Source organism: Pseudomonas sp. R3-41, assembly GCF_054161485.1.
Window position 1 is genome coordinate 171,391 of sequence record NZ_CP096421.1, and the last position, 57,671, is coordinate 229,061.

General features: G+C 58.8%; 38 protein-coding genes and 1 pseudogene (2 of these 39 only partly in view). 22 read left to right on the top strand and 17 right to left on the bottom strand.

The features are described from left to right. Nucleotides 1-309 carry the end of a transcriptional regulator HexR gene (gene hexR / locus M1D99_RS00775; RefSeq protein ID WP_003187110.1) on the top strand. The gene continues 558 nt to the left of window position 1, outside the view, so the window shows 309 of its 867 coding nt (coding positions 559-867); the start codon falls outside the window, past its left edge; the stop codon is at nt 307-309. Nucleotides 310-564: 255 nt separating this feature from the next. Next, nucleotides 565-774, top strand: a complete 210-nt coding sequence (locus M1D99_RS00780; protein ID WP_080675527.1) for a PA3496 family putative envelope integrity protein — start codon at nt 565-567, stop codon at nt 772-774. Here the strand turns inward: M1D99_RS00780 and M1D99_RS00785 are convergent. Beyond that, a complete protein-coding gene (locus tag M1D99_RS00785; RefSeq protein ID WP_053126704.1) occupies nt 716-1,678 on the bottom strand; it encodes a LysR family transcriptional regulator in 963 nt (320 codons plus the stop codon). The two genes, M1D99_RS00780 and M1D99_RS00785, sit on opposite strands and share 59 nt — an antisense overlap. A gap of 187 nt (nt 1,679-1,865) precedes the next feature. Between M1D99_RS00785 and M1D99_RS00790 the strand changes: the two genes are divergently transcribed. Together M1D99_RS00790 and oadA are read left to right on the top strand one after the other, a co-directional pair. Beyond that, the gene (locus M1D99_RS00790) at nt 1,866-3,281 is read left to right on the top strand and encodes an acetyl-CoA carboxylase biotin carboxylase subunit (RefSeq protein ID WP_003187105.1); all 1,416 of its coding nucleotides are present in this window, start codon (nt 1,866-1,868) and stop codon (nt 3,279-3,281) included. Nucleotides 3,282-3,293: 12 nt separating this feature from the next. Continuing rightward, nucleotides 3,294-5,102, top strand: a complete 1,809-nt coding sequence (gene oadA / locus M1D99_RS00795; protein ID WP_434573477.1) for a sodium-extruding oxaloacetate decarboxylase subunit alpha — start codon at nt 3,294-3,296, stop codon at nt 5,100-5,102. 64 nt (nt 5,103-5,166) lie between these two features. Here oadA and M1D99_RS00800 read toward each other — a convergent pair whose 3' ends face one another. From M1D99_RS00800 to M1D99_RS00810, 3 genes are all read right to left on the bottom strand, one after another. Continuing rightward, nucleotides 5,167-7,227, bottom strand: a complete 2,061-nt coding sequence (locus tag M1D99_RS00800) for an autotransporter domain-containing protein (RefSeq protein WP_458131268.1) — start codon at nt 7,225-7,227, stop codon at nt 5,167-5,169. A gap of 909 nt (nt 7,228-8,136) precedes the next feature. Next, complete coding sequence (locus M1D99_RS00805) at nt 8,137-8,970, bottom strand: amino acid ABC transporter permease (RefSeq protein ID WP_458131269.1); 834 nt, start codon at nt 8,968-8,970, stop codon at nt 8,137-8,139. Further along, nucleotides 8,967-9,788: an ABC transporter substrate-binding protein gene (locus tag M1D99_RS00810; RefSeq protein ID WP_024619058.1), complete on the bottom strand. Its 822-nt coding sequence runs from the start codon at nt 9,786-9,788 to the stop codon at nt 8,967-8,969. Before M1D99_RS00810 ends, M1D99_RS00805 begins: the two co-directional genes overlap by 4 nt. 114 nt (nt 9,789-9,902) lie before the next feature. Here M1D99_RS00810 and M1D99_RS00815 point away from each other — a divergent pair, with 114 nt between their 5' ends. The 3 genes from M1D99_RS00815 (at nt 9,903) to M1D99_RS00825 (ending at nt 21,010) form a co-directional block, all read left to right on the top strand. Next, a complete protein-coding gene (locus M1D99_RS00815; protein WP_458131270.1) occupies nt 9,903-10,802 on the top strand; it encodes a homocysteine S-methyltransferase family protein in 900 nt (299 codons plus the stop codon). A gap of 127 nt (nt 10,803-10,929) precedes the next feature. Continuing rightward, entirely contained in the window at nt 10,930-15,915 is a 4,986-nt protein-coding gene (locus tag M1D99_RS00820; protein ID WP_458131271.1) for a dermonecrotic toxin domain-containing protein, read from the top strand. Nucleotides 15,916-16,027: 112 nt separating this feature from the next. Beyond that, entirely contained in the window at nt 16,028-21,010 is a 4,983-nt protein-coding gene (locus M1D99_RS00825; protein WP_458131272.1) for an OTU domain-containing protein, read from the top strand. Nucleotides 21,011-21,071: 61 nt separating this feature from the next. On the opposite strand, the gene M1D99_RS00830 is transcribed toward M1D99_RS00825, so the two are convergent. From M1D99_RS00830 to M1D99_RS00840, 3 genes are read right to left on the bottom strand one after another with little or no spacing between them, the layout of a single operon-like run. Further along, a complete protein-coding gene (locus M1D99_RS00830; RefSeq protein ID WP_434573491.1) occupies nt 21,072-21,743 on the bottom strand; it encodes a GNAT family N-acetyltransferase in 672 nt (223 codons plus the stop codon). Between the two features lie 10 nt (nt 21,744-21,753). Further along, nucleotides 21,754-22,200: a GNAT family N-acetyltransferase gene (locus tag M1D99_RS00835; RefSeq protein WP_434573493.1), complete on the bottom strand. Its 447-nt coding sequence runs from the start codon at nt 22,198-22,200 to the stop codon at nt 21,754-21,756. Between the two features lie 2 nt (nt 22,201-22,202). Then, nucleotides 22,203-22,844, bottom strand: coding sequence for an FMN-binding negative transcriptional regulator (locus tag M1D99_RS00840; RefSeq protein WP_458131273.1), 642 nt, complete (start codon nt 22,842-22,844; stop codon nt 22,203-22,205). A 100-nt stretch (nt 22,845-22,944) separates the two neighbouring features. Here M1D99_RS00840 and pdxR point away from each other — a divergent pair, with 100 nt between their 5' ends. Continuing rightward, nucleotides 22,945-24,489 (top strand): MocR-like pyridoxine biosynthesis transcription factor PdxR, encoded by a 1,545-nt coding sequence (pdxR, locus tag M1D99_RS00845; RefSeq protein ID WP_458131274.1) that lies wholly within the window; start codon nt 22,945-22,947, stop codon nt 24,487-24,489. Nucleotides 24,490-24,530: 41 nt separating this feature from the next. On the opposite strand, the gene M1D99_RS00850 is transcribed toward pdxR, so the two are convergent. The 10 genes from M1D99_RS00850 to M1D99_RS00895 form a co-directional block, all read right to left on the bottom strand. After that, nucleotides 24,531-29,156, bottom strand: a complete 4,626-nt coding sequence (locus M1D99_RS00850) for a dermonecrotic toxin domain-containing protein (RefSeq protein WP_458131275.1) — start codon at nt 29,154-29,156, stop codon at nt 24,531-24,533. A gap of 118 nt (nt 29,157-29,274) precedes the next feature. Next, entirely contained in the window at nt 29,275-30,375 is a 1,101-nt protein-coding gene (locus M1D99_RS00855; protein ID WP_458131276.1) for a polyamine ABC transporter substrate-binding protein, read from the bottom strand. An 11-nt stretch (nt 30,376-30,386) separates the two neighbouring features. After that, nucleotides 30,387-31,418 (bottom strand): histone deacetylase family protein, encoded by a 1,032-nt coding sequence (locus tag M1D99_RS00860; protein ID WP_458131277.1) that lies wholly within the window; start codon nt 31,416-31,418, stop codon nt 30,387-30,389. A gap of 309 nt (nt 31,419-31,727) precedes the next feature. Beyond that, entirely contained in the window at nt 31,728-31,940 is a 213-nt protein-coding gene (locus M1D99_RS00865; RefSeq protein ID WP_458131278.1) for a hypothetical protein, read from the bottom strand. A gap of 27 nt (nt 31,941-31,967) precedes the next feature. Continuing rightward, on the bottom strand, nt 31,968-32,522 hold the full coding sequence (locus M1D99_RS00870; protein ID WP_458131279.1) for a hypothetical protein: 555 nt from the start codon (nt 32,520-32,522) through the stop codon (nt 31,968-31,970). A gap of 355 nt (nt 32,523-32,877) precedes the next feature. Then, a complete protein-coding gene (locus M1D99_RS00875; protein ID WP_434576655.1) occupies nt 32,878-33,237 on the bottom strand; it encodes a DUF6124 family protein in 360 nt (119 codons plus the stop codon). Nucleotides 33,238-33,874: 637 nt separating this feature from the next. After that, a complete protein-coding gene (locus M1D99_RS00880; protein WP_458131280.1) occupies nt 33,875-36,052 on the bottom strand; it encodes a lipase family protein in 2,178 nt (725 codons plus the stop codon). A gap of 12 nt (nt 36,053-36,064) precedes the next feature. Further along, a complete protein-coding gene (locus M1D99_RS00885; RefSeq protein WP_434573506.1) occupies nt 36,065-36,835 on the bottom strand; it encodes a hypothetical protein in 771 nt (256 codons plus the stop codon). Beyond that, a complete protein-coding gene (locus M1D99_RS00890) occupies nt 36,832-37,686 on the bottom strand; it encodes a DUF4123 domain-containing protein (RefSeq protein ID WP_458131281.1) in 855 nt (284 codons plus the stop codon). The genes M1D99_RS00885 and M1D99_RS00890 overlap by 4 nt, the downstream gene beginning before the upstream one ends. Next, nucleotides 37,683-39,746 carry a type VI secretion system Vgr family protein gene (locus M1D99_RS00895; protein WP_434573510.1) on the bottom strand — a complete coding sequence of 688 codons (2,064 nt, stop codon included), beginning with the start codon at nt 39,744-39,746 and terminating at the stop codon, nt 37,683-37,685. Before M1D99_RS00895 ends, M1D99_RS00890 begins: the two co-directional genes overlap by 4 nt. 445 nt (nt 39,747-40,191) lie before the next feature. On the opposite strand from M1D99_RS00895, the gene tssA reads away from it, so the two are divergent. The 14 genes and pseudogenes from tssA to tssM all read left to right on the top strand — a co-directional run. Next, the gene (gene tssA / locus M1D99_RS00900) at nt 40,192-41,748 is read left to right on the top strand and encodes a type VI secretion system protein TssA (protein WP_434573512.1); all 1,557 of its coding nucleotides are present in this window, start codon (nt 40,192-40,194) and stop codon (nt 41,746-41,748) included. Nucleotides 41,749-41,783: 35 nt separating this feature from the next. Next, the gene (gene tssB / locus M1D99_RS00905; RefSeq protein ID WP_434573514.1) at nt 41,784-42,287 is read left to right on the top strand and encodes a type VI secretion system contractile sheath small subunit; all 504 of its coding nucleotides are present in this window, start codon (nt 41,784-41,786) and stop codon (nt 42,285-42,287) included. Between the two features lie 26 nt (nt 42,288-42,313). Then, complete coding sequence (gene tssC / locus M1D99_RS00910) at nt 42,314-43,789, top strand: type VI secretion system contractile sheath large subunit (RefSeq protein WP_458131282.1); 1,476 nt, start codon at nt 42,314-42,316, stop codon at nt 43,787-43,789. 6 nt (nt 43,790-43,795) lie between these two features. Next, a complete protein-coding gene (gene tssE, locus M1D99_RS00915) occupies nt 43,796-44,206 on the top strand; it encodes a type VI secretion system baseplate subunit TssE (RefSeq protein WP_186709569.1) in 411 nt (136 codons plus the stop codon). A 6-nt stretch (nt 44,207-44,212) separates the two neighbouring features. Then, entirely contained in the window at nt 44,213-46,000 is a 1,788-nt protein-coding gene (gene tssF, locus M1D99_RS00920) for a type VI secretion system baseplate subunit TssF (RefSeq protein WP_434573517.1), read from the top strand. After that, on the top strand, nt 45,964-46,968 hold the full coding sequence (gene tssG, locus M1D99_RS00925; RefSeq protein WP_458131283.1) for a type VI secretion system baseplate subunit TssG: 1,005 nt from the start codon (nt 45,964-45,966) through the stop codon (nt 46,966-46,968). Before tssF ends, tssG begins: the two co-directional genes overlap by 37 nt. A gap of 11 nt (nt 46,969-46,979) precedes the next feature. Beyond that, the gene (tssH, locus tag M1D99_RS00930; RefSeq protein ID WP_458131284.1) at nt 46,980-49,565 is read left to right on the top strand and encodes a type VI secretion system ATPase TssH; all 2,586 of its coding nucleotides are present in this window, start codon (nt 46,980-46,982) and stop codon (nt 49,563-49,565) included. Between the two features lie 10 nt (nt 49,566-49,575). Then, nucleotides 49,576-51,087, top strand: coding sequence for a sigma-54 interaction domain-containing protein (locus tag M1D99_RS00935; RefSeq protein ID WP_434576656.1), 1,512 nt, complete (start codon nt 49,576-49,578; stop codon nt 51,085-51,087). A 61-nt stretch (nt 51,088-51,148) separates the two neighbouring features. Then, on the top strand, nt 51,149-51,289 hold the full coding sequence (locus M1D99_RS00940; RefSeq protein WP_186709547.1) for a type VI secretion protein: 141 nt from the start codon (nt 51,149-51,151) through the stop codon (nt 51,287-51,289). A gap of 20 nt (nt 51,290-51,309) precedes the next feature. Then, nucleotides 51,310-52,101 (top strand): annotated as a pseudogene (gene tagH, locus M1D99_RS00945) (type VI secretion system-associated FHA domain protein TagH); the annotation flags it as partial. A 59-nt stretch (nt 52,102-52,160) separates the two neighbouring features. Next, nucleotides 52,161-52,664 carry a type VI secretion system lipoprotein TssJ gene (tssJ, locus tag M1D99_RS00950; protein WP_458131285.1) on the top strand — a complete coding sequence of 168 codons (504 nt, stop codon included), beginning with the start codon at nt 52,161-52,163 and terminating at the stop codon, nt 52,662-52,664. Beyond that, nucleotides 52,661-53,992 (top strand): type VI secretion system baseplate subunit TssK, encoded by a 1,332-nt coding sequence (gene tssK / locus M1D99_RS00955; RefSeq protein ID WP_186729950.1) that lies wholly within the window; start codon nt 52,661-52,663, stop codon nt 53,990-53,992. Before tssJ ends, tssK begins: the two co-directional genes overlap by 4 nt. A gap of 5 nt (nt 53,993-53,997) precedes the next feature. Further along, nucleotides 53,998-54,861 carry a type IVB secretion system protein IcmH/DotU gene (icmH, locus tag M1D99_RS00960; protein WP_186709535.1) on the top strand — a complete coding sequence of 288 codons (864 nt, stop codon included), beginning with the start codon at nt 53,998-54,000 and terminating at the stop codon, nt 54,859-54,861. Between the two features lie 13 nt (nt 54,862-54,874). Further along, nucleotides 54,875-57,671: the 5' portion of a type VI secretion system membrane subunit TssM gene (gene tssM, locus M1D99_RS00965; RefSeq protein WP_458131286.1), read on the top strand. Its footprint extends 671 nt past the window's final position; only the first 2,797 of its 3,468 coding nucleotides appear in the window; its start codon is at nt 54,875-54,877; the stop codon falls past the right edge of the window.

Below are 57,671 nucleotides of genomic sequence, written 5' to 3' on the forward strand. Positions count from 1 at the left end.
CGTTCCAAGGACCTGCTGATCACCGCGAACCTGGTGCGCGAAAGCGGTGCCTCGTTGATCACCTTGTGTCCGAGCCAGACGCCGCTGGCAGAGCTTTCCACGGTGAACCTGGCCATCGACGTGCATGAGGACACTGAGATCTACACGCCGCTAACCTCGCGCATCGCCCATCTGGTGGTGATCGACGTACTGGCGATGGGCGTCGCCATGGCTCGTGGCCCGAGCTTGGTCAACCACCTCAAGAGCGTGAAGCGCAGCCTTCGCAGCCTGAGGCTGTCGCCCAAGTCGGTGAAGGCGCTGGACGACTGAATCCCAAGCCCTGAGGTCGAGGGGCTTTTGTGGCGAGGGAGCTTGCTCCCGCTGGGCTGCGAAGCAGCCCCCAACGATTTTCCCAGATACACCGCATTGGCTGGTTTGCGACTGCTGCGCAGCCGAGCGGGAGCAAGCTCCCTCGCCACAGGGGATCATTTCCCCTGAATTCATCGTTCTGTAACGCACGCGCCGCCAAACCGTCATCCCTCATCGTCATCGTAAAGCTCCCGTATACGTCTTGGGAGTCTCGACATGACCCAGTCCTACGAAGAACGCAGCGCCGTCAAAACCCGTCGTCAGCAGGAAGACCAGCGTCGCATGGCGTTCCGTCGTGCAATCGAAGATCGCTATGAACAGCGTCAGCTTCTGGCCGAGATCAGCGAATTTCCTGACGCGGTAGAGTTCAATTACTGGCAGGCAACGCCGGCGGCTTCCCGTCGAAACGCTCAACCAGGCCGATGATCTGAGCGCGCTCGCCGCGAACGAAGGCCAGGAAGGCATGGGCCACCGGTGACAGGCGCTTGGCCCTGGCCTGCACCAGGCACCAACTGCGGTACAGCGGCAATTCCTCCACCGGCAACTCGATGAGTGCGCCGGACGACAATTCCCGGCTCACGGCGTGGCGTGTCAACAGCGCCACGCCCAGCCCGGCTACTACGCATTCGCGCTGGGCCTCCGCCGACGCCACTTCCAGCGTCTGGGTGAAGTGCACTCGTTTCTCCTTGAAATATTCCTCACAGGCCAGTCGCGTGCCGGACCCCGGCTCGCGCAACAGCAGCGTGTAGGGCTCCAGGTCCTGCAAGCGCAGCGGACCCAGGTGGCACAGCGGATGGTCGGGCGGCGCCACGGCGACGATCGGATTGTTGAGAAAGGGCAGGAATTCCAGGCCCATGTCCTGGGGCACCATGGACATGATCACCAGGTCGTCACGGTTGTCCGAGAGCCGGCGGATGACCTGGCCGCGATTGACCACCGTGAGGTTGAGGTTGACCTCCGGATGCTGGCGCTTGAATGCGGCGAATAGATGCGGGACGAAGTACTTGGCGCTGGACTCCACCGCCAGCTTCAGTTGGCCTTGCAGCGAACCCTGCATGTCCGAGAGCTGCATATCGAGGTTTTCCAGGCGCCCGAAGATGTCGCGGCTGGCACGTTGCAGGGCTTCGGCGGCTTCGGTCATGTAGAGTTTTTTGCCGACGTATTCGAATAACGGCTGGCCAATCAGCTCTTCCAGAGATCGAATCTGTAGGCTAACGGCCGGTTGTGTGAGAGACATTTCGTCGGCCGCACGGCTGTAGGACCTCAGGTCGCACACCTCGTTAAAAATCTGCAATTGGCGCAATGTCATACGCATCAACGACTTACGCATATTTTAAGTACTCTGGTGTGGGGCGGACAGCTCAACTATAAGTCTTTGCTTATGCATGACCCAATAATTATTCATTTTTGTTAATCCACAGCCAGGACTAGTGTGGAGCTGCGACCAATTGTTACATCTGGTCACGCGTCGGCCTGGATCCCAGGCCGTGGTATCACCGGCTCAAGGGAACCTCCAATTGATAACAAAGATCCTGATCGCCAACCGTGGTGAGATTGCCGTCCGCATCGTGCGCGCTTGCGCCGAGATGGGCATTCGCTCGGTCGCGGTCTACTCCGACGCGGACCGTCATGCGTTGCATGTCAAGCGTGCGGACGAGGCCCACAGCATCGGCGCCGATCCGCTGGCCGGCTACCTCAACCCACGCAAACTGGTGAACCTGGCGGTGGAAACCGGCTGTGATGCCTTGCATCCCGGCTACGGGTTTCTCTCGGAAAATGCCGAGCTGGCAGACATCTGCGCTGAGCGCGGCATCAAATTCATTGGCCCTTCGGCGGAAGTCATTCGCCGCATGGGTGACAAGACCGAAGCGCGTCGCAGCATGATCAAGGCTGGTGTGCCGGTCACGCCGGGTACCGAAGGCAACGTGGCGGGCATCGAAGAGGCCCTGACCGAAGGTGATCGGATCGGTTACCCGGTGATGCTCAAGGCCACCTCTGGTGGCGGCGGTCGCGGTATCCGTCGTTGCAACAGCCGCGAAGAACTCGAACAGGCCTTCCCGCGGGTGATTTCCGAAGCTACCAAGGCGTTCGGTTCGGCGGAAGTGTTCCTGGAAAAATGCATCGTCAATCCCAAGCACATCGAAGCGCAGATCCTGGGCGACAGTTTCGGCAACGTGGTGCACCTGTTCGAACGTGATTGCTCGATCCAGCGTCGTAACCAGAAGCTGATCGAAATCGCCCCGAGCCCGCAACTGACCCCCGAGCAGCGCGCCTACATCGGCGACCTGTCGGTGCGCGCGGCCAAGGCCGTGGGCTACGAGAACGCTGGCACCGTGGAGTTTTTGCTCGCCGAAGGCGAGGTGTACTTCATGGAGATGAACACCCGGGTGCAGGTGGAACACACCATCACCGAAGAAATCACCGGTATCGACATTGTTCGCGAACAGATCCGCATCGCCTCCGGGCTGCCGTTGTCGGTCAAGCAGGAAGACATCCAGCACCGGGGTTTTGCGTTGCAGTTCCGCATCAACGCCGAGGACCCGAAAAACAACTTCCTGCCCAGCTTCGGCAAGATCACCCGCTACTACGCCCCGGGTGGCCCGGGTGTGCGCACCGACACGGCGATCTACACCGGCTACACCATTCCGCCGTTCTACGATTCGATGTGCCTGAAACTGGTGGTTTGGGCGTTGACTTGGGAAGAAGCGATGGACCGTGGCCTGCGAGCCCTGGATGACATGCGCCTGCAGGGGGTCAAGACCACCGCCGCGTATTACCAGGAAATCCTGCGCAATCCGGAATTCCGCAGCGGCCAGTTCAACACCAGCTTCGTTGAAAGCCACCCTGAACTGACCAACTACTCGATCAAGCGCAAACCCGAAGAGCTGGCCTTGGCCATCGCCGCCGCCATTGCCGCCCACGCAGGCCTGTAAGGAATCATGACAATGTCCAAGAAGATCCACGTTACCGACACAATCCTGCGCGACGCTCACCAATCGCTGCTCGCCACCCGCATGCGCACCGAAGACATGCTGCCGATCTGCGACAAGCTCGACAAGGTCGGCTATTGGTCGCTGGAAGTCTGGGGCGGCGCAACCTTCGACGCCTGCGTGCGCTTCCTGAAGGAAGATCCATGGGAGCGTCTGCGTCAACTGCGCGCGGCGCTGCCCAACACCCGCCTGCAAATGCTCCTGCGCGGCCAGAACCTGCTGGGCTATCGCCATTACAGCGATGACGTGGTCAAGGCATTCGTCGCCAAGGCCGCCGTCAACGGCATCGATGTGTTCCGTATTTTCGATGCGATGAACGACGTGCGTAACCTGCGGGTCGCCATCGAAGCGGTGAAAGCTGCCGGCAAGCACGCCCAAGGCACCATCGCCTACACCACCAGCCCAGTGCACACCATCGACGCGTTCGTGGCCCAGGCCAAGCAGATGGAAGCCATGGGGTGCGACTCCGTGGCAATCAAGGACATGGCCGGCCTGCTGACCCCGTATGCCACTGGCGAGCTGGTGAAAGCGCTGAAGACCGAGCAATCGTTGCCGGTGTTCATCCACTCCCACGACACCGCCGGCCTGGCTGCGATGTGCCAGCTCAAGGCCATCGAAAACGGTGCCGATCACATTGACACCGCGATCTCCAGCTTCGCCTGGGGCACCAGCCATCCGGGCACCGAGTCGATGGTTGCGGCCCTTAAAGGCAGTGAATTCGACACCGGGCTGGACCTGGAGCTGTTGCAGGAAATCGGCCTGTATTTCTACGCCGTGCGCAAGAAGTACCACCAGTTCGAAAGCGAGTTCACCGCGGTGGACACTCGCGTCCAGGTCAACCAGGTGCCGGGGGGGATGATTTCCAACCTCGCCAACCAGCTGAAAGAGCAGGGCGCGCTGAACCGGATGAACGAAGTGCTGGCGGAAATCCCGCGGGTACGCGAAGACCTCGGCTTCCCGCCGCTGGTGACCCCGACCTCGCAGATCGTCGGCACCCAGGCGTTCTTCAACGTGTTGGCCGGTGAGCGCTACAAGACCATCACCAACGAAGTGAAGCTTTATCTGCAGGGCGGCTACGGCAAGGCGCCGGGCTCGGTGAGTGAGAAGCTGCGTCGCCAGGCCATCGGCAGCGAAGAAGTGATCGACGTGCGCCCGGCCGATTTGCTCAAGCCGGAAATGACCAAGCTGCGCGGCGAAATCGGTGCACTGGCCAAGTCCGAAGAGGACGTGCTGACCTATGCCATGTTCCCGGACATCGGTCGCAAGTTCCTCGAGGAACGCGAAGCCGGCACCCTGACCCCGGAAGTGCTGCTGCCCATTCCTGAGGCAGGCAGCGTGAGCTCCGCGGGCGGTGAAGGTGTGCCGACCGAGTTCGTCATCGACGTGCACGGCGAAACCTATCGCGTCGACATCACCGGTGTGGGCGTCAAGGCCGAAGGCAAGCGTCACTTCTACTTGTCCATCGATGGCATGCCCGAAGAGGTCGTGTTCGAACCGCTCAATGAATTCGTCGGCGGCGGCAGCAGCAAGCGCAAGCAAGCCACTGCGCCAGGCCATGTCAGCACCACCATGCCGGGCAACATCGTTGATGTCCTGGTCAAGGAGGGCGACGTGGTGAAGGCCGGCCAAGCGGTGCTGATCACCGAAGCCATGAAGATGGAAACCGAAGTCCAGGCGGCCATCGCCGGCAAGGTCACCGCCATTCACGTGGCCAAGGGCGACCGGGTCAACCCGGGCGAGATCCTGATCGAGATCGAAGGCTGATCCAAACAGCCTCGATGCATCGTTTTACCTCGGGGGAGCAGGTGCTCCCCTTTTTTTTCGCCCGTCAGAACATCATCCGCCATTGGCCGGTCAACGCGCCGTTGCGGTTGTCCTGGCCCGTTTCGCCGCTGTAATTCAGTCCCAGGGTATGACGTGGCGATACGGCCAAATCTAGCCCTGCCTGCCAGAGCAAGCTGTCACGGTCCAGTTCGACGCCTTTGACGGTATAGATGCCACTTCCACTAGCCATACGCTGATGTGAGGTGCCCCTTACGTCGCCATACAGGTGCTTCCAGCCGACATCCAGTCGCGGCGTCAACCGCATGCCTCGGTCGAAAACCAAAGGGCGGGCGAGGCGCAGGCCGAGGTCGCTGCTGTAGTGTTCCTGTGCCTGGCCGTTGTACTGCAACGCGGCGTCCCCACCTTTTTCGGTATAGGCATCGCGTTGATAGCGCTGGTAACCCACTTGGACATAGGGTTCGATATCGAAATGTCCAACATCCAGGTTGTAGCCGATCTGTCCAAAGACTCGCTGTGTCGTGGCATCGTAACGACCCTTCAAGCGATCCCTGAATCCGTTGAAGGCAACGTGGCGCTTGGTGCTGCCGTCATGACTGCCATAGACAGCGCCCAGGCGCAGCGCCAGCGGCCCGTCCTGGCGCAAGGCGTACGCGCCGGCGAGCCAACTGTCCAGGGCCCCGTCGAACTGATAACTGTCCATCCGCGTCTGGGTCTTGCTGCCGATGATGCCCAGCCGCCAATCGGGGCTGACAGCCCAATCAGTTCCCAGCATCAGGCCCTTGGTCGAATGCTTGAGGGCGAAGTCGCCCAATTGCTTGGCGAGGCTGCCGCTGTTGCCGATGGCTTGGACCCAGACTTGGCCGTTGTCGTACCCATCCGCCGGACTTCTCCGGCTCATGGCCGAGAGCATTCCGGTGCCGATTGGCGCGATGCTGCTCAAGGTGGCATTGCCCAGATCGGCGGTGTCATAACCGCCCAGTTGGTCGATGGCATCGGCGGCGGTGGTCAGGTTGGTGCCAAGCAGGGCGTTGATGGCGGCGTTGGGTTTGGGCACAGGTTGGGTGGCCGACGATTGAGCCGCAGGCGTTGGCGCGGCGCTGGCAGTTTTTGGTGATTCGGTGAGTTTTGACGTTGGGCGAGTGGCTTGCGGCTCGTCGGCCGGGGACGGTACTGGCGCTGAAGTGCCGCTAGGTACTGGCGGCGATGGTTCGGCTGACTGTGGCTTCGGAATAGCGCCTACAAATTCTTGGCCGTTGGGATTTGCCGTGACGTTCTCAAGGGGCACTTCGTTGCGAGCGAGGACCAGTTCCACTTGTTTCTCCGTGATGTAGTCCGGTGTAGCCGTCATGAAAGCGAGTTCATTGATGACCTTTCCAAACTTCCCATCGATCTTGTCCGCCTTGATCACGACGTGCTTGCCGGCTTCGGTGGATTCGCCGGATACGGCGGTGATCTTCAGCGTCGCATTGCCCAAGGTAGCGGTGCCGCCAACGTTGATCGTGGCGCTGCCTTTCTCTGCATCGATTCCATAAACCAACGTCGCGCTCTTGGATAATTTGAAATCGTTGATAACCGAAGGGGCTCCCGTTACAGGATTGACTTCCACCAGGCCGGCCACATCCAGCGCGTCGACCGTCCCGCCACCGCTGAACGTGCCATTTTTTCCCACGAACACAGGCCCGGCCACCGTGCCTTGGTTCACGAGTTCGCCAAGAATGTGCATCGCTCCGTTGATGTCACCGGTGTTGATCAATTTGGCGTTCGAATCAATCAGGCTGCGGCTGTCGAAGGCCTTGCTGTTTGACCATTCGCCTCGCTTTAAATACAGGTCCTGGAAATTACGTATTTCACCTAACTCGCCTCCCTTGGCGATATCCAGTTGCAAGACGTTGGCGCCACCGCCGCCGTCGGTGAGCCCGATGAGTTCGCCTTGCCTGGTGACAAGCACCAGATCGTTACTGGCGTCCTTCGACAAAGGGACTTCCTGGATTTTGATGACTCTCTGGGTATGGGTATCCGGCGCAGCCGCGAACACCTTGAGACGAGCCTGCATCTCGCCGGTTGTTTCGAAGGAATGGGTTTCCCCGGCAACTGATTGAGCCATCGAAACATCGGCACAACCAAGCGCCAAGGCGATTGCCAGCGCAAGATGTTGGGGCAGGTATGTGTGTTGGGTAGGCATCGAATGTGACCTCTGATGAAAGAGGTCGCACTTTAAAAATTTCACCCTGTGCGGCGATGCCAGCCATCTCCTCGCCGTGGGAAAGATTCGGCGGATGAAATGTGTAGGCTGCTTGTGCTGCGATCAGCGTGTTGGTTGGTTGGCTTTCATGGTCCGGAGCTTTGCCCTACGACCCTTTCAGAAAAGTGTACGGACCGGACACATGGTTAACGGGGCGCCCGAGATCGACGTCCACCGCTAGGTGGCCTGATAGCCGACCTAGCTATTGGTGGGATCGCGTTTCTTCTGTGGGAGCGAGCCTGCTCGCGAAAGCGGAGGATCAGTTTGCGGTGATGTTGGATACCCACAAGGGTTTGGGAAACGGCACGGTCCTGTGGCGAGGGAGCTTGCTCCCGCTGGGGCGCGCAGCGGCCCCAAAAAAGCGATGAGCGCTGCGCACTCAAGCGGGAGCAAGCTCCCTCGCCACAAAAGCTTCCCAGCCATCACGCCACAGATTGATCAACGGTAAACGCTGTGGGAGCAAACTTGCGATAGCGGTGTTTTAGTTACATGGATGTTGGACTTGCTGACCCCATCGCGAGCAGGCTCGCTCCCACAGGAGAAACGCGGTCCCCATCAAGAGCCAGATCGGCTATCAGGCCGCCTCGGCGTGGACGTTGATCTCGGGCACACCGAGCCTAGGCGAGGTGCCAAGTGGTGGGGCAAAAGCGTTTGGCTTACTTTTGACTGGGCCGGCTTCCGGGCTTTTCGAAAGTGACTCGCCGTCAGGGCGAAACCTTAAGTGGCCGTTACCGCAGCAATGGATATACCCACCAACCTTAAAACCCCGACTCAACGATTATTCAGATAAGCCTTCCCATAATGCCGCTCCATCCGCGCCTGAATCAGCTCCAACGCAATCGACATCAACCAGTAGATAATCGCCGCCGTCGTCAGCATCTCGATATACCGATAACTGGAACGACCATAAGACTGCGCCAAAAACATCACCTCCCAAACCCCCATCACCGAGATCAGCGAGGAATCCTTGAGCATGGAGATGAATTGATTGGTGGTCGGCGGGATGATGGTGCGCATGGCCTGGGGCAGGGTGACGCGCCAGAAGATCACGGTTTCGCTCAGGCCCAGGGCGAGGGAAGCTTCGCGTTGGCCGTTGGGGACGCCGAGGATGCCGGCGCGGAAGATTTCGCTCAGGTAGGCGCCGTAGTTAAGCGACAGCGCGATGATCCCTGCGGCGATGGCGCTGGGGACCACGCCCAGTTGCGGCAGGCCCAGGTAGATCAGCAGGATCTGGATCAGCAACGGCGTGCCGCGAAAGAACGATGCGTAGAAACTGGCGATGCCGAACGCCACCGCACTGCTGGACAGCCGCGCCAGGGCGGTGATGAAGCCCAGCAATGACGACGCGACGATCGAGCACAGGCACAGGAACAACGTCAGCACCGCGCCTTGCAAAAAGCCATTGGGCGCCAGGTGCACACCCAGCAGGTTTGGCAGTTTGTCGAGGATGATCGAGAACTTCAGGTCGAAGCTCAGGAAGAAACTCGCGAACAGCACCAGCATGACCGCCCAGGTCAGATACAACCGTGTGCGGAAACCGAGGATTTTTTGCAGGCGTGATTCAGCCACCGGTGGCGGTGGCTGAGGCGGTGGAAAAGAAGTCATTGGGTGATGTCGGCGCCGATCCATTTCTGCGAGAGTTTGCTCAAGGTGCCATCCTGTTTCAACTGGGCAAAGACTTCACGCACCTTGTTGTCCCATTGGGCGTCGCCCTTTTCAATGGCCACCGAGTTCGGTTCGGAATACAGCGCTTCGCCGGCCAGCTTGAAGCGCTTGTCTTCGGTCAGGCGCGGCTGTGCGGTCACCAGGTTGGTCAGCACCGCGTCCAGGCGCACCCCGGCGCCCAGGCCCAGGTCCTGGAAGGCCACGTTGTCGGTGTCGTACGGGGCGATCTGCACGTCCTCGAACGGATAGCTCAGTTGGGTATCCTCGGCGCCTTCGATCACCAGGTTCTTGTTCAGGTAGCTCTCGTAGCTGGAGGCGCTGGTCAGGCCGACCTTCTTGCCGCTCAGGTCCTTGGCGCCGTGGATACGATCGTCCTTGGCGTTGACTACGATCACCGCTGGCGAAGCGTAGTATTGCACCGGGAAATTGAACACTTCGGCGCGTGCCTTGCTCGGCGTCATGGAGCAAATGCAGATGTCATAGCGCCCGCTCCAGTGGCCGGCCGCGATCACGTCCCAGGAAGGTGTTTCCAGGCGCAGCTTCACCCCCAGTTTCTGCGCCACGGCCTTGGCGACGTCCACGTCAAAACCGTCGAGCTGGTTCTGATCGTTGAGGAACGAGAAAGGCGGATAACTTTCCATCAGCACACCAACCAGCTCTTTTTTCTGTTCGATGCGATCCAGCGTGGCGCCGGCGAATGCTTGCGAAGAGGCGGCCAGCAGCGTCAGGCCCAGGGCCAGCAATGGTTGTAGTTTCATGTGAAGGCCCTGATTAGAAAAATAAGTTGTAGTTCGCTGAATGGTGCGTATTAAATAGTTATAAGAACAACTCCGGTAGTGAGTATTTTTCATAAGCTTATGAGTGAATCGCATATGGGCTCAGCAACGACAGTCATTCTCGATGGCGGCATGGGCCGCGAACTGCAACGCCGTGGCGCGCCGTTCCGACAGCCCGAGTGGTCGGCCCTGGCCTTGAGCGAAGCGCCGCAGGCGGTAGAGGCTGTGCACGCGGCCTACATTGCCAGCGGCGCCAACGTCATCACCAGCAACAGTTACGCCGTGGTGCCGTTCCATATCGGCGAGGCGCGTTTCGCCGAAGAAGGCCAGGCCCTGGCCGCGCTGGCGGGTGAGTTGGCCCGGCGTGCAGTGGAGGCTTCAGGCAAAGCAGTGCGCGTGGCCGGGTCGCTGCCGCCGCTGTTCGGTTCCTATCGGCCGGATCTGTTCGACGCCTCCCGCGCCAGTGAACTGCTGGCGCCCCTGGTGAACGGCCTGTCGCCCCACGTCGATTTGTGGCTGGCCGAGACCCAAAGCTCCACGGTCGAAGCACGGGCGATTCATGCCGGGCTACCGAAAGACGGCAAGCCGTTCTGGCTGTCGTTTACCCTGAAAGACGAAGACACCGATGAAGTGCCACGCTTGCGTTCCGGCGAGCCGGTGGCGGACGCCGCGGCGGTGGCGGCGGAACTGGGTGTCGAAGTGCTGCTGTTCAACTGCAGCCAACCGGAAGTGATCGGCGCGGCCATCGATGCGGCGCGGGACACCTTCGAGCGCCTGGGGGTGAGAATCCACATCGGTGCCTACGCCAACGCCTTCCCGCCGCAACCGAAGGAAGCGACGGCCAACGATGGTTTGGACCCGCTGCGCGAAGACCTCGACCCACCGGGTTACCTGCAATGGGCGGCGGACTGGCGCAAGCGCGGGGCCAATCACCTGGGCGGCTGCTGCGGGATCGGGCCGGAGCACATTGCCGTGTTGGCGCAACAGCTGGACTGAGCAGTCGGGCAGGACATCCAAACTTACGATTCTCGTCGCTTGCGCGGCGATGCCTATACATATGTATGCCGTTTTCGCTTTTGCGACGGGATAGGGTCCGGTTTCCTCAATCAAACCGGGCCCTTGAATGTCTACTTTTTCCGAAGATGCGCCAGGCGCGCCATCGAATCCCCCTGTTGTCCCTCTCAAACCCACCGACGTGTTACCCAGCGGCCCCGACAGCGCGGCTCAAGCCGACTTGCTCAGCCCCAAGGGAAAAGAGCAGGCCAGGTTATTGGGTTTGCTGGATACCAACCAAGCGAAACTGGCGCGTCTGTTCGCCAGTCTTCCGACGTTCGACAGCGTGCTCAAACGTTTGCTGGTCAACACACTCCAGACAAAAATCCCCTCGCGTAAGTTACGCACCTCACGGCCTGATGAGATTGATCCGGACTTCTGCTATGTGGGGCACTTCACGGCTGACTCCAACGGCGGGCGCTCGCTGACGACTTCGCAGAGTTTTACCGACGTCCTGTGGCGTTGCATGCAGACGGATACGCCCGAGACCTATATGGGCAGCGGTGTGGGTTTCTTCACCCGTCCAGACTCGGCGAAGGAGGCCGACAGCCTGTTTGTCGATCCGCTGGACGCGCAGGATCTACGGGCCATGGAGGCGGTGCTCTACCTCGCCAACCCCGCCACGAATGAGCGCGTGAAGCGCCAGTTTCGCGACGACTTGGCCCAGTTTCGCAGCCGCCCCTACCGCGAAGACAACCTCGAGCTGCCCACCACGGCGGCCGCCTTCGCTCATTGGCTTTCCCTGCGATTCCTGCATCTTTTCAACCTTTACAAAGTCGATCGGCGGCCGGCCGCCCAACTCACGCCCAGTGAGCGCATCCAGCAGAAAGATGAAGACCGCCTGCTGGACATCATCACCACCCATCCTGCCAAGGCGGACCGAAACCGGTTGCTGCTGGCCCCTATTCCCCACGTCTACACCGTGATGCTGGCCATGGGGACGGCGGCACCGCAGAAATGGCCTGCCGCGATGGTGATCAAGTTTACCGATCGCCTGACGTTGTTCCTGTATTCCCTGGAAGGTGGGTTACAGCGATTCCGCTCGGTACAAGACCTGATCAGCAACGTGCACCCGACCCACGACGGGCAGGAGCGCACCATCCTGGATATAACGACCGAACTGTCCGGGCATGTGTTTGAGGTGGCGGCGGATGACCTGCTGCAGTTACAAAGCACTGCACTGGAAACGGCACTGAACGCGCCAGGCAACGAGACGCTCGCGTTGAACACCTTCGCGCAACGCGTTGAAAGTGCGCTGGGCCTGTCCATGTTGTCGCTCGCCGAGCCCTTGGCGGTGCGCCAGCAAACCCTGGTGGAAAACAATCGCCCGGGTTTCTACAAGGCTGCGACCCGCTCCGAGCAAGCCCATTATCGTCGTCTGGAAGGGCAGGTCTTCAAGGCCGTCTACGCCTTGGGCGGCGGAGTCCCGACGCTGCTGCAGTTCACTCGCCAGCAGATCAGGCAATACCTTGAGCGCACCGTATATCCGGGCATCGAGCCGGACCCGGACAAAACCACGATCATGCTGTTCCAGGGCGGCAGTGCCCGTCCAAGCCAGTTTCGTAGCAGCAGCCTGACCCAGTTGATGCTCGATAACCTGCGCCCGCATCAATACCCGAATGCAATGCGGGAGGTCCTGCCGGTGTATCTGCTTGACCGGCATGGCCAACGTGTCCGGCATCCGGCCAATGGTTTTTTTGTCACGTTGACGGGCACGCAACTGGCGCGGATGGCGAACCATCTTGATGTCGGGGGCCGTTATGAAACGCTGCTGCGCAGGGAGATGAACAAACCTCAATACAAGGCCGCGTGGCAAGCGGCGTATCTGGCCAATTTGCAATTCAAGGGCTACGAGGCCGCGCTCAGGGGCGACGAGGTGTTCAAGGCCTCCCTGCTGGATAAGGCTTTCAATCCACCGAGGTCACGCAAGCGGGTGGCTCTCTGGCTGGACGCGGTCCTGGGTTCACCGACAGCGGCGGGGCGTGCGTGGGTCGACGGGCGCAAGGTCTGCGTCCATGGACTGGTATTGGGCGGCAGCGTGGGGGCAGGAGGGCAGCAAGATGCGCTGAACAATGCGGTCAGCATCGACGGTGTGTTGATTTTTTCCGATCACGACGGTCCGGATATCCAGGGCACCGTGGGCGTTTATTTCCCGGACAGCCCCGGTGGTGACGATTTCCGCGAGTTCGCTGACCTGAGCGACGGCATTGCCGGGCTGTTGCCGGAAGAACAATGGCAGGCGTACTTCCGTTCGCGCATTTCCACGCTGGATCCCGGGCAGATCAAGCGCTTGTTGGGTCAGCAAGGCGGTCGACCGTTGATTCGTGGGGTGCTGTTGAGCGGCGATCTGTTTGAGGTTCTTCATAAGGCCTATGTCGAATTCCAAAGCGCCTACGCGGATCACCGCTCCAACAGCAACCGGGACATCAGCCATCAAACCGCGGCGAAGCTGGCGATGATGACGGTCGAGATCATCTTCGACTTGGCCGGCCTGCTGCTGGTGCCCGGTTTCCAGATGCTCAAGCGCGCCATCAAGACCGGGTTGCTGGTGCTCAAGACCGGTGCTGTCCCGACGAACCTGCCCACCCTGGCGTTCGTCGATCGCGTGGCCAACCATGTGCAGAAAGGGCTGGCCGGTGGGGTGAGTGTTCCGGTACGCGGCAAGTCCACTTTCCTGGCGATGACGGGTCGCCCAAACCCGGCCGAAGCGTTGGCCGGGCTGCCGCTGGAAGAGGCGCTTTATCGCCGTTATGCGGTGACGGATACGTCGTTGCTGCAAGGGGTCACGCCGGATCCCCAGAGTTTTTATCGCCCCACGCTCACACAGAACGCCACGGGGAGCGTGACCCGCCCGGTGTATGTGCGGCAACCCGACGGGACGGTGTTCCGGGTGCACGACCATACGCGGTTGAGGGCCACCGAGGCCACCATCGTCGACCCTATCACGGGCTTGAGCATCCGTTCCAGTGGCGTGATGAGGAGTACCGTGGCGCGGATGCCCGATGGGGAATGGCGCGCGGTAGGACACGGCTCGGGCGGCGGCAAGCGCTCGCCGTCCCCCCAGCCAGGCCCTTCAAACCCTAAGCGGCCTGCCGCATTGCCTCGCAGCGCTTCCAACCTGGTGCGTACGCCAAACGAGTGGGACGTCGAGATCATGGACCTGGTCCCGGCCCTCGTCACCCAGCTGCCGAATTGGCCACGCAACCGGAGCTTGTTGATCATCGAGCAAAGGCCGGAGCGTCAGGACTGGTCGGTACGGTTCACACCGGGGCAGGTTGAACGGGCTTATCCGGCCATTGATCATCCGCTGAGATCAGACACGGATATCGTCTTGAGCCGGATCGGTGAGAACCATTACAACCTGCTGCTGGGTGAAGAGGTCGTCGCGTTCGATGCCGATGGTGACTGCTTCTTCAATGCCGTCGCCCGGGGATTGAACGAGGGGCAGGCACAGCAGAGGTTTTCGATGCAGGGATTGCGCAATGACGTCGCCGACTACATCGACCTGCATCCGCAAGTGAATGATTACCTGGTGGTGCAACCCTCCGGGATCCAGCAGATGCTCTCTGATAATGCACCGACGCTGGCAGACATCATGGGCGAGCAGGCGGTGCTCGATCTCACCCAAGTCATTTATGGAGGTGTCAATCCACACCGCTTGTTCCAACCGATTCGGGACTACTTGAACCTGCATGTAAGAGCGATGGAGCGCAGGGTCTTGAACCAGGCTCAGGTGGCTGACTTGCCGCCGGAGATCCTGCAACACATCGGGCACCTCCTCTCACCCCGCATGCCGGGTCGCCTGCTGCTCAGCAGCATTCCGTATTACACGCAGAAGAGTCAGGCCTTGCAGGCATTCTTCGAGGATGTGCTGTTGCAGCCCATCGCCAGCCGGGAAATCGCCGAATTGCTCAATAATGAATACCTCATGCTCTCTCAGGACGTGGTGCACGTCATGCTCGAATACGGTGTCCGGGCCCGTGACCTGACAGACCATCACCCCCGCAATGAGATGGCCTACGTCAAGTACGACGAGGCCGTGCACGGCCAGCTCACTGACGATCAGCTCGACCAACAGCTCGATGGTGCCCTTTTGGTCGATCGCGACGACCTGGAGAAAGTGGCGAGACGATTCGAGCGTGAAACGGGCACGCGTATCGATGACGATATCTACCTGATGGATCAGTTCGTTTACTACGACAGGGTCGATGACCTCACGGATTTGCTCATCGTGTCCCTCGAGCGTTACCCCGTCTTGTTGGCACGGGCCCGGATCCTCCTGCGCAGCCCCGTGATCGCTTCCAACCTGGGCGGCCTGTTCCCGGTGAAACAGCTCGCGGCATGGATACGAGATCCGGCGTTGAATGACGCGCGCCTTCAAATCATCGCCGAATATGCCAGTAGCCATTACCAGGAAATAGTGAGAACGGGCCGCATTGATATCGATTGGATGCGACCGTTCGATGATCGCAATCTGCATAATCTTGTTCGCCAGCAGGACGAACTGGTGAGTTTTTGGGATTTTCTCCCAGGCTTTCAGTATCTCGAAGACAGCAATATGTCGACGGCCGTGGGTTTGTTCAGCATTTCAGGCCAGATGGCTTCCAATAACCGGATCGCAATTTTTTTCGAGACCCCGAACCTATGGCGAGCCATTCAAACGATGCCGGGCATCTCACCGCGCGGCGCCCGGCGAATCTGGGAGGACTTGGTGGGGCCGCAGTTCAGCGATGAGAATATACGGCGAACATTGGCGCAGCGTGGTTCGTTGAGTTCCGAGTCGGCTTTCACCAGCGCATTGATCGACAGCCTGACTCTGGACGAAGCTCACGCCCATCGGATCATTCTCGGCGCTTATGGCGTGACCCCACGGCAAGTCCTGCGTTTTATGAACAATTTTGAGTTTACAGGGGCGCTTGCAGACCATAGCCGCCTAGCGCTCGCGCGTTACCTGGCTCGTCATGGATCGATCCCGGATTGGGCTTGGCAGTATGCTCGAGCGGGGGTAACGCCCGAATCGCTGCGATCGTTCCTGGCCGCACGTAAAACGTCCTGAAAATGATTGCTTACGGTTTTTTCGGGCTTGGTCGCGACCCGATATATATGTATGTCATGTCTGGTTGATTAACGCGTTAGGTTTTGGCCTTCAATCCACCATGGACGGTCAAATGCCTATTGATTCCAGAAATGGATCCGACGATTCGTCGATCTCTGTCGTTTCCCTGCTATCCGCCAGCGGCCAGGCCGCTGGTCCACCCACAAGTGTCCAGGAACAGGAACAACTCAGACAGTTGAACCTGCTGGACGCTAACCAAGCAGCACTGACCCGTTTGTTCGCTGGCCTGCCAACATTCGATACGGTACTCAAGGACTTGTTGGTTAAAGCCATCAAGGCAACCATTCCAACACACAAGTTTCGTAGCTCATTGCTTGAGCGTATCGATCCGGATCACTGGTACGTGAATCATTATGCAACTGATTCGAACGGTGAGCGGTCGTTGACTGCCTCGAAGAGCTTTTCTGAGGTTATGTGGGATGGTGTATCAACCGATTCACCTCCTGCTTACACACTGGGTGAGGTGGGGTTTTTCACCCGTCCAGATGAGGTGGATGAAACCCATAGCGTATTTGCCGTGCCGGTGGATATGCCCATGCTCCGAGCCATGGAGTCGGCATTGCATATTGCCAATCCGCCAACCAATGACCACGTGAGCCGTCAGTTCCGTGCTGGACTTGCGCACTTTCGTCACCCTGTAAATGACGGGGACTGGCTCGGTTCGACAACCTTGAAGACGGTAGAGGCGGCCTTCGCCCATTTGCTTTCCCAGCGGTTTTTACATTTTCTCGACTTGTACAAGGCTGATCGGGATCCCGCTGCCAAATCAGTCCAGGGCTTGCGCACGTTGCACGGTGACGAGGATCGCTTGTTGGACCTCATCACCACCCACCCTGCGAAAGCGGACAGAAACCGATTGATGCGAGCGCCCATACCGCAGGTATATGCGGTCATGCTCGACATGGGCGTCGATACACCGCAGCAATGGCCTGGTGCGATGGTTATCAAGCGAGCGGACCAACAGATGTTGTTTCTTTACTCTCTGGAGCGCGGACTGCAACGGTTCGGTTCTTTTCAGCAATTAGTCGCTCGCGTGCTGCCTGTTTATAAGGATCAACAACGCAAGGTCCTGGATATTTCCACTGAACGCACTGGACATGTCTTTGCCGTCGCGGCGCAAGAGCTGTTGGATTTGCAAAGCGCTGCTCTCGAAACAGCATTGAATGCGCCGGAAAACGAGACGGTCGCGGTGAGGACCTTTGCAAGGAATGTCGAGGATGCGCTGGTTCTACCCACGTTAAGCCTTGTCGAGCCGCTGATTTTTCGTGTCGCTACGCAAATCGAGAACAACCGGCCCGATTTCTATAAAACCGCGACGCCTTTGGAGCAAGCCCACTATCGCCGTTTGGAAGGCAAAACTCTAAACGCGGCCTACCGACTGGGCGATGGCATTGAGACGTTGGAGCAGTTCGCCCGGCGAAAGATCAAACAGTATCTCCAGCAAACCGTGCATACGAATATACATCCCGATCCGGACAAAACAATGATCACGTTTTTTTCCGGGAAAACTGTTGACCCCAGGAATTCCCGCATTACCAGCTTGACCCAGTTAATGCTTGATAATGTGCGTCCACATCAATATCCAAATACCCTGAGAGAGATACTGACCGTCTACTTGGTCGACCGGCATGGCCAGCGTATACGGCACCCAGCCACCGGTTTCCCGATTACTTTGGCAGGGGATGAACTCGCCAGGATGGCAACCACACTCGATGTCGGTGGAAGCTACGAAACCCTGATTCGCGAAGTGTTGAATAAACCTGCCTATAAGGCGGCGTGGCAGGTAGCTTACTTGGCCAATATGAAGCTCAAGGGATACGAAGCGACGCTCAAGGGAAGCGAAGTATTCAGAACCGAGGTCGTGGACGACTCCCGCAAACCAGCGAAGTCCAAGAAACGATTGGCTCTTTGGCTCAGAGCCATAGCGCAATCGCCGACAGCAGAAGGGCGTGCCGAAGTCGGCGGACGACACGTGAATGTCTATGGTCTTCTACTGGGGGGAAGCGTTGGCATTGGTGGGCAGAACGGGACGATGGGCGATGCGGTCAGCATCGAGGGTGCGCTGATTGTTACGGATCAGGACGGGCCGGTCATCAAGGGGACCGTCGCTGTTTATTTTCCTGACAGCCCTCAGGGTAACGATCTCCATGAGTTTTCTGATCTGAGCGATGGCGTTGCAGCGCTTCTGCGACAGGAAGAATGGCGGACATACTTCCGTTCGCGTATTTCCAGTGCCGATCAAGAGGAAATAAAAAAAATGCTGGGACAGCATCGCAGTCGCCCCCTGATTCGGGGCATGTTGATCACCGGTGACTTTCTCGAGACCTTTCACCAGGCGCACGTCAACTTCCACAGCGCGTATGCGGATCACCGTTCCACCAGTAACCGAGACATGCAACGTCAAGCGGCGCTCAGGATCGGCATGGCGGTGGTGGAAAGCATGATGGATCTGGTCGGTTTGCTTTTTACCCCTGGCTTTCGATTACTCAGTAGTGCGGTGGAGGTTGGCTACAGCGCATTCAGAACCGGTATTCCAATGGATCTGAAGACCCTGATACATGTGCATAATCTCTCATCGCGTATAAACCAACGCTCCGTTCATGGCTGGGTCCTTCCGCTAAAGGGGCAGGCCTCCCCCGTGACGGCCGCGGCTCGTCAGAGCCAGCGAGAAGCGCCGGCCGGCCTGCCATTGGAAGAAACGCTGTATCGCCGCTATGCCGTGACGGATCCAGCCTTGATCCAAGGGGCGTCGCCGGATGCCCAAGGTTTTTATCGCCCCTCCATTACCGACAATGCTACCGGTAGCGTTAGCCGTCGCGTGTATGTTCGGCAACCCGACGGGACGGTTTTTCGGGTGCACGATCACACCCGGCTGAACGCCTCTGAAGCTACCCTTGTCGATCCAATGACGGGCTTGAGCATCCGCTCGAGCGGCGTGATGAGAAGTACAGTCGCGCAGATGCCCGATGGCGAATGGCGCGCCGTAGGGTTCGGCCAGGGGGGAGGAAAACGACGAGCAGGCAGCTCTCCCGGACCAGGCCCTTCAGACCCCAAGGTGCCTGCTTTAACGAGTATTTCCGATGTAATCCGCACGCCGGGTAGTTGGGACAATGAAATCATGGACCTGGTGCCCGCAATCATGACTCGTCTCGGGAGTTGGCCGAGCAACCGAAGCCTGCTGATCAGGGATGAAATAGCGCGGAACAATCAATGGTCGGTGCGATTTACCCCAGGCGAGAATGAACGTATCTATCCGCTGCGCCATCACCCGGATCAATTGCCCAACGATGTCGTCCTGAGCCGGGTCAGGACCAATCATTACCGCTTGATCTTGAATGATCGCACGGTGGATATTCCTGCCGACGGGGACTGTTTCTTCAATGCCATTGCCCAAGGGCTGAATGAAGGCCAAGCGCAAGGTAGGTTCACGATGCGGGGGCTTCGCAATGAGGCGGCTCGTTATATCGATCAACATCCAGAGTTGGCACATTATCTTCCGGCACAACAAGGCTCCGGCATGCAGCTGGCGCTATTTCACAATGCAGCGCCGCTGAAAGACCTGTTGGGTACCGCCGCGTTCAGAGATCTGACACAAATCATCGATGGCGGTCCTAACCCGCATCAATTATTCCAGCCGGCCTTGAATTACTTGAGCAGTGCTATCAATAGCGCAGGCCGTAGGGTATTGAACCGAGCGCAAAGCGGCGTTCTACCGGCGGAAATATATCAACAGATTGGCCGATATTTATCAGTGCGGGCAGCCGGTCCGCTGCGTCGCTGGTATGGGCCCCTGACGTCACGAGAACGGCAATCCCTGCACGACTTCTTGAAAAATGTCTTGTTAGCGCCCGTTCAGCATCGGTATATCGTCCAGTTGATCGAAGAGGATCATTTCTTGTTAAGCCATGATCAGATCCACATATTGCTTGAGTATGGTGTCACCGCTCGGGAGCTGGTGTTTAATCATCGCGTCGCTGACGACGCCTTTGTCCTGTTCGATCAGGAGACGCATGGTCATCTCGATGAGGATGAACTCGAAGAACTGCTCGACGGCGTTTCGCTGGTGACCAGCGATGAGTTGGAAGAGTTGGCACAAAGAATCAGGCAGACAACCGGTCGGGTGATTGATGATCAGGCAGAGCTGCTTAATGCGTTCATAGACCACACCAATGCGGACAACACCAGGAGCCTGTACCGCCAAGCTCTTAGTCGCTTTCCTGCCCTGCAAAGGCGGGCTGAAATATTACTGGGATCCCCCATCGTTGCCTGGACGCTGGGTGACAAGCTGAGCGTGAGCTTGTTTGCAGAGTGGTTGCGCGATACCACGCTGTCCAATGTACGACTTCGCCTGATTGCCGAGTATGCCAATAGCCGTTATTCGGAGTTATTGAACACCACGGATCTTGATATTGACTGGATGCGCCCGTTCAACGATCGAAACCTGGGAAGTATCATCGCTCGCCGGACTGAACTGGAGGCTTTCAGGATTTTCTTAGGCAACGAGCAAGAAGTCGGCGACGAGCCTGCCTGGGTCTTGAATTTTTTTAGTGCTCTTGGGCAGCGTGCGTCCAACGCCAGGATCAGTCTGTTGTTCGATACGCCTGGCTTATGGAGCTCGTTACAGCGATTCTCTCTCGATAGCGCCAGGCAAATTTGGGAGGATTTGATTGGGCCACACTTTAGCGATACACACATTCGGCTGGCGCTTGGGCAGCCTGGGGTATTAAGTTCTGAGTTGCATTTCGCGTTGGCGTTAGAGACCAGTCTTACTTCAGAAGAAGTCCGTGCGAACCGGATTATTCGTGGGCTTTTTAGCCTCGGCCAACGGCGGGCACAGCAATATTTATATAACTTCGACTTCCCAACGAATCGCTTGGGACATAGTCGTCTGGATTTTGCATTGCACTTGGAAAATCATATGCGAATGCCCGACTGGGCTTGGCAATATGTTAGGGACGGCGTGTCGGCGGATTCCCTGAAATTGTTTGGAGACCCTAAGGCACCAAAACCAGACGCAAATAAACCCGCTGATTGAATACCAGGCCGACTCCTCATCGCGCGCTCGCCTGCGATGGGGAGTCGAAAGGTATCGCAGGCTACATTCGACATTGCGCCAGACTGTGAATTTGCCCACCCTCGCGCTGATTGCCCTCGCTCAACCATCGCTCGAACCCTGCACGGACCGTCGGCCATTCAGAATCCAGCATTGAGTACCACGCCGTGTCGCGGTTCTGTCCCTTGAGCACCATGTGCTGGCGGAACACCCCCTCAAATGTGAAGCCCAGCCGCTCGGCAGCGTATTTGGAACGGGCGTTGGCGTTGTTGCACTTCCATTCCAGGCGGCGATAACCCAAGGTGAACGACTCTTTGGCCAGCAGATAAACCGCCTCGGTGCTTTTCGGCGAGCGCTGCATCGGCGCGCCGAACGTCACGTGGCCGATCTCGATGCGGCCTTGGGCCGGGACGATGGACATCAGGCTCAGAATGCCCTGCACCTCGCCGTTGGCGCGGTCGATCACGCTGAAAAAATACGGGTCGATATTACTCGCGTGTTTGTTTAGCCAGGCATCGAAGGCGCTGCGATCCTTGAAAGGACCGTAGGGCAAATAGTCCCAGAGTTTGGGATCGGCACCGGGGCCTTCCAGCGCTTGCCACAAATCGTCGGCGTGACGCGCCGGATCGAGTTTCTCAAGGCGAATGAACCGTCCTTCGAGCAATCGCGCAAAGGGTGCGGGAGCGCCTTTCCAATGGGCCAGTGATGTCGACATGTTTTGCTTCCTACAGGGCTTTGCGAAATTGGATGAAGCCTGGGCGTTCGGCGATGCGCTCGTAGAGCTGGATCGCGGTCGCGTTGGTTTCGTGAGTCAACCAGTGCACCTTGCAGCAACCGTCGGCCGTGGCGGTAGCGTAGACGAACTCGATGAGCTGGCGACCCACACCGGCGCCACGGCTCTGTTCGGTCACCAGCAAGTCTTGCAGGTAGCAGGAATTCTCGATGCTCCAGTTCGAACGGTGATAGATGAAGTGCACCAGGCCCACCGCCGTGTCGCCCTGCCAGGCCAGGGCAGCATGGGTCGGTTCGCTGTCATCAAGCAAGCGCTGCCAGGTGCTTTGGGTCACCGCGTCCGGCAATTCGGTGTTGTAGAAGCGCAGGTAGGCTTGCCACAGCGGCAGCCAGGCGGCGTGGTCGCCGGCGCTGACTTGGCGGATGTCGAGTGGGCTCATGTTCACTCCTTGGGCAGTTGTTCAGGCATCAGGTGAGCGAGGGCGCGATCCTGCGGATCGGGGCTGGCGGCGAGGCCGTTGCGTACCCCGGCGGCATCCGCGGGGCTGCGGTTCTGACTGAGCTTGCGCTTGCCTTCCAGGCGCAGGATGGGCAGGGCGAAGCCGACGATGGCCTTGAGCATACTGTCGATGTACTCGGTTGGTGCGTCATCGATTTTCCACGACTGCTCGCGGCCGCTTTCGTGGCGGTCGGTGAGGGCGCCTACCAGGTTGCGCAAGCGATGCGCGTCGCTGAATACCTCAGCGCTGCCATAGGCGTGTACGGCCACGTAGTTCCAGGTCGGCACGACTTTGCCGTGTTCGGCCTTGCTCGGGTACAACCCAGGGCTGACGTAGGCTTCGGCACCAGCGAATATCACCAGGGCTTCGGCCCCGGCTTCTAAATCGCGCCATTGTGGATTGGCCCGGGCCATGTGCCCGTACAGGCTGCCGTTCGGCCCTTGTTGCGTATCCAGCAACAGCGGCAAATGGCTGGCCTGCAAACCGTGTTCGCCCTGGGTAACCAATACTGCCAGGCGACAATCGCCGATTAGTTGGTGCAACTGGGGCAGGTCTTCGACGGCAAAGGTTTTAGGGTTGTACATGATGATTTTCCTTGGCGAATGCGAGCATCCTAGGCAGGCTATTGGTCTGTTGTAAGAGCCACTTCCGATCAATTCGATAGGTCCATTAATGAGGACTGTCATGCACTACACCGCACCGCCACTCTCGTTCAACCCCGCTGGCATCGAACTGGACCGCCGCCAAGGCCTCAGTCGCCAGCTTTATCAGGCGTTGCGGGCCCGGGTGCTGGACGGACGCCTGGCCAGTGGCACGCGCCTGCCGGCCAGCCGTGACCTGGCGGCGGCCTTGTCGATCTCGCGCAACAGCGTGGTGCGGGCCTACGACCAGCTTTACGCCGAGGGTTTCATCGAAGGGCGCGTTGGCGACGGTACTTACGTGGCGAAACTGTCCTCGCCGACGCTGCCACTGAAAAATATATCCACAAAAGTATCCACAGGGTTTTCAACAAGCTTACCCACAACCTTATCCACAGATTGGCTGGATTTACCTGTGGCTCCATCCAGTAAAGTTATCCACAGCGGTGCGTTGAACCGCGTCGAAGAACACCATTTGCCTCAGCCGCCCAGTGGTCCGCCGCGAGCGTTCAGGGTCGGTGTACCGGCTTTCGATCTGTTCCCTTTCGATGTCTGGGCCAAGCTGAATGCGGCGTTCTGGCGAAAGCCGGATCTGCAACAGTTGTGTTATGGCGATTCCCAAGGGGACGCACGCTTGCGCGGGCTGATCGCCGCTTATTTGCGCAGCTCCCGGGGGCTGCACTGCACGGCTGAACAAATTGTGATCACCAGTGGCGCCCAGCAGGGCATCAGCCTTTGTGCACAGCTGCTGGTGGACCCGGGCGACGTCGTGGCGGTGGAAAACCCTGGCTATCGCGCCGCCGGGCATGCGTTCGCCGTGGCCGGTGCCGATGTCAGGGGTGTGCCGGTCGATGGCGGCGGGTTGGATTGCGCGGCGCTGGGTACGTTGAGCCACTGTCGGCTGGCCTACGTGACGCCGTCCCACCAGTATCCGACCGGGGTGGTCATGAGCCTGCCACGGCGATTGGAATTGTTGGCCTGGGCCGAACGCAACGATGGCTGGGTCGTCGAGGACGACTACGATGGTGAGTACCGCTACAGCGGCGCGCCCCTGGCGCCCTTGGCTTCACTTGATCGCCAGGGTCGGGTGCTTTACGTCGGCACGTTCGGCAAAGTGGCGTTCCCGGCCCTGCGCCTGGGCTATCTGGTGCTGCCGCCAGGCTTGGTCGACGCCTTCGCGCGGCGGCGCGCCGTGGATGTGCGTCACTCCGAAGTCAGCACCCAGGCCGTGATGGCGGAGTTCATGGCCGCCGGGCATTTCCAACGACATATCCGGCGCATGCGCCGCGCCGCCTTGGCGCGGCGGGATGCGCTGCTGGCAGGTTGGCCGAAGGCTGTACCGGGCGTCGGCGCCATGCCCACGGTCGTGGCCGGGCTGCATGCCACGGTTCCCGTGGATAGCATCGAGCGTGAAGCTGAACTGATCGCCCAGGCGGCAAGCGCAGGTGTGGAAATCAATGGCCTGAGTGGCTATTGGTTACCTACTACGCCTGCAGAAGTCCGCGCCGGTCTGGTGCTGGGCTTTGCGGCAGTCCCGCCAGGGGCGATCGGCACCGCGCTGGCGAGCTTGATAAAGGCCTGGAAAATCTGACGGCACGTAACCGGGACATCAATCGCAGGCCGGGTTATTACCTATGATTTGCTCTCTGGAAAAAACACCTGTATGGCCTGATCATAGGCAATTTCGCTGCGGTAGTGCTCGATCAACTGACGTTGGCTCAGTCCATCCGTAGAGACATCGGCGACCTCCGATTTGACCTGCTCCAGCGTCTTCAGGCGTGCCGAAACAAACCTACGGTCGGGGCCCCAAAACGTGGAGTAGTGGAAGTCAGCGAACCAGAGCGCCTTACCGGTTTTCCAGTCTTTGATTTCATATCTGTCCAAGTAATGTTTTTGCGGTTTTTTGATACGTTTTCGCGCGATCCGTTTGGTGATGTGAATCAGTTTTCGCTCCTTCAACCAGATCAAACCACTCATGGTCGGTGGGCTCTGTTTGATAAGGCCCAGTACGGTGTCGTACTCCTGGCTCCACAGCGCCGTCGATTCTTTTTTGAGTTGCAAGCGCAAGGACTCCGCCAAGCGTTGATTTTCCGCTGACGGTTCAACCGTTTCATTCGTGACCACACTTTGTACTTGATCAAGGGCCTTTTTGATTGCTACCCCGACTGTTTCCAGCCGGCGCGCATGCGCGCTCAGGATCATTGCGACGCCAGCAGGGGTGCGTTCTGGCTGTTGCAAGTCTTTCTCGATTTGCGCCTTGAAGGCCGGTAGTCCGTCGATCAGCGCTTGGCCTTTTTGAATGCTCGTCTTAAGGGCCGGGACCGCCAATGGTGTGTCGGACGGTATATGCTGGGCCCATTCACCTGTTTCCTTACGGCGGAACGTGGCGATGATTTCACTCGTGAATGGATTCTTCACATCGACCCAACCCGTCTCTTCGTACGAGCCGGATAAGCGAGGCTCACCGCTGACGAGGCCCCAGAAGCGGGCCCTGATCATTTTTTTCCGAGGTCCGGGGCGTGGTTTATAAAGAGCGCCCGATCGTTGTCCATCGCTTCGCTTATCAAGGGTTTTGGCCAAATAAAGCAACGCTTGTTTTTTGAGATCACCTATTCGCTGTCGCAGGCGACTGAGATGTTGCAGGTCGGTGCTGCCTTTGTATTCGCTGTCGATGTAGTCGAGGTGTTCGTCGATGGCGGTGAACTGTTCCGTCAGGCCGCCGAGCGCATCGATTTGCTCATCCAGCCGGATCTCGCTGCGCTCATCGATCGCATCATGCAGGGTTTGGGCGGCCACTATTGCCGTGTCGATCAGTTGGTTTATTTCGCGCCAGCCTTCGGGCATCGTGGCGACGCTTTCAAGGGTCAGGCAGAGATGGCGATACATATCCAGTTGAAGGAACCGTAAATCGTCGCTCACGTAGAGAGGCATCGTTGCGCGATGGTCCCGGATGATCTCAACGCCTCCACGTCCCAGTCGCTTGAGCTCGGAAAAGCGTGTCTCCATATAGTCCAGACGCTCGATCATGTCGTCGCCGAGAGCAATCATGTTGTTGGCTGCGTCGATGTGCTGTTGCTCCAGTACTACGTCCCGAGACTGGGCCATGCTCAGCGCTTGATTCATGGCAGGGGCAAAGCGCTCTTGCAACACGGCCATTTCCGCAAAGGTGAAGTGGATTTGCGCGTCCAGATAGGCAACGCCTATTCGGGGGAAATCGGGCCTTGATTGAAAGACCGGCCATTCCATCAATCTCTTCAGGGCTTCATCATAGTAGTGCCGTTGCTCTGCCAAGGTCCTCGAGTAGACGTCACGGAAAATCGCTCTGGTTGCGCTGGAGGCTTGCTTAAAGGCTTGGGCATCTGCGGTCAGCAAGCGCTCGTTGCTCAGTTTCTGTTTTTCAAATGTAGTGAGTTCAGCCAGCAACTGGACGTTCCGGCGCTGTGCGCTGAGGACGACTTGTTGCATGACACCTTTTGACCCGACGCCGCTTAGGCGTAATCGGCTATCGATTCGCCATTGACCTCGTTCATCCCTGATCAGCGCAGGTCCGGTGCGTGTTTTGTCTGCAATGTTGACTTGCTCTGTCTGGACCGTGACCTCGAACCATTTGTCCGACATCTTCGCGTACCAGTGCCCATCCTTCTGGTAGAGGCCCTTGAGCGCGCCTTCGCTCTCTGGCAGTCCTGGGTCGTCGGGGGCCTCGATGCTGAAACTATCGAGCAGGCTGATGTCCTTCCTGGCTTTACCCATCAAGACGCCACTGGTATGGATGATGTCGTAGTGATCTTGCGACAGCTCTTGTTGGGCAAGCGGCGCGAGTGCCTCGATCACGGGCTTGGGTTTGAGCTCGGGCACACCGATTTCCGGTTCCGGCAATGGCTTCACTGCGGCGGTTTCCGGAGCTTCTGTTGGACGACCGCGGTTGTTTGACTTGCGACGATCGATTGCAGCATTGACGACACCCAATGCCACGTTGAGCAGTAAATCGACGAAGATCTCCCACTTGGCCTGGCCCTTGACCTGGTCCTCGGCTATTCCATCGTTTTGCGTCAATTGTTCAAGGTCATTCATTATTTGCCAGAGCCAGACCGCTGTGTTCGCGGTGGTGCCGAGATAGGGCAGCGCCAGATTTAAAATCAGCCAACCCGCTTGTTTGAAAGACGCCCAGCGGCTCTCGCTGTCAGAGACAGACTGACGGTCGGCGAGTGTGACCAAGGCGTCGGCATTGGCCTTGAACAATAGCGGCATGAAGTCGCTTCCCAGGGATTCGTCACTGAGCGTGACAGGGCCAGCGTTGGTTACTGACGTGATGGGAGCCGCCACGAAATCCACGACGGCCCAAGGCGAGGGCAAGGTTCCCGGAAAAACATATCTGCCGTAGGTATCCCGTACACCGTCGGGCAGCCACGCCAGCACCGATTGGCGCAAGGAATCGGTTTGTTTGATGGCGTATAACAGGTTGCTGAACGATGGGAACTGCCACAGCTGCGGTTCGAGCATCGGGCGGTAGAGCAGGCAAGGACCGGCGCTCGACGTCTGCGGGCCGATCACGAACATATTGGCAACGATGTCCTCGGAAAGACCCAGCTGAAGCTCGGGCACGAACGCCAATTTGCGCAGGACAATGGCTTGGCCTTCAACCTTGCGGTTCGCTTCCAACGTTTCCATCAGCGCCGCGACATAACGACAACCGCGGTCATCTATGTTGCCTTGGCCCCGCAGTTTGGCTTCCAGCGCCAGCAACGGCAGCTGTACGCGTAGCTGTTCGGTGTACAACTTTTCCCGACGGCTCGACTCCGCCGGATCGTCAAGCAGTTTGGTTTTGACCAACTGCGGATAGACGCGGCCGATATCGACCTGAGTGATGAGGTTTTCAAGATAATCCACGGTGACCCACTCGGGTAACTCGGTCCCGTCACGAGCGCTCACGGTTCTATTGCCAGATGGCAGTGCGATCAAGTTTTGCAAGGCCAGTTCAACGAGGTTGAACGAGGTCGTGTCCGACTGGAACGGGACGACGAAGGTTCCCCAGACAACGGGGCTTTCTATTTCTACCTCGATGTTTTCCGGGGCTGGCGTCGAAAGGGTGCCCTGATCGGATCGCATTTGGGCTTTCAGGGCATTCGACGCGTACTCTTTAATGGCCGGAATATCGTCCAGGTAGGTCTTGCCGGCATGGGAACTGCTCAGCGCCGACAGATCCTTCATGTACTGGGCAAACAGTGTCTGGTCGGCTTCGGATGCTTGCTTCAGCCACTCGGGTATTTGATGTTTGAACCAGGACTCTCCGGGCCCGGTCGTCAATCCGAAAGCGGATGGTTCGATTCCTGCTAAGGCCCGATTCAACTCCGCGTGGCTGAGGCCGAGGATCCGGACCTGCATGGCGATAAGCCCGCAGGCCTTGCTGTCAAAAACGTTGCCGCTGGGCTCATAAAACTGCCACCTTATTTTCATCCCGTCCAGATCACCCAGATGGCTCGGAAGCGACCGTTCAAATGCATCGCGTGAGTCGAACCTCTCGTAGCCATTGAGCAATGAATGCGTAAGAACAACCTCCTTGTTGTCGATCAGGCCGACCAGCACGACTAACGAATTTTCGTTCACGCGGATCGTTCGTCCGTCCTCGACGGCTTCGACGTCAACCAGGTAGGCGTGGCTGTCATACTTATCCTTGCGGTCTGCGGGGACGGGGTGGAGAAACAGCTGCCTGGCCATGTCGCATTCAGTCTCCGTCCAGCCCTTCACCTGCTTGACGTTCCAGATTTTGCGCAGCGTGTCGGACATTTCCTGCCAGCGCGCAGCGTACTTGCCGAATGGAGTGTTCCAGTAAGCCAGTTGTTTTTCCTGGCTGGCCGCCGGCATGGCGGGCACCAACTCGTTGATCAGGCGTCCAATCTGGTCGATGCGTACCGGCAAATACGCCTCCGGGACGGTGATGGGGAGCTGAGTCAGAAAGTGCAGCCCATCAATCAACAACGTCGGCTCGTTTGAGTCCGCTCGCTCGGCGAGCAAATCACTGAGCGATTGGTAAATGGTGGGGAGCGCCACGATTTCACCGTCAATGATGTCCCAGTCCGGTGTGCCGAGAACAGTTGCGTAGGGGTCCAGGTCCAGAGAAGGGTAGAGGTCTTTGAGCGCGCGCCGCAGGAGTTCAGCGGCAACGTCCGGATAGCTGGGGCCTGCAAGTAACTGGTTGAGCAACGCCCCCCTGATGCTTGCGTCGGATATAGGGTCTGTGTCGGTAGCATCGAGTGTCATTTGAGTAGTCCCTTATCTCAAGATATGAAAAACCCGAAGCCGAACGCTTCGGGTTTTTCATGCTAGGGAGGCACGGGACGGCGCAGGTGGTAATTATGTATAGGCAGCCATTTTTCGCTTATTGACCGGACTTTATTCGTGTCCAAGCCCGCGTCCGGGCCCGCTCGGCGTCCCTGGGCAACGGCTGCAGCGTATACAGCGTGGCCATCGCCGCTTCCGTCGGATAGAGGTTGGGATTGCCGCGGATCGCCGGGTCGACTTTCTCGGTGGCGTCCTTGTTCGGGTTTGGATAACCGACAAAATCACTCACCGGCGCAATCACCTGCGGTTGCAGCAAATAGTTGATGAAGGTGTAGGCGTCGTCCGGGTTTTTCGCGCCTTTGGGGATCGCGAGCATGTCGAACCAGATCGGCGCGCCTTCCTTGGGCAAGCGCATGTCCACCGTCACACCGTTCTTGGCTTCCTTGGCCCGGTTGGCCGCCTGGGAGAAGCTGCCGGAATAACCCACCGCCACGCAGATATCACCGTTGGCGATGTCGGCCATGTACTTGGACGAGTGGAAATAAGTGATGTACGGGCGCACCTTCATCATCAGCGCCTCGGCCTTGGCGTAGTCCGCCGGCTGCTTGCTGTTGGGGTCCAGGCCCAGGTGCTGCAAGGCCAGGGGCAGGATCTCCGACGGCGAATCGAGCAGCGCCACGCCGCACTGCTTGAGCTTGCTGATGTTCTCTTCCTTGAAGATCAGGTCCCAACTGTCCACCGGCGCGTTATCGCCGAGGGCGGCCTTGATCTTGTCCGGGTTGAAGCCGATCAGGATGGTGCCGTACATGTAGGGCACGGCGAACTTGTTGCCCGGGTCGTTGGCCTCGATCAGCTTCATCAGCTTGGGGTCGAGGTGGTTCCAGTTCAGCAGCTTGCTGCGGTCCAGGGGCTGGAACACCCCGGCTTCGATCTGCTTGGCCAGGAACACGTTGGACGGCACCACCACGTCATAGCCTGAGTTGCCCGTCAGCAGCTTGGCCTCCAGGGCCTCGTTGGTGTCGAAGATGTCATAGACCAGCTTGACCTGGCTGTTCTGCGCCTTGAAGTCCTCCAGGGCCTTGGGCGTGATGTAGTCGAACCAGTTGTAGACGCGCAAGGTGCGCTCCTCGGCCTGGACAGCGCCGCAAAGCAGCGCGGCGCACACGGCTGGAGCCATTAAACGCTTGAGTCTGTTCATGCTGTTATTCCTCATGGGGCGCTTTGGAAACCTTCAAGAACGTTCACGGCATTGATGCCGATTTCTGCCACCGCGTAGCCGCCTTCCATCACGAACAGCGTCGGCTTGCCGAGCGCCGCGATGCGCTTGCCCATCGCCAGGTAGTCCGGGCTGTCGAGCTTGAATTGCGAGATCGGGTCGTCCTTGAACGTGTCCACGCCCAGGGACACGACGATGACATCGGCGTCGTAGCCCCGGATTTGCCCACAGGCCTGCTCCAGCGCCGCGCTCCAGGTGTCCCAGCCGGAGCCGGCTGGCAAAGGGTAGTTGAAATTGAAACCCTCACCGTCGCCCTCGCCGAGCTCATCGGCATAACCCAGGAAAAACGGAAACTCCGCCTCCGGATGGCCGTGGATCGACGCGAACAACACGTCGCTGCGCTCATAGAAAATCGATTGGGTGCCGTTGCCGTGGTGGTAATCCACATCCAGGATCGCGACCTTCTTGTGGCCCTGATCGAGAAAGGCCTGGGCGGCAATGGCGGCGTTGTTGAGGTAGCAATAACCCCCCATCAAGTCGCCAGCGGCGTGGTGCCCCGGTGGACGGCACAAGGCAAAGGCACTGCGCGCCCCACGCTGGATGTCCGCCTGGGCGGTGAGGGCCACTTGCGCGGCGCTGTAGGCCGCCTGCCAAGTGCCGGCGGTGATCGGCGCGCCCGCGTCGAAACTGTAATAACCCAGTTGGCCGTGCAGGCTGGTGGGGATGACCGTGCGAAAGGTCCGCGCCGGCCAGGTGAAGGGCAACAAATCGCCGTCGCGGTTGTACATGGCCCAGCGGTCCCAGGCGCCTTTGAAAAACTCCAGGTACGCCGCGCTGTGGATGCGCTGGATCGGCCCCAAGCCAAAATCCTGCGGCGCCTCCACCGGCCCCAGCCCCTGCGTCTTGACCCGCTCCAACACATGATCGGCCCGGGACGGCATCTCGAAGCAAGGCATCAACTGCCCGTCCATCAACTCGCAGCGGCCGTGGTGCAGGTGGTGATCGTCTGAGTAGATCGTCAGCATTTTGTTGTTCTCCGCATGGCTGGTCGGTTTGGACACAGTCTTGCGGCGGGAGGGGTTTTGGAGAACGGCAGGAGAGGCCAAAAGGGGATCGAAATGGCCAAAAGGTTTGACCGTAAATCGCCCCTTGTTGGCGCGGGTGTGCGCTGGTTCGGGGCGTTGGGGACCAAGGCTATCTGAGGCCATATAATGATGGGGTAGCGAAGAAGTGCTGAAGCGAGCCTTCCAGCTTGAAAGCCAGCTTCGTTTTTTGTTGCCAGTTGCTAAATAAAAAAGCGGCCGATGGACCGCCTAATGCTTACTTTGTGGGGGTTACGCGCTGGCAGATAGCTTGACCAAGCGCGAGCCTGCGAGTGCACCATCAGGCTCATCGGAGGACTCACGACGGATGCGGTCGAGTATCCGCAAGTCCATTGAGTTTGTGACACGAGCTTTGCGCAAGCCGCGTACGTACAAGCAGTCAAAGTTGTCCTGCCCTTTATGTTTGCCGGCCTTCCCGCGTTGGGTTGCTTTCAATTTGCTCATTTTTCGATCACCTCTGAAATGATGCTATTACTCATCAAGAGTCAACACAAGGGCACCGTTTACCATCTGAAATTCATTTTCGAGGTATATAGGGACTGCGCCGGGTAACGGGCTATCTATTTCAATGAGTTCCGCACCAATGATCTTGCAGTACTGAGTAACGGCAAGCACGCAAAGCTGGATGACTCTTCTCTTCAACGGGTGTGAACCACTCTCCCGCTTGGGATGGCCTTCCAGTAGCTTGATCCGTACAACGGTGCGTTTGCCGCTAGGTGTGGCGAAGCATAGACCGCACAGTAGATTCCCGTACCACAGCGCAAGGTCAAGATGTCGGGCATCGCTTTTGATGACCTCTGGAGAGTCATGCCAGGGGAAACCATGGTCTGATCCCCATAGATTAAATTGTTCGAGCGCATCAGCATCGATGTTGCCGAAGCGCACCAGTGCAAAATCAACACCAGACGCTCGTTCAGGATCTGCTGGTTCTTGTGCTAGCAACGTCAATAGCTCGTTGGAAGCTGTGCGGGCCGCACAGGCATAAGCCCGCCATTCCTCATATTTGCGCCGTATAACTTTCCCCACTTCCAAATCCTTGATATCAACTTTTTTCGCACCCCCCTCTAGAAGAATGTGATGCTTAAAGTGGTTCAGCAATTACTGAAGGGATTGGCCGCCAAGCCGTTCGCTGATGTCAGCGACGAGGAGACGATAGGGGTTGAGTGTATGGCCCACAAGTCGGCGGGTTCCGGTGTAGTTGTAGGCAAAGGCGCAAGGCTGCGTGGCTTGGCGGAAGGGCTGAGCAACCCGTCAGACGCGCCTTACAACCCGTGGCGAGGGAGTCTTGCTCCCGCTGGGCGTGAAGCGGCCCTAAAATCTTGCGGTCGCTGCGCCGCCGAGCGGGAGCAAGCTCCCTCGACACGGGTTGGTGGTGCTGCGGCTAGCGAGGGTCGACGTTATCCAGCGCACGGCTGGCCAGCAATGAACTCATCTCGATCAGTTGCTGGATGCCGAGGGCAATGTGGCGGCGGTGGCCTTCCAGGTCAAAGGCCAGGTTGCTGATCATCGCGTCGGCGGATGCCAGGTTTTCGCTGAGGTTGGCGAGCAGGCATTCGTTGTCGGCGTTTTTTGACACGGTGAAGAGCTGGTCCGGTTTGGATGCATCTTCAGACTTTTCCGGTTTCGGTTGCAGGTAATAATCCAAGGCGCGCCTTTCTGCTTCGTCTTGTTTTTTCGTTTTGGATTTGGTGGACGTAGAGCTGCGATCTGCTTCGGGGGGATTCGGTGTTGGCTTGAACATGTGCTGATACTCCATGGTTAAGCCGCAACCTCTTCCCTACTAAAAGAAGGGTGGCGGCTGTACGCAGGTTAGTAGACCGGGGAGATCAGCATTGCCGGCGCGCCGAAGCGCCCTGCGCACAGCCACCATCAAGGACAGGTAGGAACCTGCTTGGACGGAGAGCTCATGCATCCTACTGACACAACCCCGGGCTACTAAACCCGACCACTGATGGGCAGTGGCAGGGAAACGATAGAACCCATGGGCAAGGCGCACAAGCGGGCGGATTCTGGCGTAGTTGTAGGCAATGGCGCAAGGATGCGTAGCTGGGCGGAAGCGTTGCGGCGGGAGAATAAACAAGCCTCGGTAATGCCCAGGAATCGGGGCGATGGAGCTTGCCCTTGCTCGGCGGCGCAGCGGTTTTTCTGTAAGAATGTGCCCGCTTTTTTGGGGCCGCTGCGCAGCCCAGCGGTGCGGTGCGACGTTTCACTGAATCCCCTCGCCACAAAATGGGCACCCACCGCCAATCCCCTGTGGGAGCGAGCCTGCTCGCGATGGCGCCAGCACATGCACACCCGATCTGAAGGCACGCACGGCCTGTGGCGAGGGAGCTTGCTCCCGCTCGGCGGCGCAGCCGTCGTATTGGCCGCCATACCGATCAGATGATGAAATCGAGATCCAGCGTATACGGTTCGCCAATGGCATACCCGTGACCACCACGGATCAATTCCCCGTCGTCATTCATGGCCGGCGCCATCGCCAACTGCTCCGCCACCCTGTTCTCCGGATGCGCCTGCCAGCGAGCCAGGTTTTGTGCCAATTGCTCAGGTTGTTCCGACAAACTCCCGTAGACATCTTTTTCACTGACCGACGCGGTGCGCAGCGTCGCCAGGCGCGCACGGGTGTTGTGCATCTTGTCGACCTCGCGGATGAGCGCAATGTTGACGGCGCTTTCGCTACGCCCATTGGGCGCGCGCCTTCCCGCCAGGTAACGCTCTTCATCCCGCAGCTGTTGGGTAATCCGCGTCAGTGCATTGTCGATCCATTCATATTCGCGTTTTGTCGCCAGTGTGCTTCCGCGGATTTGCGCTTCCTGCCAGCGCCGCAGGGTCGCCCAGCAAGCGGGAATGTAGCTGGGGACCATGAAGTGATCACCGGTCTGGATGAGTTGGGCCAGCAATGCCGGGCGGTTCGGCAAGCCATGTTTATGCTTGAGGGCCACCTCGCAGGCGGCGTGTTGGGTGATGGTGTCGCACTGGGGCATCCACAGGATTGAAGACCGCTCCTTGCGATCGAACTCCACCGGCAGGAAGTGCCGCAAAATGCCGTGGTGCTCGTAGCGCTCGCCCGTCAGGTTAGTGATGCCCGCGACGAACACGGAAAGGCCGACCGGTACGTTGACGAATGCAAGGGCCAACCCTGTGCCATAAACATCGCTCTTGGTATTCATCCAACTGCCGGGGACGCTGGGTATCGGGTCGTTGTGGTTGACCATTCGGTAATGCACCAGGGCTTCGGCGTTTTTTGTGAAGGTGGCGTCGGCGGCGCGAGGGGCGCCGTAGGTGTAAAGCTGGAGGGTGTAGCCTTCTGGTCTGCGCCGCAGCATTTCTGAAAGGAGTAACGCCACCGCGCCGCCCAGGCTGTGGCCGCATATCAGCAGTTTTTGGCCGGCGTAGAACCTGTCCAGATAGCTCGTCACGAAGGCCGCAGTTTTCTTGGCGGCACCATAGAACCCTTGATGCACCTGGCCGACACCTTCTTCAAACGGCACTTGGAGCGCATCGGCGTCGCGCAGGAAGTCGGCGGTTTGCTGGGTGCCACGTACTGCTATCAGGATCAGTTCGTCGTTGTGGGTGATGTAGGCCTGGGTGTCGGTGCTTTCTTGCTTGTCGGTGTCATCGAGAAAATGGACTTTGGCGGGATGTTCCTGATGTGCACCCAATTCCGGATCGTTGACCGCGTAGAGGGCTGGGTCGAACGGCACGATCTCCAGGCGTTTGGAGTAGGGCACGTCTTCATAAAGCGGGTGATAGGGCTTTGTCTGTTCCGGATAGAACTCCCCGAGTTCTTCGCACTTGGCCAATGCATCCGCGAACCAATTGCCCACGCTTGGTTGCTTGGTGAAGCTCAGCGGCGTTGTTATCGGAGCCTTGTCAGGTGTTTGCCCGAAGGGGCAGTAGGTCAAGGTCGACATGAGCGCCAGTTGATACAAGTTGAGCGCGCAGAATTCAGGGGCGATGGACAGCATGGGGCGCAAGGCGCGCAACGGGCGAACTTCCAACACCGTGTGTTTTTGCGGCATCAGCGCTACGCCGAGCTTGCCATGTTCACCCATCAGGCGTGCCGGCCCCGAAGGGGCTGGGTAATGGCGGTACACCTCGGGGGGCAAGTGCGCGACATGCTTGACCAAGTGCCGTACTTCCACTTGGAAGTAATCGTCTGCACAGGCTTGTGCGGGATTTTCCCGGGTGCGTGTGGCGTTTGGGTTCAGGTAGCGGGTTTGCTCGGCGCGGACTTGTAGTTCGGTGATTTGGAGAGGGTAGTGCGGTCTTGTCTGTAGAAATGAGTAGACCTCTTCAACCCCTTGATACTTCTGATCAAAATGCAAGGCAATCGGTCCTGCATGGTGGTTGGCGATCTTGCCGACACCCATGACATCTAGGTTGCCAGGGTATTTTTGTCCTTCTGAGTCGGTAGCGACATAAGCCAGCCCTGCATAAGACTCACCAGAGCCAAGCTCATCGACGAGCTGAAAACTGCTCCACTTACCTCCCACAGGGCAGGTCAGATTGCGATGGCTCAGCCGTGACTCCAGTTCTTTTTGCAATGACGTCATACGCGGATTTCCTTATTCCGTACAACCGGGGTAAATAGTGCATTTCTGTCCGTCGGGCATTTGAAAGCCGCTGAAGTCCTTGTAATTGCCGTAACAAAATGCGTATTGGTCCTCAAAGTGTTTGCCCATGCAGCGTTTCCAACCGTCAGGCACCTTCACCCACGTGTCTCCAATGGCGGGTCTTTCTTCGTCCGCCAACTTGATCTTCATCCTCACGGTTTTACCCGGTAGCTGATCAAGGGTGTACGCCGAGAAAGGACGTCCACGCCCAAGCTCGCCTTGTGGGTTGGTTTTTTTGCAGTCGAGGATTTTTCTTAGAATGCGGGGCTTGCCTGAGGTGCGGAACAACCATTGGCATTGGCCGTAAAAAGTGCTTTCACCCGCTTCGCTGAACGTGCCTTTGTATTGTGTTTCCAGCTCATCGCGAATCACGACGTTGGCTGAGTCTTGACTGATATCGCTCCAATCCTTGCCATAGGCGGAGTTGATTTCGAGCTCAATGCGGCTGATCACCAGCGGGCAACCCATACGGGTTCGGCGAATAACGATTTCGGAGTCGGGTTTGTATGCCTTACGCCACTCCCTGTTGAATACCGGCGCTTTGTTATACCGGGTCTCGACGGTGCAGGTTTCGCTTGGGGCGGGCACGTAGTACACCGCTGCCTGGTAGGCAAAGTCACGCGGTAAATCTGCCGTAAAAGTAAACGTGTTCGGCTGTGTGTTGGCACAACCTGCCGTCATCGCCAGGCCGCTCAAACTTGCAATGCACAAAGCCTGTTTCATGCCGGCGTATCTCCCTGCCAAAACCCTGCCATCAGGCGCACCCGTTCAAAATGCTCGTCGGGGCTTTCAGCTGAACGTACTTGCCAATACGGCGCCAGCGCCTGGGCGGGTGCTTGCAGGCGCTGGGTCAATAAAAACTCCAACTGCTCGGGCGCCTGCCACTGCCAGGCCTCGGCCTGATCGAGCGTGGCACGCAACCACGCCTCCGGGTTTTGTTGCTCGGCCAGTGTTGCGAAGGCCTGGACATGCTCGGCCAACAGGAAGCGACGGGCATTGACGAGCCGAACCTGCATCGCTTGCTGCGGGGTAACGGGCACCTGCAGCCAAAGAGGCGAATCAGGCACCGGATAGGTTCCTGGCGCCGGGTTATGCGTGCTTGACCAGTGATTGCCCTGCCAATAGCAGACACTGATCGCTGGTCCGAGGTAGGCCGGATAGTCTTCAACGGACAGGTGCTTGAGCGCCCGGGACAGTACACGGTTGTCATGGAAGCGGTACAACGCCTGATGGGGGCGCTCTCCGATGATCAGCCGTTCCCGCCAGTGCTCCACCAGTGTAGGCAGCTCCCCTTTGGGAAGGCTGGCAAACCATCCCCAGTGGCTGTCCGGTCGGTCGAGCAGTTCATTGATGTGTTGGTCGCCGGGCCTATCGAAGGTGAAGACAAAGGGGCCGGCGTCAGCGAGGTCAGCAACCAGCGTTTGGCCGTACACGCTCAAGTATTGGTCAGGACGACTGTTCTTGAGCAATGTCTGGCGCGTGGGGTGCTCATGTTCTGAGTCCAGGACGAGGCACAGGGCGTGGCCGAGGCGTTGCTGTTCGATCAACCATTGATGGGGGAGTGAGCGAGTCATGCGGCGGCGACTTCCATTAGGCAGAGACCCTCGCGGCAGGCCTCGCAGATCGGACAAAAGTCCAATCCCGCTGCTTTGCTGGCTGTTATCAGCGCGCGTTGAGTGGGAGCGAATACTGGGGCTGGAGCCGCCAAGGGATCGGTCAAACCGGGTCTGAATGATGAGGCAGTGGCGCCGGCCATGGGGGCGCCGCCGAGTTGTATTTCACTGCTGCTGTAGATACCACTGTGATCGATCACGATGTGCTGGCCCCCGGCTTTCAAACTGAGGGTTGCGCCTGCTTCAAGGACCACATGAGCGCCTGCCTTGATATGAATTTGCTGCCCGGCCTCGACGGCCAGTGTCTGATCGACATGGGTGTGGCGGTTGGCGACGCGCAGGTAGTCATTGCCTTCGACCTGGACCGTGCGGTCGGCGGCCGTGGTCCGATGCTCTTCGGCGTGCAGGACAGTGATGCTGTTGCCCTTGATGGTTTCCCGTCGCTCGTTGCCAATCTCCAATCGGCTGTCGTTTTCGATTTTTTGTTCCATGTCACGCTGAGCTCGCAAATAGATCAGTTCCTGACCTGCGCGATCTTCCAGATGCAGCTCGTTGAAGCCCTTGCCGTCCGGTGAGCTGCGAGAGCGAAACACAGTACGGGTCTTGTGCGCAGGCAACGGGTAGGGCGAGGCATTGGCGCTATTGGTCAGGCATCCGATGATCAACGGCTTGTCGGGATCGCCCTCCATGAAGGCCACCAATACCTCCATGCCCACCCGCGGGATCGTGGCGCCCCCGTAGCTGTCACCCGCCCAGTTGGAGGCCACTCGCAACCAACAACTGCTGCCGTCGTCGACCTGTCCCGCACGATCCCAAAAGAACCTGACCTTGACCCGGCCATACCGGTCGCAGTGGATATCTTCGCCCTGGGGGCCGGTGACGATTGCGGTCTGACTGCCCGATATACGTGGTTTCTTATAGACCCGCTGCGAACGGAAGATCGCGTCCCAAGGCGTGGCAACGAAGCGATTGCGGTAGCCCTGATTGAAGCGGTCTCCAGCCTCGCCAGCGTTACTGGAAGTGATTTCCTCCAGCACTTGCGGCTGTTTGCCTTCGTGATGCACTTCGGTCAGGAGCCATAGATCATTCCATTCCTGGCGAGGGTGCTCACTCAATGTCAGGAAGTGCCCCGTCCTCAATGCTGGCTGATCACTCTTTCCTTCGGCCTGGCGGTAGTCGACGCGATGGCGTTCCAGGGCTCTCTGGCTCAATAATCTGCCGCGTTTCTGCTGGGTAAAGTCGCCCGGATAGTCATAGGCTTCCAGGTCTGGTTGAACGTTTTCGACGCTAGGCTGACAGCTGCTCTCCAACAGGAATGTCGCCTTCTCGAAATCGTAATCACGGCGCGTGACGCGGCTGGTCCGGGTCTCCAGTCGCAGGCCAAATCGATGGATGACCGGCTCGTCGTCAACCATGCCGCTGCCGTGTTTATAAACAGTGCGCTGCTCAAGCCGAGGGAATACGGTCTGGTTATCACCAAATACCAGGTGATGGTCCGATTCACTGTACTGGAAGTGATAATGCAGGCCTTCTTCGTGACACAGGCGCTCGATGAAGTGCAAGTCGGATTCGTGATACTGCACACAGTAGTCACGAGGCAAATAACTCGCACTTAACTGGAAGCGATGGGCATCGGTGAGAATGCCGTGTTCCTTGAGAATCAACGTGATGATGTGCGGCACACTGGCCTGTTGGAAAATTCGCTGATTGATGCGGTGCTCCAAGTAAGCCAGGCGTGGCGCTAATCTTATTGTGTAATAAGTCAGCCTTTTACCTGAATCGCCTTGCGCAGCACGATAAATCACCCCGTGAACACCGCTTCCCTGTTTATCAAATGCTAAAAAGGCCTGTTTGTTTAATAAATGTTCCAGGTTTATATCCCTTCGTTCGCTGACAAGTTCAATGTCGAATGAATAGGGGGTGCTGATGGCTTCGGAACCTTCGAAGGCCAGGACTTGGAAGTCGTGCGTGAGGTCACGGATCGTGAGGCGGAAGTTGGACAGATCAAAGGTGGGTAACATGGCGAACGTCCTTGGGTTGTGGCTTTAGCTCCTGATTCCATTGAAGCAGTCCTGACGGATGATCGCGTAGGCACCGGTAAAAAAAGAAAGGGATGTAGGAATTTTCTTCATTGGTAAAAGAGATTGCGACAGAAATAATTTGAAGCGGTTTGTCATTTTTTGAAAGGTAAATTCCATCATTTCCAATACTGGCTTGACGTGGGAAGTTTTCTCTTGGGCTCCATTTGGTTTTGTTTCTTTAAAAAAAGGAAAGCTCCTACTTTTTTATTCTGAAAACCTTGGCATTCTTCGCGGCGTTCGGCAGGTAAGAGAGCGGTGAGCGTTTGGGGCGAGGCGGCTGGGATTGTATTTGGCGAAATCTCCTACAAACGAAGCTGAATATTTACCTTGAATAACCATGCCGTCCAAATAACCCACGCCACACACCGAACTTTCAGGGGGGTAAATGTCGTATTCCGAAAATCTGTCCGTCCATTATTTGATGCTCGCCAAGACTCCCGTTTCCAAGGACAGTTTTGCGGGTGCGGACGTGCGTTTTTCAAATGAATACGAAGTCTTGGAAAGCGAGGTGGGCAAAGCCCAGTCGATGCACGCAAGTGGTCAGGTCGACTGGTTGAAGGTCCTTGAGGGAAGCGAAGTGCTGTTGCGGACCCAGTCGAAGGATCTACGTGTGGTGGCTTGGCTGGTTTGGGCGCTGTATCAGCGAGAGTCGTTTCAAGGGCTGCTAGCGGGTCTCGGTCTTTTGCAGAACTTATGCAAGCACCATTGGCTGGACATCCACCCGCTCAAGAATCGAACCCGTGCCGCCAGCATCAATTGGCTGTTGCCTCGCCTGGAACAAGCGTTCGGCGATGACATTGCAATCAAGGAGCAGTTGCCGATGTTTCGCCATCTCGCGGAACAAATGGAGAGCCTCGACGCTGCTTGCACCGCCCAATTGGGTGACGACGCACCTCTGCTGCTGCCGCTGTGTCGGCGCCTCGACAGTATGATCCAGCGAGCCACCGGAAACCGGCCGCAGCCTGGCGCCATTGGAACGGTTGTGGCTCAGGTAAAGCAGGTTGCCACCCAGCTGCTCGCATCCGGCACTCCGATCGAAAACGAAAAAGAAGCCCACAAAGCGCTGCGCGCCCAGCAGGAGGGTGCGCGTCCGTTATGCGCGTGGTGGCTCAAACAAAAAGCGACTGACGCTCGTGCCCTGCGCCTGAATCGCACCATGCTCTGGCTGGCCATCGATGTATTGCCCGAGCGCAATGCCGAGCAGGTCACCCAGCTGCGCGGCCTGCCAGCGGACAAACTCAAGGTTTACCAAGATCGTTTCCAGCAGGGTGATTACGCAGACCTGCTTGTGGAGATCGAGGCGAGCCTGGCGACGGCACCGTTCTGGTTCGATGGCCAGAGGCTTGCCTGGGAATGCCTGCAAGGGTTGAACGCCGAGTTGGCCATGCGGGAAGTGGAAGTCCATTTTGCGTTATTCATCCAGCGCCTGCCGGGGATTATCGAATTGCGCTGGCATGACGGTACGCCGTTCGCCGATCCGGCCACCCGGGGTTGGATCGCTGCCCAAGTCAAGCCTCACCTGCAGAGTCCCGGCGCGGCACCCACGGCCGATGTCCCCGACAACCTTGCGCCTTGGGAAGGGGCGCTGGAGGAGGCCGAGGCGATCCTGCGCAACGACGGTCTCAAACCCGCCGTTAAGTTGCTCAGGCAAGGCATGCAAAGCGCCAATGGAGCGCGCGCGCGATTTCTTTGGCACTTCGCGTTGGCTCGTGTGTGCTTTTCGGCCAGGAAATACGAACTCGCCAAGGTCCAGTTGGAGGCCCTCGATCAGACGCTACGAAACGCAGGCCTGAATGCCTGGGAGCCGCTCTTGGAGCTGCAGGTGCTGCACCTGTTGCATAGCTGCTGCGAGTTGTTGCCACAAAACCACTCTGTACGTGAATGCAAGGAAGAGACCCATCGCAGGTTATGTCACCTCGATCTGGAACGGGTCATTGAATAGGCCTCCGGGTCCCAAATTGAAAGAAGGAGAAAATCATGGCCAAAGAAGGCTCGGTCGCCCCTAAGGAACGTATCAACGTTACCTTCAAGCCTGCCACCGGCGGTGCTCAGGAAGACATTGAACTGCCGTTGAAACTGTTGGCGATCGGTGATTACACCCACCGCTTGGATGAACGCAAGGTCGAGGATCGCAAGCCGATCGGCATCGACAAAATTACCTTCGACGAAGTGTTGGCCAAGCAAGAGCTGAGCCTGACCCTGAGCGTACCGAATCGTCTCCAGGCAGAGAGCGGCGTTGAGGAGCTGCCTGTACAGCTGCGCTTGAACTCGATGAAGGACTTCAATCCGGCGAGCCTGGTCGAGCAAGTACCGGAACTCAGCAAGCTGATGGCGCTGCGCGAGGCGCTGGTGGCACTCAAAGGGCCGTTGGGCAACACGCCGGCATTTCGTAAAGCCATCGAAGGCGTACTCGCCAATGACGACTCCCGCCGCCGCGTACTGGATGAGCTGGGCCTGGACACCACAGCGAAGAGCGCTTGATTTCTTTCAGCCAAGGAAGCCGAAACATGAGTACCCATGCAGTACAGCAGCAGAGCCAGGACAACGCGGACTACAGCATTCTTGAAAGCATCATCGCCCAGACGCGTCTGACTCCGGACGATGAAGCCTACGACATTGCCAGGCGCGGTGTGTCCGCGTTCATCGAAGAGCTGCTCAAGCCGCAAAACAGCGGCGAGCCGGTCAAGAAGGCCATGGTTGACCGAATGATCGCCGAGATCGACGCCAAGCTCAGTCGCCAGGTGGACGAAATCCTCCACCACCCGCAATTCCAGGCGTTGGAATCGGCGTGGCGCGGTTTGCAGTTGCTGGTGGACCGCACCGACTTCCGCGAAAACATCAAGATAGAAATGCTCAATGTGTCCAAGGACGATTTGCTGGACGACTTCGAGGATTCGCCTGAGGTCATGCAGTCGGGCCTGTACAAGCATATCTACACCGCTGAGTACGGCCAGTTCGGTGGGCAACCGGTGGGCGCGGTCATCGCCAACTACTTCATGTCCCCAAGCTCGCCGGACGTGAAATTGATGCAGTACGTGTCCAGTGTCGCCTGCATGTCCCATGCGCCATTCATTGCTGCGGCCGGTCCGAAATTCTTTGGCCTGGAGAGTTTCACGGGACTGCCGGACCTCAAGGACCTGAAAGATCATTTCGAAGGCCCGCAATTCGCCAAGTGGCAGAACTTTCGTCAATCGGAAGACGCTCGTTATTTCGGCCTGACCGTCCCGCGCTTCCTATTGCGCAACCCATACGATCCGCAAGAGAACCCGGCCAAGTCGTTCGTCTACAAGGAAACCGTTGCCAACAGCCACGAGCACTACCTGTGGGGCAACACGGCGTACGCATTCGGCACGAGGCTGACCGACAGCTTCGCTAAATTCCGCTGGTGCCCGAATATCGTCGGCCCACAAAGTGGTGGCGCGGTCGAAGATCTGCCATTGCACCACTTCGAAAGCATGGGCGAAATCGAAACCAAGATCCCGACCGAAGTACTGGTGTCCGATCGCCGCGAATACGAATTGGCCGAGGAGGGCTTCATCTCCCTGACCATGCGCAAAGGCAGTGACAATGCCGCGTTCTTCTCCGCCAGCTCCGTGCAGAAATCAAAGTTCTTCGGTAACAGCGCCGAGGACAAGCATGCAGAGCTGAACTACAAGCTCGGCACCCAGTTGCCTTACATGATGATCGTCAATCGCCTGGCTCATTATTTGAAAGTTCTGCAGCGCGAGCAATTGGGGTCCTGGAAAGAACGCACGGACCTGGAGCGTGAGCTCAATAACTGGATCCGCCAGTACGTGGCCGACCAGGAGAACCCAAGTGCCGAAGTCCGTGGCCGTCGTCCGCTGCGTGCCGCGAAGATTGTAGTCAGTGACGTGGAAGGTGAACCGGGCTGGTACCGCGTCGGCCTCAACGTAAGGCCGCACTTTAAATACATGGGCGCCGATTTCACGCTGTCACTGGTCGGCAAACTGGACAAGGCGTAAGCACCCATGACTTACGGCAGTCTTTTCGAACGACTGGCTGATGATTCTGAAAAGCGCAGGGGTTTGAGCCGCGAGGTTTGCGTTGTCACATCCGTTGCTGCGCATCTGGCCAAGATGCTCAGTACGCGGGCAGGTAGCGTGCAGACACTCGCGGATTATGGACTGCCGGACCTCAATGACATGCGCTTTAGCCTGCACGACGTGGGGAGCCAAGCCCGCAGGGCAATCGAGACCTTCATCAAGGCCTACGAACCACGTTTGCGCGATGTCTGTGTCGTTTTAATGCCGAGCAACGCCGATCAACTTCGCCTGTCCTTGCGCATCGACGCGTTACTGGATGTGGACGGGGTCAGGCGACAGGTCAGCTTTTCCGCGCGCCTGGACGGCAGCGGTCAGGTCAAGGTCAGACAAGGATAGCCACTGATGTCGTTCAATCATTACTACCAGAGCGAACTGACGGCGCTCCGCCAGTTGGGTCGATGTTTCGCCGAGCGCAACCCGGCATTGGCGCCCTTTCTCGGGCAGGCCGGACGGGACCCGGATGTAGAGCGGCTACTGGAGGGGTTTGCATTCCTGACCGGACGGCTGCGCCAGAAGCTAGACGACCAGTTGCCGGAGCTGAGTCATTCGCTGATGCAACTGTTGTGGCCGAACTACATGCGGCCATTGCCGGCCTTCGGCATTTTGCAGTTCGATCCGCTGCAGCGATCTGGGCCCGCGTTTCGGGTCGAGCGCGATACCCCGGTCGAAAGCAAGCCGGTCCAGAAGGTGAGTTGTCGTTTCCTTACCTGTTACCCCACCGACGTCCTCGCGCTTGATCTGACCCAGCTGAGTTATTCGGTAAAAGGGGAGGGGTCGCTGTTGAGCTTGCATCTTCAGATGCGTTGCGACGGTCATTTGGGCGAGCTACAACTGAGCCGCTTACGCCTGCATTTGACTGGCGAACGCTACATCAGCCAGATGCTTTATCTAAGCCTGCTGCGTAATCTTGAAGGTATCGAGCTGATCCCGTTGGACGGCACCGGCGCGGCCCTACGGACGGCAGATGGCAGCCCGACGACGTTCAGGCTCCCCGCTGACCGTGTACAGCCGGTCGGGTTTGCCGAGGAGGAAGCGCTGGTCCCGTACCCGCTGAATACCTTTCGTGGCTATCGCTACCTGCAAGAATATTTCGCTTTCCAGGACAAGTTCCTGTTCGTCGACATCAATGGCCTGGACCTGATCAACACCTTGCCGCATGGCAACATCGAGCAGATGCGAGGCCTGGAGCTGCGCTTCGATATTGGCAAAAGTAGTATCCAGCGAATGCGCCCGACGCTGGATAACATAAAGCTGTACTGCACGCCGATCGTCAATCTGTTCAAGCATGACGCCCACCCGATCCGCCTGGACAGCAAACAAGATGAGTACCTGCTGTTGCCGGCTGATTACGACCAGGAGCACTGCGGTGTGTTTTCGGTCGAAAGCGTCACTGGCTGGAGTCCCGGAGGCCTGGGTTATCAGGCCTATGTGCCGTTCGAATCCTTCGAGCACGATTCAAGCTTCGATGTGCCCCACAGCCGCCCCTATTACAGCGTTCGCCAGCGGTCTTCCTTGATGCACGACGGTCTGGACACCTGCCTGGGCTTTGGTGTCCGGCACGCTCACCCTCATGAAACCCTGTCGATCGAATTGATGTGCACCAACCGGAACCTGCCGCGCCAGCTCAAGCCCGGGGACATCGATCAACCCAGCGAAAAAAGCCCCGAGGGGCTGAGTTTCCGCAACATCGGTCCGGTCACGCCAAGTTTCGCGCCGCCACTCAACCGCGACTTCCTCTGGAAGTTGATCAGCAATATGTCACTCAACTATCTGTCCCTGGCCGACGTCAATGCGCTCAAGGTGATTCTCGAAACCTACGATTTTCCGCGTTACCACGACGAACAGGCAGAGAAAGTCAGCAAGCGTTTGCTCAATGGACTCAAGTCAATCCGGCACCAGGCGGTCGACCGCTTGCACCGGGGCTTGCCGGTGCGTGGCCTGCGCACTGAACTGACCATCGATTCACTGGGTTACATCGGCGAGGGCGACCTGTTCGTCTTCGCTTCGGTCCTCAACGAGTTTTTCGCGTTGTATGCCAGCCTCAATTCGTACCACGAGTTGCGGGTGAACAGCACACAAGGAGAGGTGTACCAATGGACACCCCGCATGGGCCAACAGCCGCTTCTATAAACGTGCTGACGCAAGGGATACGCGAGTACTCGTTATTCCAGGCCGTGTTGCTGGTCATTGATCGGCTGGGCGAGGCTCATCCTGGTTTGGACGATGAAGCGCTGTATGACCGATTGGAGTTTCAGGCCAACCCAAGCCTGGGATTCCCGTCCAGCGACATTGATCGTGTGGAGTTTTTTGAAGAGCACGGCCAGGTGCGGGCGCGTCTGCGCTTGAACCTGATCAGCTTGGTGGGTGCGGGTTCGCCGTTGCCGGCGTTCTACGGTGAGCAGGCAGTAGGAGAGGAAAACGGCAATCCAACACGCGACTTTCTGGACGTCTTTCACCATCGTCTCCAACGGCTGATGCTGCCGATCTGGCGCAAGTATCGTTACTGCGCAAGTTTTCAGAGCGGCGCCCGAGATCCGTTTTCCGAACAGTTGTACGCACTGATCGGTTTAGGGGGCGAAGAGATTCGCAAGGCCAGCCAACTGAACTGGAAACGTCTGCTGCCGTACCTGGGCTTGCTGAGCCTGCGTGCCCATTCAGCGGCGCTGATCGAGGCCGTACTGCGTTATTACTTCAAGCACGCCGAACTGAACCTCGAACAGTGCGTCGAGCGGCATGTGGACATCCTTGACGAACAGCTTAATCGCCTGGGGAGCGCCAACAGCCTGCTCGGTCAGGACCTGGTGTTCGGCGAGCGAGTGCGCGACCGCAGCGGCAAGTTTCGGATCCATATCAGCGAGCTGGACTGGCAGCGCTTCCACGAATTCCTGCCCATTGGAAACGGTTACCAGCCGCTGTGTTCGCTGGTGCAATTCACCCTGCGTGATCCCCTCGAATATGACATTCGCCTGGTCCTGCGCCAGCAGGCAATTCGTGAGCTGTGTATCGGTGAACAGAACACTTGCCGCCTGGGATGGACCAGTTGGCTGGGGCATGAGCGCGCTGATGGCGTGGTGACCCTTGGCAGTAAAATTCATTAGGAATGGATGACATGATCAATGTAGACCTTCAGCAACTGATCCAGGCATTGGACGCTGAAACCAGGCGTGACCTGGAGCGTTCGGCCGAGCATTGCGTGGCCCGTGCCGCGGACAAGATCCTGGTGGAAGACTTGATGCTGAGTCTGCTGGAGCGCCCCCAGGGTCTGCTCGCGCGCGCCTTGCAGGACGCCCAGGTCAGTGCAGGCGAGTTGAACGCGGCCCTGCAACCGCGGATAGGGCACAGCGCTTCGCGCAACCCGGTATTCGCTCCGGAACTGGTGCAGTGGTTGCAGGATGCGCTGCTGGTGGCCAATCTCGAACTCGGCCGCAGCGACGTCGGACAAGCAGCGTTGCTCCTGGCGTTGCTGCGCAACCCGCTTCGCTACGCCGGGAGTGCCTATTTGGCGCTGCTTAACCGGTTGAACGTTGATCGCCTGAAAGGGTTCGCCTTGTCGCAACAGGCTCAACCGGTTGCCGGCCAGCCCACCACGACGCACGGCTCCCTGCTGTCGCGCTTTACCCATGACCTGACCCGACAGGCCCGCGAAAGCCAACTTGACCCGGTGCTTTGCCGCGACGGCGAAATCAGGCAGATGATCGATATCCTCGTTCGTCGCCGCAAAAACAATCCAATCGTCGTCGGTGAAGCAGGGGTGGGTAAGACCGCCATCGTCGAAGGGCTGGCGTTGCGCATCGCCGCCGGGGAGGTTCCGTCGGTGCTTCAAGGCGTTGAATTGCTTTCACTGGATATGGGGCTGCTGCAGGCTGGCGCCAGCATCAAGGGAGAATTCGAGCGTCGTCTCAAGGGGGTGATCGACGAGGTCAAGGCTTCGCCAAAACCCATCATCCTGTTCATCGACGAGGCCCATACCTTGATCGGCGCGGGTAACAACGCCGGGGGCACCGATGCGGCCAACCTGCTCAAGCCTGCCTTGGCCCGGGGCGAGCTGCGTACCATCGCGGCGACCACCTGGGCCGAGTATAAAAAATACTTTGAGAAAGACCCGGCCCTGGCCCGTCGTTTCCAAGCGGTGCAATTGCACGAGCCGACCGTCAGCGAGGCAGTGACCATCCTGCGTGGCCTGGCCCGGGTCTACGAAAACAGTCATGGCGTCTACCTGCGCGATGACGCGGTGGTCACGGCAGCGCAATTGTCGGCCCGCTACCTGGCCGGTCGTCAGTTGCCGGACAAGGCGGTGGATGTGCTCGACACCGCCTGCGCTCGCGTGCGGATCAGCTTGGCCGCGGCCCCACAAAGCCTGGAGCGACTACGTGGCGAGTTGGCCGAAGGCGCGCGCCAACGCCAGGCGCTGCGTCGCGACGCAGAGGCTGGCCTGCCGGTTGATCTTCAGGCTCTGGAGGCGCTGGAGGTACGTCTGGCAGCCATCGAGGACGAGAGTCACACGCTGGAATTCCAATGGACCGAGCAACGTATCCTCGCGGAACGTTTGCTGTCGCTACGTCAGCAATTGGCCAGGGCACGGGAAAGCGCGGTGGATCAAGCCCACGGTATCGAGGCGCTGGAAGCGGCCGTGCATGAAACACACGACTCGCTGGTGGCCGCACAAACCCAGGAGCGCCTGGTCAGCTTTGAAGTTTGCCCACGACTGGTCGCCGAAGTGATCCATGCCTGGACCGGTGTACCGCTGGCGCAACTGGCGCGCGAGCACAATCTGAAGGTGGCCAGTTTCGCCACAGACCTGCGTGCTCGTATTCGTGGCCAGGAACCGGCCGTACAGGCGCTTGATCGCGCGATGCGCGCCGCCGCCGCAGGCTTGAACGAACCCGACGCCCCGGTAGGCGTATTTTTGTTGGTGGGCCCAAGTGGCGTCGGCAAGACTGAAACAGCACATGCCTTGGCCGACCTGCTCTATGGCGGTGAGCGTTTCCTCACAACGATCAACATGACCGAGTTCCAGGAGAAACATACCGTTTCCCGACTGATCGGAGCGCCGCCGGGCTACGTCGGTTTTGGCGAAGGCGGCATGCTCACCGAAGCTGTGCGGCAAAAAACCTATAGCGTGGTGCTGCTCGACGAAGTCGAAAAAGCCGACCCGGATGTGTTGAACCTGTTCTACCAGATCTTCGACAAAGGCCTGGCCAATGATGGGGAAGGGCGGGAGATCGATTTTCGCAACACCCTGATTCTGATGACATCGAACCTGGGCAGTGAGTGTATCGACGAGCTGTGCGAAAACGGCGCACGACCAAGTGCCGAGCGCCTTGAGGAGTCCATTCGCCCGATCCTCAGCGACCATTTCAAGCCAGCGTTGCTGGCCCGCATGCGCGTGGTGCCGTATTACCCGGTCAGCGGGCCTGTGCTGCGTGAACTGGTGGAAATCAAACTCGACCGCCTGGGCCAGCGATTGCGTCGACGTCAGTTGGGCTTCAGTTATTGCGAGCACCTCGTGAGCCACCTGGTCGAGCGCTGCAGTCGCAATGACCGTGGAGCGCGGCTGATTGGTCAATTGCTCGACCAGCACCTGATGCCGCTGGTTGCCGACCGCTTGCTCGCGGCCATGGCCGGCGGCGAACCGCTACGGCATGTACGCGCGGTGCTCAAGGGTGAAGCCAGTGTCGCGTGCGAGTTCTCCTGAAGTGGGCGCTCTGTTCAAGAAACTCTCGCAGCCACTGGACTATGCCGAAGCGCTCTTGGCGCAGTTCTCCAACCTCTCGCTTTTGACGGAAGGTGAGGCGTTGGTGGGGAATTTCATCCAGGGTGTGTCTCGGCTCAGCGGTTGTGAGCTGGTGCAGTTATACCTGCTCGACACCACCGGTACACGCCTGAAAATGAACACCGAATGCCTGGAAGGCCAGTTGCATTTTCGTGACCCGCAAAGCCTGCCTTCCGATTACCAGGCTGAACAATTGCTGCAATTCTCCCTGGGCCAGAACCGTGTGGTGTACCTCGGGTCGTTGAGCGACAGCGTTCACGAAACCCGCTTTCTGCCAGCCCGGGCCACACCTTGGCAGTCACTGCTTTGTGTTCCCCTGGTCGACCCGCAGGGTAGCGTCGGTGGCTTGTTGTTGTGTGCCAGTGCTCAGCATCTCGACTTGCATGGCGTCGCTGAGTCCCTGGGGCATCTGGGGGCCTTCGCCCTTGGCCAGATGCATCTGCTGCAGCGTCTGCACCGTCCGGCCGAGACACCTGTTACCTCAAGCCTGCCGAGCGGCATCAGCTACGGCCTGATCGGCAGGAGCGTGGCCATGCGCAAGACCTGCTCACTGATCAGTAAGGTACTGCACAGCCCCTATACCGTCTTGCTGCGGGGCGAAACCGGCACCGGCAAGGAGGTGGTGGCCCGGGCCCTCCATAACCACGGCCCGCGTCGATCCAAGGCATTTATCGTGCAGAACTGTGCGGCGGTCCCCGAGAATTTGCTGGAGAGTGAGCTTTTCGGCTATCGCAGAGGGGCGTTCACCGGTGCCGATCGAGACCGTGCCGGGCTGTTCGACGTGGCCAACGGCGGCACGCTGTTGCTGGACGAAATTGGCGATATGCCGTTGTCCCTGCAAGCCAAGTTACTGCGAGTGTTGCAGGAGGGTGAAATTCGTCCTTTGGGGTCCAACGACACCCATCACGTCGACGTACGCATTGTTGCCGCGACTCATCGCGACCTTAAGCGATTGATGGATGAGGGCAAGTTCCGCGAAGACCTGTATTACCGTCTCGCACAGTTTCCGATCCAGCTACCGGCGTTGCGTCATCGCGACGGTGACATCATCGAACTGGCGCGGCATTTTGCCGATAAGGCTTGCACGCTGCTGCAGCGTGATCCGGTGTGTTGGTCAGACGCGGCGCTCGATCACCTGTCGGCCTACGGCTTCCCGGGGAACGTCCGGGAACTCAAGAGCGTCGTGGAAAGGGCTGTGCTCCTGTGCGAAGGCGACGAACTGCTCATCGAGCACTTTGCATTGCACATCGAGACCCCTTCCGAGCGCGGCCGCATCAACCTGCGTGAGCGGATGGAGCAGATCGAACGTGGTTTGCTGATCGATTGCTTGCGCGAGAACTCGGGCAACAAGACCCGCGCCGCCCGCGAGCTCGGCCTGCCGCTGCGCACCTTGATCTATCGCCTCGCGCGTCTGAACGTCCAGCGCGGTGATTTCAATGATTGACCCTTCTTTCGCGCTATGGGTAACCGTTCCAGCCCGATCCTTTCATTCTGGAGACTTCTTGATGCCTGTCTTTCCCTGGCGAGCCGTCCTGTCGGCGATTCTCGTGTCATTGGCCCTGGGCGGTTGTAACGCCAATTACAAATTCAACGACAGTGGTTATCGCCCTCTGGGTGATCCGCAGGCAGTCAATCGCGGCAAGTGATGCCAAGGAGCTTTTGATAGATGGAACTTGTTCTTGAAATGCTCAACGCCAGCCAGTTCGTCCCGTCACGGCTGTGCCGGAAGACCTTCGGGCCGACCGGCGGCGTGATCGGGCGGGGCGAGGGCTGCCACTGGCTCATTCCTGACCGCGAGCGCCTGTTGTCCAAGCGTCACGCGCAGGTCAGCTTTCGTGACGGCGCGTTTTTCCTGACCGACACCAGTGGTAATGGTACGACCCATCGCGAAAGCGGCGTGCGCCTGCCCAGGGGCGAGTCGGTACCCATACTGGATGGGAATGCCTACATCATGGGCGATTTCGAGATCCTCGCACGGCTGGTCTCCGGGCCGGCGGACAAGCCTGCCGAAGCGAGCCGCCCGAGGCCGATCGACAGTCTCATTCCCGATGACGCCTTTCTGGAGCTCGATCCGCTGAAGGCGTTGGATCAGCAGGACCGGGCCTTGCTGGACATCGATGAGCTGATAAATCCTGCGACCGTCCCGCCGGACGCCCTTGGGCGGCCGGATTATGCGCGTATCGACATGGAAAGCCTGCTCTTGCCGGAGCTGGTGGGAGCGCCAGTCGAACCAGGGCCTGCCCCCATCCCGCCCACCGAAACTATTGGCCACCCCCACGACGGCTTTTGGCAGCGCTTCGGTACGGCCTTGGGCATGGATCTCGAAAGCCTGGACGGCAAGGCCCGCGAAGCCCTGGCGATCAACGCCGCGCTGCTGCTCAAGCAAAGCATTCAGAGTTTGCAACAGAGCCTGCGTATTCACTCGGGGCTGAAAAGCGAACTGCGCCTGGCCCAGACCTATGAAGAACAGGTTCGCTTGATTGCCAGCCTGCAAATCGACCACCACGGATGATGTCCATGCTGCACTGCACGATGCACCTACCCAAGATTTTGACTGCGCTCGCCACGACTCTGCTGCTGGCCGGTTGCACCACGCTGTCGCCCTTTTCGACGATGACCAAGCTCAGCCTCACCCTGACGGCCAATGACCGACTCAACCCTGATCTCAATGGCCGGCCATCGCCGGTGGTGGTGCGGTTGTTCGAACTCAAGCATCCGGTGGCTTTTGAAAATGCCGATTTCTTCAGCCTCTATGAGCGTCCGAGGGAAACACTGGCCCCTGATCTGGTTGCCAGCGAGGAGTTGGAGCTACGTCCGGGCGAAACCGTCGAGCTCAGGCTCGGTATCACCGGGGATGGCCGTTACGTCGGCCTGCTCGCGGCGTACCGTGACCTGCCACACGCCCGTTGGCGCTATACGCTGCCAGTGGCTGCGGCGCAGTTGACCGAAGCAAGCTTGACCCTCGACCAGGAGGGAATCGCCAACACGTTTGAGCGACTGGCCAAGGTGGCTGACCGATGAATCACGACAAGGTCATCTGGCAGGAAGGCATGCTGTTGCGCCCCCAACATTTGCAACACAACGATCGCTACTTCGACCACCAGTTGAAGGTTCGCACCCGGTTGCTGGCCAGCTACGCCTGGGGCTTCCTGGCGCTTGAGATCGATCTGCAATTCCTCAACATGGGGCAACTGGTGGTCAGCCAGGCCAGCGGGGTCCTGCCCGATGGCAGCCTTTTCGAACTGGGTGGCAACGCCGAGCCGCTGGCCTTGGAAGTACCGTCCAATACCCGCAATACCCCGATTTACCTTGCGCTGCCATTGGTGACCGGCAATCACATCGAGTCCCGTCGTCCAGAGCAGTCTGACGTGTTGGCGCGCTACACCGTCTACGACGCACAGGTGAGCGACTCCAACGCCGGAGAGGCCGGAGGGAGCCAAATCAGTTGCGGTCGTCCGGACTTGCGCCTGTTGTTGGGCGAGCAGCAGAGTGATCATGCGTTCGTGAAGCTCAAGCTCTGTGAAGTGCTCGATACCACGGCCGATGGGGTGATCAGGCTCGATCCGAACTTTGTACCGACCTTCATCCAGGCTCGCGCTTCCCACTACTTGCTGTCGTGTCTCAAGGAGATCATCGGCATGCTTGCCCATCGAGGCGACACCCTGGCTGAGCGGATCCGCTCCAATGGCAAGGCCGGTGGTGCGCAAGTCGGCGATTTCATGATGTTGCAACTGATCAACCGCAATGAACTGTTGCTGCGTCATGACCTGGATCTGGAGCAGGTGCACCCCGAAACGCTGTACCGAACGCTACTGGCCCTGCTGGGTGACTTGGCAACGTTCTCCAGTGACAGCAAGCGTCCAACGCTTAGCAACCGCTACCAGCACAGCGACCAAGGCGCATGTTTTCGAAGCCTGATGCAAGCGATTCGCCAGGTCTTGTCGATGGTGCTCGAGCAACACGCTATTGAACTGCCGCTGCAGCCGCGCCAATACGGAATCATCGTCTCGCCGCTGCAGGACCTGTCGTTGCTGGACACCGCTTCATTCGTGCTGGCGGCAAGTGCCCACTGTGACAGCGAAGAGCTGCGCCATCGATTGCCGGCGCACCTCAAGGTCGGTTCGGTGGAGCACATCCGCCAATTGGTCAACCTGCATCTGCCCGGCATCAAGATCAGGCCTTTGCCCGTGGCCCCGCGGCAGATCGCGTTCCATGCCAACAAAACCTATTTCATTCTCGAACCCAACGCCGAAGACCTGGCGCAACTGAAGCGCTCCGCAGGTTTTGCGTTCCATGTCAGCGGTGATTTCGCCGAGCTTGAATTGAATTTCTGGGCCATCAGGAACTGAACCAAATGGATAAGGAACATCTTCAGGATGAAACAACGGTCCTGCTCGACCAACATGGACAACGCCCTGCTTCAGTGCCTTTGACTGACGCAGCCCCGCCGCCGCGTTTCGAACAGTTGCAAGAGCGAATGATCTACGCCGCGCACCTGCCGCAGCCCCAGACGTTCACGGTCAGCCTCAATCCGCTGGTCGCGGCGGCGTCCGGATTGCTGTCGCACATGGTTCAGCTCAAGCACGGTCGCGAACGCGAGGACCTGCACGCCCTTAAAGGGGAACTGAAGCGGAGCCTGGAACAGTTCGAAGCCTGTGCCTTGCAGGGCGGTGTTGAAAGCAGTCAGTTGATCGCCGCGCGTTACGTGTTGTGCACCGCGATTGATGAGGCGATTGTCACCACGCCGTGGGGCCACGGGGGCGGTTGGTCACAGATAAGTTTGCTCAGCACCTTCCACAACGAAACCTTTGGTGGCGAGAAAGTCTTTCAATTGCTTGAGCGCTTATCGAAGAACCCCCTCAAGCACTTGCCCATGCTGGAGTTGTTGTACTTGTGCCTATCCCTGGGCTTCGAAGGCAAATACCGGATTCAGACCCGCGGGATGCTCGAACTCGAAAGCCTGCGTGACGCCCTGTATCGGTTGATTCGCCAGACCCGCGGCGACACCCCACGTGAACTGTCACCTCACTGGGAGGGCTTCGGCGGCGCGCGGCGCCGTCCGATGCGCATTGTCCCGACTTGGATGGTCGCGGCTTTCACGCTGGCCTGCCTGGGGGTGATGTACGCGAGTTTCGCCTGGGTATTGGACGAGCAACGCAAAAGCGTATTGCAACCTTATCAACTGTCAGAACCGGTCGCCGCTCAGCCGCTGCCGTAAACAGGGACGTGTCATGAAATCGCTTTTCAGGAAAATCAGTGCCTGGGTGCGCCAGACCTGGGTTTGGACGCTGCTGCTGGTGCTTGGTGTCGCGCTGTTGGTGTGGTTCGCCGGGCCACTTCTGGCCGTCAATGACTACAAGTTCTGGGCGAGCCCGACGGCGCGACTGCTGACTGTCACCGTGCTTGCGCTGGGCTGGGGCCTTGGCATGGTTTTCGTCAACGGGCGAGCCGGTTCAAGCGCGAATTCCCAACAAAACGCCCCCGATCAGGCTCGAACCCTGCATCAGGCCAGGATTGATGATGAGCGGCGCGAAGTGCGCTCGCGCTTCAAGCAGGCCTTAACCACGTTAAGGTCCTCGAACCTTTATTCCGGCCACGGCGATCTGCCCTGGTATCTGCTGATAGGCCCGCCTGGCAGCGGTAAAACCCATCTGCTGGAGTGCTCGGGTCTGGATTTTTCGTTCGATAGGCTAACGCGAAGCGCCGTCAACAACGGATCCGGTACTCGGCATTGCGATTGGTATTTTGCCGAGCCCGCCGTGCTGGTCGATACCGCCGGACGCTACCTGACCCAGCCGGACAGCGAGCTCGACGGCAGCGGCTGGACTGTATTGCTCGAACTGTTGCGCAAGCGTCGCCGCAGTCGCCCGTTGGGCGGTGTGCTGGTGACCGTGCCGTCCGAGGTCCTGTTGCTGGGCAGCGAGGATGAAGTCACTACACTGGCCCGCCAGGTTCGTGGTCGCCTGCAGGAACTGCAACGGCGACTGCGCATCGATGTCCCGATTTACCTGATCCTGAGCAAAGCGGACAGCGTGCCCGGTTTTAACGAGTTCTTTGATTCACTGACTCGCGAGGAAAACGACCAGGTACTGGGCGCGAGTTTCAGCCGGGACGCGCACGGCAGTGACATCACCGTGTTACGTGCTGAGTTCGAGGCACTGCTGCATCGGCTCAACAGCCAAATGATCATGCGCATGCATCAGGAGCGCGATACGTTGCGCCGTAGCCGCATGCTTGATTTCCCCCACCAACTTGGACAACTCGGCACCAGCCTGAGCCTTCTGGCCGAGCAGGCATTCAGCGGCAATGTCGGGACGCTGCGTGGTTTCTATCTGACCTGCGCATCGTCGCCGGACCGCTCGGCGGCCCCGACCTCCGAACCTGGCAACGCGGGCGTGGGTGCCAGCCTTACTGGTCGGCGCTCGCGGTTCATTCATCACCTGCTCAGTCGGGTGATTTTTCCGGAAGCTGATCTGAGCGACCTCGTTCAGCGCGAACGCCGTCGTATCCATTGGGGACAGCGGGCGTTGTACCTGGGAGCGCTGACGGTCGTTGGCCTGTGCGGGCTGTTGTGGGCGAGCGGTTTTTCAACCAATCACGAGCGCTTGGACAGCCTGCGTACGCTGGCGCAGCGCTGGGATCGGCAACAATCGACCCCAGCGAGCACTGATGATTGGACTGCGACGCTCGAATCATTGGATATCCGCTTCGAGGCCACTCGGGTTTTCCCACCCTACAATGCGGTGCCGTTGTATGAGCGTGTCGGCCTGTATCAGGGTGAAGCGACCAAGGCAGCGGTGACCGACGCATACGAGCGCGAATTGCAGGCGCAACTGCTGCCAAAGATCGCGCAGAGGTTGGAGGAACATGTCCGCAACAACCGGGATGATCGCGGGCAACTGCTCGATAGCCTGCGCGCGTACTTGATGCTGGGCTTGAAGGAGCGTCGCGATGTCGCCTGGCTCAAGAATCGGGTGGCCAAAGACGGATCGCTTCGTTACCCCGGCAACACGGCGCTGCAAGAGCGTTTGAATGCTCACTTTGCGCGCCTGTTGGAGCTGCCCTTCATTCAAGTGCTCAACGAGCCACTGGTGACCCAGGCCCGGGAGGCCCTTCGCCGTGAGTCCTTGGCTGCCGTCGTGTACAGGATGCTGCATGAACAGGCCAGTCATCTGCCGCCATATCGACTCAACCCACACCTGGGGTCACAAGGGGCGCTGCTGGTCGGCACTGACCATGAGATTCCCGGTATCTATACCCGACAAGGTTATGAACGCTACTTCTCGGTTCGAGGTGCGACCCTCGTCACCGAACTGCTGCGGGACAACTGGGTGCTGGGAGAGAGTGAGAGTCTTAGTGCTATGGACATGCGGCGCCTGATGGTCGAGCTGGAGCAGCTGTATTTTCGTGATTATGCCGACCACTGGAGCGAGGCGGTCGGCCAGGTCGCCCTCCAGGCCATCAGCAATGCGGGCGAGGGCGCCGAGCAACTTGCGGGCCTGACCTCGGCTCATTCGCCGATTTTGCGGCTGCTGGTACAGGTGCGCGAAAACACCCGCTTCCAGACTGTTGCCGAGGCATTCGACGACCTGCCGCCAGCGGCGGGGAAGCAAGGAGCAGCCGATAAGAAACTTGCCGCCGTGGCGGGGAAAGCCGCTGCGTCCCTGACCGAACATCTGCCGGACACTGCGCAAAAATCCTTGCGACGGCGTTTCGAACCGCTGCATCGCCTATTGGATGAGGAGGGTGGGCCCACGGCTGATCTGGTCCAGGCCTTGCGTGCCCTCGATGAGGTGCAAGTGCAATTGGCGAGCCTGGCCCGGGCCAGTGCGCCGGAACAAGCCGCGTTCGAACTGGCCAGGCACCGCATGGATGGCCAGCGCGATGGGTTGAGCAAGCTGCGCAGTGCCTCTGCTCGCCTGCCGCGACCGGTCAATGGGTGGTTCAACGTACTGGCCGAGGACAGTTGGCGTTTGGTCCTCAACGACGCTTATCGTTACCTGAACCAGCGGTATCAGAGCGAGCTGT

Bases quoted from the DNA above. Each gene is read 5' to 3' on its own strand.
- M1D99_RS00780 (WP_080675527.1), top strand. From the start codon at position 565: ATGACCCAGTCCTACGAAGAACGCAGCGCCGTCAAAACCCGTCGTCAG.
- M1D99_RS00785 (WP_053126704.1), bottom strand. From the start codon at position 1,678: ATGCGTAAGTCGTTGATGCGTATGACATTGCGCCAATTGCAGATTTTT.
- oadA (WP_434573477.1), top strand. From the start codon at position 3,294: ATGTCCAAGAAGATCCACGTTACCGACACAATCCTGCGCGACGCTCAC.
- M1D99_RS00800 (WP_458131268.1), bottom strand. From the start codon at position 7,227: ATGGCTCAATCAGTTGCCGGGGAAACCCATTCCTTCGAAACAACCGGC.
- M1D99_RS00805 (WP_458131269.1), bottom strand. From the start codon at position 8,970: ATGACTTCTTTTCCACCGCCTCAGCCACCGCCACCGGTGGCTGAATCA.
- M1D99_RS00810 (WP_024619058.1), bottom strand. From the start codon at position 9,788: ATGAAACTACAACCATTGCTGGCCCTGGGCCTGACGCTGCTGGCCGCC.
- M1D99_RS00815 (WP_458131270.1), top strand. From the start codon at position 9,903: ATGGGCTCAGCAACGACAGTCATTCTCGATGGCGGCATGGGCCGCGAA.
- M1D99_RS00820 (WP_458131271.1), top strand. From the start codon at position 10,930: ATGTCTACTTTTTCCGAAGATGCGCCAGGCGCGCCATCGAATCCCCCT.
- M1D99_RS00825 (WP_458131272.1), top strand. From the start codon at position 16,028: ATGCCTATTGATTCCAGAAATGGATCCGACGATTCGTCGATCTCTGTC.
- M1D99_RS00830 (WP_434573491.1), bottom strand. From the start codon at position 21,743: ATGTCGACATCACTGGCCCATTGGAAAGGCGCTCCCGCACCCTTTGCG.
- M1D99_RS00835 (WP_434573493.1), bottom strand. From the start codon at position 22,200: ATGAGCCCACTCGACATCCGCCAAGTCAGCGCCGGCGACCACGCCGCC.
- M1D99_RS00840 (WP_458131273.1), bottom strand. From the start codon at position 22,844: ATGTACAACCCTAAAACCTTTGCCGTCGAAGACCTGCCCCAGTTGCAC.
- pdxR (WP_458131274.1), top strand. From the start codon at position 22,945: ATGCACTACACCGCACCGCCACTCTCGTTCAACCCCGCTGGCATCGAA.
- M1D99_RS00850 (WP_458131275.1), bottom strand. From the start codon at position 29,156: ATGACACTCGATGCTACCGACACAGACCCTATATCCGACGCAAGCATC.
- M1D99_RS00855 (WP_458131276.1), bottom strand. From the start codon at position 30,375: ATGAACAGACTCAAGCGTTTAATGGCTCCAGCCGTGTGCGCCGCGCTG.
- M1D99_RS00860 (WP_458131277.1), bottom strand. From the start codon at position 31,418: ATGCTGACGATCTACTCAGACGATCACCACCTGCACCACGGCCGCTGC.
- M1D99_RS00865 (WP_458131278.1), bottom strand. From the start codon at position 31,940: ATGAGCAAATTGAAAGCAACCCAACGCGGGAAGGCCGGCAAACATAAA.
- M1D99_RS00875 (WP_434576655.1), bottom strand. From the start codon at position 33,237: ATGTTCAAGCCAACACCGAATCCCCCCGAAGCAGATCGCAGCTCTACG.
- M1D99_RS00880 (WP_458131280.1), bottom strand. From the start codon at position 36,052: ATGACGTCATTGCAAAAAGAACTGGAGTCACGGCTGAGCCATCGCAAT.
- M1D99_RS00885 (WP_434573506.1), bottom strand. From the start codon at position 36,835: ATGAAACAGGCTTTGTGCATTGCAAGTTTGAGCGGCCTGGCGATGACG.
- M1D99_RS00890 (WP_458131281.1), bottom strand. From the start codon at position 37,686: ATGACTCGCTCACTCCCCCATCAATGGTTGATCGAACAGCAACGCCTC.
- M1D99_RS00895 (WP_434573510.1), bottom strand. From the start codon at position 39,746: ATGTTACCCACCTTTGATCTGTCCAACTTCCGCCTCACGATCCGTGAC.
- tssA (WP_434573512.1), top strand. From the start codon at position 40,192: ATGTCGTATTCCGAAAATCTGTCCGTCCATTATTTGATGCTCGCCAAG.
- tssB (WP_434573514.1), top strand. From the start codon at position 41,784: ATGGCCAAAGAAGGCTCGGTCGCCCCTAAGGAACGTATCAACGTTACC.
- tssC (WP_458131282.1), top strand. From the start codon at position 42,314: ATGAGTACCCATGCAGTACAGCAGCAGAGCCAGGACAACGCGGACTAC.
- tssE (WP_186709569.1), top strand. From the start codon at position 43,796: ATGACTTACGGCAGTCTTTTCGAACGACTGGCTGATGATTCTGAAAAG.
- tssF (WP_434573517.1), top strand. From the start codon at position 44,213: ATGTCGTTCAATCATTACTACCAGAGCGAACTGACGGCGCTCCGCCAG.
- tssG (WP_458131283.1), top strand. From the start codon at position 45,964: ATGGACACCCCGCATGGGCCAACAGCCGCTTCTATAAACGTGCTGACG.
- tssH (WP_458131284.1), top strand. From the start codon at position 46,980: ATGATCAATGTAGACCTTCAGCAACTGATCCAGGCATTGGACGCTGAA.
- M1D99_RS00940 (WP_186709547.1), top strand. From the start codon at position 51,149: ATGCCTGTCTTTCCCTGGCGAGCCGTCCTGTCGGCGATTCTCGTGTCA.
- tssJ (WP_458131285.1), top strand. From the start codon at position 52,161: ATGCTGCACTGCACGATGCACCTACCCAAGATTTTGACTGCGCTCGCC.
- tssK (WP_186729950.1), top strand. From the start codon at position 52,661: ATGAATCACGACAAGGTCATCTGGCAGGAAGGCATGCTGTTGCGCCCC.
- icmH (WP_186709535.1), top strand. From the start codon at position 53,998: ATGGATAAGGAACATCTTCAGGATGAAACAACGGTCCTGCTCGACCAA.